The organism is Kitasatospora sp. NPDC023176 (genome assembly GCF_055560495.1).
In genome coordinates, this window is the sequence record NZ_JBVHIP010000001.1 from 1 (window position 1) to 52,450 (window position 52,450).

62 protein-coding genes, 1 rRNA gene, 3 pseudogenes and 1 riboswitch (1 of these 67 cut by a window edge) are annotated in these 52,450 nt (G+C 71.0%); of the genes and pseudogenes, 49 read left to right on the forward strand and 17 right to left on the reverse strand.

What is annotated here, in order from left to right; genetic code table 11:
• From ACZ3YL_RS00005 to ACZ3YL_RS00020, 4 genes are all read right to left on the reverse strand, one after another.
• Window positions 1–172: ribosomal RNA gene (locus ACZ3YL_RS00005) — 16S ribosomal RNA — on the reverse strand; the annotation flags it as partial.
• A 445-nt stretch (window positions 173–617) separates the two neighbouring features.
• Window positions 618–1,694, reverse strand: a complete 1,077-nt coding sequence (locus tag ACZ3YL_RS00010) for a threonine aldolase family protein (protein ID WP_188305723.1) — start codon at window positions 1,692–1,694, stop codon at window positions 618–620.
• Window positions 1,691–2,449, reverse strand: coding sequence for an SDR family NAD(P)-dependent oxidoreductase (locus ACZ3YL_RS00015; RefSeq protein ID WP_188305715.1), 759 nt, complete (start codon window positions 2,447–2,449; stop codon window positions 1,691–1,693). The genes ACZ3YL_RS00010 and ACZ3YL_RS00015 overlap by 4 nt, the downstream gene beginning before the upstream one ends.
• Window positions 2,446–3,846, reverse strand: coding sequence for a DUF6421 family protein (locus ACZ3YL_RS00020; protein WP_465654203.1), 1,401 nt, complete (start codon window positions 3,844–3,846; stop codon window positions 2,446–2,448). Before ACZ3YL_RS00020 ends, ACZ3YL_RS00015 begins: the two co-directional genes overlap by 4 nt.
• An 847-nt stretch (window positions 3,847–4,693) precedes the next feature.
• Here ACZ3YL_RS00020 and ACZ3YL_RS00025 point away from each other — a divergent pair.
• On the forward strand, window positions 4,694–5,257 hold the full coding sequence (locus ACZ3YL_RS00025; RefSeq protein WP_465654205.1) for a DUF5134 domain-containing protein: 564 nt from the start codon (window positions 4,694–4,696) through the stop codon (window positions 5,255–5,257).
• Between the two features lie 202 nt (window positions 5,258–5,459).
• Window positions 5,460–6,407 (forward strand): M56 family metallopeptidase, encoded by a 948-nt coding sequence (locus ACZ3YL_RS00030; RefSeq protein WP_188305712.1) that lies wholly within the window; start codon window positions 5,460–5,462, stop codon window positions 6,405–6,407.
• A 40-nt stretch (window positions 6,408–6,447) separates the two neighbouring features.
• On the opposite strand, the gene ACZ3YL_RS00035 is transcribed toward ACZ3YL_RS00030, so the two are convergent.
• A complete protein-coding gene (locus ACZ3YL_RS00035; protein WP_465654208.1) occupies window positions 6,448–6,894 on the reverse strand; it encodes a MarR family winged helix-turn-helix transcriptional regulator in 447 nt (148 codons plus the stop codon).
• Between the two features lie 87 nt (window positions 6,895–6,981).
• Here ACZ3YL_RS00035 and ACZ3YL_RS00040 point away from each other — a divergent pair, with 87 nt between their 5' ends.
• Together ACZ3YL_RS00040 and ACZ3YL_RS00045 are read left to right on the forward strand one after the other, a co-directional pair.
• A complete protein-coding gene (locus tag ACZ3YL_RS00040) occupies window positions 6,982–8,496 on the forward strand; it encodes an MFS transporter (protein WP_465654210.1) in 1,515 nt (504 codons plus the stop codon).
• Between the two features lie 227 nt (window positions 8,497–8,723).
• On the forward strand, window positions 8,724–9,329 hold the full coding sequence (locus tag ACZ3YL_RS00045) for a TetR/AcrR family transcriptional regulator (protein ID WP_465654212.1): 606 nt from the start codon (window positions 8,724–8,726) through the stop codon (window positions 9,327–9,329).
• Between the two features lie 93 nt (window positions 9,330–9,422).
• On the opposite strand, the gene ACZ3YL_RS00050 is transcribed toward ACZ3YL_RS00045, so the two are convergent.
• A complete protein-coding gene (locus ACZ3YL_RS00050; RefSeq protein WP_188305708.1) occupies window positions 9,423–10,289 on the reverse strand; it encodes a helix-turn-helix domain-containing protein in 867 nt (288 codons plus the stop codon).
• A gap of 418 nt (window positions 10,290–10,707) precedes the next feature.
• Here ACZ3YL_RS00050 and ACZ3YL_RS00055 point away from each other — a divergent pair.
• Window positions 10,708–11,178: pseudogene (locus ACZ3YL_RS00055) on the forward strand (ATP-binding protein); the annotation flags it as partial.
• Between the two features lie 446 nt (window positions 11,179–11,624).
• On the opposite strand, the gene ACZ3YL_RS00060 reads toward ACZ3YL_RS00055, so the two are convergent.
• Window positions 11,625–11,888 (reverse strand): DUF397 domain-containing protein, encoded by a 264-nt coding sequence (locus ACZ3YL_RS00060; protein WP_188305707.1) that lies wholly within the window; start codon window positions 11,886–11,888, stop codon window positions 11,625–11,627.
• A 555-nt stretch (window positions 11,889–12,443) separates the two neighbouring features.
• Between ACZ3YL_RS00060 and ACZ3YL_RS00065 the strand changes: the two genes are divergently transcribed.
• Both ACZ3YL_RS00065 and ACZ3YL_RS00070 read left to right on the forward strand, forming a co-directional pair.
• Window positions 12,444–13,391 carry a sirohydrochlorin chelatase family protein gene (locus ACZ3YL_RS00065; RefSeq protein WP_223242473.1) on the forward strand — a complete coding sequence of 316 codons (948 nt, stop codon included), beginning with the start codon at window positions 12,444–12,446 and terminating at the stop codon, window positions 13,389–13,391.
• A 494-nt stretch (window positions 13,392–13,885) separates the two neighbouring features.
• A riboswitch (cyclic di-AMP (ydaO/yuaA leader) is annotated at window positions 13,886–14,048 on the forward strand.
• Between the two features lie 7 nt (window positions 14,049–14,055).
• Window positions 14,056–15,393, forward strand: coding sequence for a transglycosylase family protein (locus ACZ3YL_RS00070; protein WP_465654216.1), 1,338 nt, complete (start codon window positions 14,056–14,058; stop codon window positions 15,391–15,393).
• Between the two features lie 414 nt (window positions 15,394–15,807).
• Here the strand turns inward: ACZ3YL_RS00070 and ACZ3YL_RS00075 are convergent, their stop codons facing one another.
• The 5 genes from ACZ3YL_RS00075 to ACZ3YL_RS00095 form a co-directional block, all read right to left on the reverse strand.
• Entirely contained in the window at window positions 15,808–16,827 is a 1,020-nt protein-coding gene (locus tag ACZ3YL_RS00075; RefSeq protein ID WP_188305705.1) for a LacI family DNA-binding transcriptional regulator, read from the reverse strand.
• A 25-nt stretch (window positions 16,828–16,852) separates the two neighbouring features.
• Entirely contained in the window at window positions 16,853–18,568 is a 1,716-nt protein-coding gene (locus ACZ3YL_RS00080; RefSeq protein ID WP_188305704.1) for a glycoside hydrolase family 13 protein, read from the reverse strand.
• A gap of 73 nt (window positions 18,569–18,641) precedes the next feature.
• The gene (locus tag ACZ3YL_RS00085; protein WP_188305703.1) at window positions 18,642–19,559 is read right to left on the reverse strand and encodes a sugar ABC transporter permease; all 918 of its coding nucleotides are present in this window, start codon (window positions 19,557–19,559) and stop codon (window positions 18,642–18,644) included.
• A gap of 70 nt (window positions 19,560–19,629) precedes the next feature.
• Complete coding sequence (locus ACZ3YL_RS00090; RefSeq protein ID WP_188305702.1) at window positions 19,630–20,631, reverse strand: carbohydrate ABC transporter permease; 1,002 nt, start codon at window positions 20,629–20,631, stop codon at window positions 19,630–19,632.
• A 79-nt stretch (window positions 20,632–20,710) separates the two neighbouring features.
• Window positions 20,711–21,991, reverse strand: coding sequence for an extracellular solute-binding protein (locus ACZ3YL_RS00095; protein ID WP_188305701.1), 1,281 nt, complete (start codon window positions 21,989–21,991; stop codon window positions 20,711–20,713).
• 311 nt (window positions 21,992–22,302) lie between these two features.
• Here ACZ3YL_RS00095 and ACZ3YL_RS00100 point away from each other — a divergent pair, with 311 nt between their 5' ends.
• Window positions 22,303–22,845 (forward strand): GNAT family N-acetyltransferase, encoded by a 543-nt coding sequence (locus ACZ3YL_RS00100; protein ID WP_465654221.1) that lies wholly within the window; start codon window positions 22,303–22,305, stop codon window positions 22,843–22,845.
• A gap of 12 nt (window positions 22,846–22,857) precedes the next feature.
• On the opposite strand, the gene ACZ3YL_RS00105 is transcribed toward ACZ3YL_RS00100, so the two are convergent.
• Both ACZ3YL_RS00105 and ACZ3YL_RS00110 read right to left on the reverse strand, forming a co-directional pair.
• Window positions 22,858–23,934, reverse strand: coding sequence for an aldose epimerase family protein (locus ACZ3YL_RS00105; RefSeq protein WP_465654223.1), 1,077 nt, complete (start codon window positions 23,932–23,934; stop codon window positions 22,858–22,860).
• A 275-nt stretch (window positions 23,935–24,209) separates the two neighbouring features.
• Window positions 24,210–27,209 carry an ATP-binding protein gene (locus ACZ3YL_RS00110; protein ID WP_465654224.1) on the reverse strand — a complete coding sequence of 1,000 codons (3,000 nt, stop codon included), beginning with the start codon at window positions 27,207–27,209 and terminating at the stop codon, window positions 24,210–24,212.
• A 335-nt stretch (window positions 27,210–27,544) separates the two neighbouring features.
• Between ACZ3YL_RS00110 and ACZ3YL_RS00115 the strand changes: the two genes are divergently transcribed.
• From ACZ3YL_RS00115 to ACZ3YL_RS00125, 3 genes and pseudogenes are all read left to right on the forward strand, one after another.
• A complete protein-coding gene (locus ACZ3YL_RS00115; protein WP_188305697.1) occupies window positions 27,545–28,492 on the forward strand; it encodes a terpene synthase family protein in 948 nt (315 codons plus the stop codon).
• 436 nt (window positions 28,493–28,928) lie between these two features.
• Window positions 28,929–30,329, forward strand: a pseudogene (locus tag ACZ3YL_RS00120) (aldehyde dehydrogenase family protein); the annotation flags it as partial.
• Window positions 30,330–30,382: 53 nt separating this feature from the next.
• The gene (locus ACZ3YL_RS00125; RefSeq protein WP_465654226.1) at window positions 30,383–31,921 is read left to right on the forward strand and encodes a recombinase family protein; all 1,539 of its coding nucleotides are present in this window, start codon (window positions 30,383–30,385) and stop codon (window positions 31,919–31,921) included.
• Here the strand turns inward: ACZ3YL_RS00125 and ACZ3YL_RS00130 are convergent.
• Together ACZ3YL_RS00130 and ACZ3YL_RS00135 are read right to left on the reverse strand one after the other, a co-directional pair.
• Window positions 31,918–32,370, reverse strand: coding sequence for a hypothetical protein (locus ACZ3YL_RS00130; RefSeq protein WP_465654228.1), 453 nt, complete (start codon window positions 32,368–32,370; stop codon window positions 31,918–31,920). The genes ACZ3YL_RS00125 and ACZ3YL_RS00130 overlap by 4 nt on opposite strands.
• A gap of 12 nt (window positions 32,371–32,382) precedes the next feature.
• Complete coding sequence (locus ACZ3YL_RS00135; RefSeq protein ID WP_465654230.1) at window positions 32,383–32,835, reverse strand: helix-turn-helix domain-containing protein; 453 nt, start codon at window positions 32,833–32,835, stop codon at window positions 32,383–32,385.
• 221 nt (window positions 32,836–33,056) lie between these two features.
• On the opposite strand from ACZ3YL_RS00135, the gene ACZ3YL_RS00140 reads away from it, so the two are divergent.
• The 23 genes and pseudogenes from ACZ3YL_RS00140 to ACZ3YL_RS00250 all read left to right on the forward strand — a co-directional run bounded on the left by ACZ3YL_RS00140 (window position 33,057) and on the right by ACZ3YL_RS00250 (window position 45,355).
• Window positions 33,057–33,314, forward strand: coding sequence for a helix-turn-helix domain-containing protein (locus tag ACZ3YL_RS00140; RefSeq protein WP_465654232.1), 258 nt, complete (start codon window positions 33,057–33,059; stop codon window positions 33,312–33,314).
• Window positions 33,311–33,502 carry a hypothetical protein gene (locus ACZ3YL_RS00145; RefSeq protein WP_465654234.1) on the forward strand — a complete coding sequence of 64 codons (192 nt, stop codon included), beginning with the start codon at window positions 33,311–33,313 and terminating at the stop codon, window positions 33,500–33,502. The genes ACZ3YL_RS00140 and ACZ3YL_RS00145 overlap by 4 nt, the downstream gene beginning before the upstream one ends.
• A gap of 102 nt (window positions 33,503–33,604) precedes the next feature.
• On the forward strand, window positions 33,605–34,066 hold the full coding sequence (locus ACZ3YL_RS00150) for a hypothetical protein (protein ID WP_465654236.1): 462 nt from the start codon (window positions 33,605–33,607) through the stop codon (window positions 34,064–34,066).
• Window positions 34,063–34,494: a hypothetical protein gene (locus tag ACZ3YL_RS00155; protein ID WP_465654238.1), complete on the forward strand. Its 432-nt coding sequence runs from the start codon at window positions 34,063–34,065 to the stop codon at window positions 34,492–34,494. Before ACZ3YL_RS00150 ends, ACZ3YL_RS00155 begins: the two co-directional genes overlap by 4 nt.
• A complete protein-coding gene (locus tag ACZ3YL_RS00160) occupies window positions 34,491–34,652 on the forward strand; it encodes a hypothetical protein (protein WP_465654240.1) in 162 nt (53 codons plus the stop codon). The genes ACZ3YL_RS00155 and ACZ3YL_RS00160 overlap by 4 nt, the downstream gene beginning before the upstream one ends.
• Window positions 34,649–34,915, forward strand: a complete 267-nt coding sequence (locus ACZ3YL_RS00165) for a hypothetical protein (RefSeq protein WP_465654242.1) — start codon at window positions 34,649–34,651, stop codon at window positions 34,913–34,915. Before ACZ3YL_RS00160 ends, ACZ3YL_RS00165 begins: the two co-directional genes overlap by 4 nt.
• Window positions 34,912–35,829: a hypothetical protein gene (locus tag ACZ3YL_RS00170; RefSeq protein WP_465654243.1), complete on the forward strand. Its 918-nt coding sequence runs from the start codon at window positions 34,912–34,914 to the stop codon at window positions 35,827–35,829. Before ACZ3YL_RS00165 ends, ACZ3YL_RS00170 begins: the two co-directional genes overlap by 4 nt.
• Complete coding sequence (locus ACZ3YL_RS00175; RefSeq protein WP_465654245.1) at window positions 35,829–36,920, forward strand: recombination directionality factor; 1,092 nt, start codon at window positions 35,829–35,831, stop codon at window positions 36,918–36,920. The genes ACZ3YL_RS00170 and ACZ3YL_RS00175 overlap by 1 nt, the downstream gene beginning before the upstream one ends.
• Before the next feature lie 81 nt (window positions 36,921–37,001).
• On the forward strand, window positions 37,002–37,838 hold the full coding sequence (locus tag ACZ3YL_RS00180; protein ID WP_465654247.1) for an exonuclease domain-containing protein: 837 nt from the start codon (window positions 37,002–37,004) through the stop codon (window positions 37,836–37,838).
• Complete coding sequence (locus ACZ3YL_RS00185; RefSeq protein WP_465654249.1) at window positions 37,835–38,095, forward strand: helix-turn-helix domain-containing protein; 261 nt, start codon at window positions 37,835–37,837, stop codon at window positions 38,093–38,095. The genes ACZ3YL_RS00180 and ACZ3YL_RS00185 overlap by 4 nt, the downstream gene beginning before the upstream one ends.
• Window positions 38,085–38,540: a hypothetical protein gene (locus ACZ3YL_RS00190; protein ID WP_465654251.1), complete on the forward strand. Its 456-nt coding sequence runs from the start codon at window positions 38,085–38,087 to the stop codon at window positions 38,538–38,540. The genes ACZ3YL_RS00185 and ACZ3YL_RS00190 overlap by 11 nt, the downstream gene beginning before the upstream one ends.
• Window positions 38,537–38,728 (forward strand): hypothetical protein, encoded by a 192-nt coding sequence (locus tag ACZ3YL_RS00195; RefSeq protein WP_465654253.1) that lies wholly within the window; start codon window positions 38,537–38,539, stop codon window positions 38,726–38,728. The genes ACZ3YL_RS00190 and ACZ3YL_RS00195 overlap by 4 nt, the downstream gene beginning before the upstream one ends.
• Complete coding sequence (locus tag ACZ3YL_RS00200) at window positions 38,721–39,188, forward strand: RusA family crossover junction endodeoxyribonuclease (protein ID WP_465654254.1); 468 nt, start codon at window positions 38,721–38,723, stop codon at window positions 39,186–39,188. Before ACZ3YL_RS00195 ends, ACZ3YL_RS00200 begins: the two co-directional genes overlap by 8 nt.
• Window positions 39,185–39,448 carry a WhiB family transcriptional regulator gene (locus tag ACZ3YL_RS00205; protein WP_465654256.1) on the forward strand — a complete coding sequence of 88 codons (264 nt, stop codon included), beginning with the start codon at window positions 39,185–39,187 and terminating at the stop codon, window positions 39,446–39,448. Before ACZ3YL_RS00200 ends, ACZ3YL_RS00205 begins: the two co-directional genes overlap by 4 nt.
• 33 nt (window positions 39,449–39,481) lie before the next feature.
• Window positions 39,482–40,234 (forward strand): hypothetical protein, encoded by a 753-nt coding sequence (locus ACZ3YL_RS00210; protein WP_465654258.1) that lies wholly within the window; start codon window positions 39,482–39,484, stop codon window positions 40,232–40,234.
• A pseudogene (locus ACZ3YL_RS00215) lies at window positions 40,234–40,686 on the forward strand (single-stranded DNA-binding protein); the annotation flags it as partial. The gene ACZ3YL_RS00210 and the pseudogene ACZ3YL_RS00215, both read left to right, overlap by 1 nt.
• Window positions 40,687–40,821: 135 nt before the next feature.
• Complete coding sequence (locus ACZ3YL_RS00220) at window positions 40,822–41,109, forward strand: GIY-YIG nuclease family protein (RefSeq protein WP_465654260.1); 288 nt, start codon at window positions 40,822–40,824, stop codon at window positions 41,107–41,109.
• Between the two features lie 12 nt (window positions 41,110–41,121).
• Window positions 41,122–42,099, forward strand: a complete 978-nt coding sequence (locus tag ACZ3YL_RS00225; protein WP_465654262.1) for a hypothetical protein — start codon at window positions 41,122–41,124, stop codon at window positions 42,097–42,099.
• Window positions 42,099–43,403: an AAA family ATPase gene (locus tag ACZ3YL_RS00230; protein WP_465654264.1), complete on the forward strand. Its 1,305-nt coding sequence runs from the start codon at window positions 42,099–42,101 to the stop codon at window positions 43,401–43,403. Before ACZ3YL_RS00225 ends, ACZ3YL_RS00230 begins: the two co-directional genes overlap by 1 nt.
• The gene (locus ACZ3YL_RS00235; protein ID WP_465654266.1) at window positions 43,400–43,573 is read left to right on the forward strand and encodes a hypothetical protein; all 174 of its coding nucleotides are present in this window, start codon (window positions 43,400–43,402) and stop codon (window positions 43,571–43,573) included. Before ACZ3YL_RS00230 ends, ACZ3YL_RS00235 begins: the two co-directional genes overlap by 4 nt.
• Window positions 43,574–43,899: 326 nt before the next feature.
• Window positions 43,900–44,139 carry a zinc finger domain-containing protein gene (locus ACZ3YL_RS00240; protein ID WP_465655228.1) on the forward strand — a complete coding sequence of 80 codons (240 nt, stop codon included), beginning with the start codon at window positions 43,900–43,902 and terminating at the stop codon, window positions 44,137–44,139.
• On the forward strand, window positions 44,136–44,513 hold the full coding sequence (locus tag ACZ3YL_RS00245; protein ID WP_465654268.1) for an SLOG family protein: 378 nt from the start codon (window positions 44,136–44,138) through the stop codon (window positions 44,511–44,513). Before ACZ3YL_RS00240 ends, ACZ3YL_RS00245 begins: the two co-directional genes overlap by 4 nt.
• A complete protein-coding gene (locus tag ACZ3YL_RS00250; protein ID WP_465654270.1) occupies window positions 44,510–45,355 on the forward strand; it encodes a hypothetical protein in 846 nt (281 codons plus the stop codon). Before ACZ3YL_RS00245 ends, ACZ3YL_RS00250 begins: the two co-directional genes overlap by 4 nt.
• Before the next feature lie 65 nt (window positions 45,356–45,420).
• Here the strand turns inward: ACZ3YL_RS00250 and ACZ3YL_RS00255 are convergent, their stop codons facing one another.
• Entirely contained in the window at window positions 45,421–45,648 is a 228-nt protein-coding gene (locus ACZ3YL_RS00255; RefSeq protein ID WP_465654272.1) for a hypothetical protein, read from the reverse strand.
• A 165-nt stretch (window positions 45,649–45,813) separates the two neighbouring features.
• Between ACZ3YL_RS00255 and ACZ3YL_RS00260 the strand changes: the two genes are divergently transcribed.
• The 15 genes from ACZ3YL_RS00260 to ACZ3YL_RS00330 form a co-directional block, all read left to right on the forward strand.
• Complete coding sequence (locus ACZ3YL_RS00260; RefSeq protein WP_465654274.1) at window positions 45,814–46,182, forward strand: hypothetical protein; 369 nt, start codon at window positions 45,814–45,816, stop codon at window positions 46,180–46,182.
• Window positions 46,183–46,236: 54 nt separating this feature from the next.
• Window positions 46,237–46,710, forward strand: a complete 474-nt coding sequence (locus ACZ3YL_RS00265) for a hypothetical protein (protein WP_465654276.1) — start codon at window positions 46,237–46,239, stop codon at window positions 46,708–46,710.
• 481 nt (window positions 46,711–47,191) lie between these two features.
• Window positions 47,192–47,533 (forward strand): hypothetical protein, encoded by a 342-nt coding sequence (locus tag ACZ3YL_RS00270; protein WP_465654278.1) that lies wholly within the window; start codon window positions 47,192–47,194, stop codon window positions 47,531–47,533.
• A gap of 10 nt (window positions 47,534–47,543) precedes the next feature.
• Window positions 47,544–47,804: a hypothetical protein gene (locus ACZ3YL_RS00275; protein WP_465654280.1), complete on the forward strand. Its 261-nt coding sequence runs from the start codon at window positions 47,544–47,546 to the stop codon at window positions 47,802–47,804.
• Window positions 47,801–48,004 (forward strand): hypothetical protein, encoded by a 204-nt coding sequence (locus ACZ3YL_RS00280; RefSeq protein WP_465654282.1) that lies wholly within the window; start codon window positions 47,801–47,803, stop codon window positions 48,002–48,004. The genes ACZ3YL_RS00275 and ACZ3YL_RS00280 overlap by 4 nt, the downstream gene beginning before the upstream one ends.
• A 10-nt stretch (window positions 48,005–48,014) precedes the next feature.
• Window positions 48,015–48,320, forward strand: coding sequence for a hypothetical protein (locus ACZ3YL_RS00285; protein ID WP_465654284.1), 306 nt, complete (start codon window positions 48,015–48,017; stop codon window positions 48,318–48,320).
• On the forward strand, window positions 48,317–48,952 hold the full coding sequence (locus ACZ3YL_RS00290) for a hypothetical protein (RefSeq protein WP_465654286.1): 636 nt from the start codon (window positions 48,317–48,319) through the stop codon (window positions 48,950–48,952). Before ACZ3YL_RS00285 ends, ACZ3YL_RS00290 begins: the two co-directional genes overlap by 4 nt.
• A 108-nt stretch (window positions 48,953–49,060) precedes the next feature.
• The gene (locus tag ACZ3YL_RS00295) at window positions 49,061–50,665 is read left to right on the forward strand and encodes a DNA cytosine methyltransferase (protein WP_465654288.1); all 1,605 of its coding nucleotides are present in this window, start codon (window positions 49,061–49,063) and stop codon (window positions 50,663–50,665) included.
• Window positions 50,662–50,844, forward strand: a complete 183-nt coding sequence (locus tag ACZ3YL_RS00300; protein WP_465654290.1) for a hypothetical protein — start codon at window positions 50,662–50,664, stop codon at window positions 50,842–50,844. The genes ACZ3YL_RS00295 and ACZ3YL_RS00300 overlap by 4 nt, the downstream gene beginning before the upstream one ends.
• 60 nt (window positions 50,845–50,904) lie before the next feature.
• Window positions 50,905–51,144, forward strand: a complete 240-nt coding sequence (locus tag ACZ3YL_RS00305; RefSeq protein ID WP_465654292.1) for a hypothetical protein — start codon at window positions 50,905–50,907, stop codon at window positions 51,142–51,144.
• A complete protein-coding gene (locus ACZ3YL_RS00310) occupies window positions 51,141–51,524 on the forward strand; it encodes a hypothetical protein (protein ID WP_465654294.1) in 384 nt (127 codons plus the stop codon). The genes ACZ3YL_RS00305 and ACZ3YL_RS00310 overlap by 4 nt, the downstream gene beginning before the upstream one ends.
• Window positions 51,525–51,597: 73 nt before the next feature.
• Entirely contained in the window at window positions 51,598–51,807 is a 210-nt protein-coding gene (locus ACZ3YL_RS00315; protein ID WP_465654296.1) for a hypothetical protein, read from the forward strand.
• 61 nt (window positions 51,808–51,868) lie between these two features.
• Window positions 51,869–52,216: a hypothetical protein gene (locus ACZ3YL_RS00320; RefSeq protein WP_465654298.1), complete on the forward strand. Its 348-nt coding sequence runs from the start codon at window positions 51,869–51,871 to the stop codon at window positions 52,214–52,216.
• The gene (locus ACZ3YL_RS00325; protein ID WP_465654300.1) at window positions 52,213–52,416 is read left to right on the forward strand and encodes a helix-turn-helix domain-containing protein; all 204 of its coding nucleotides are present in this window, start codon (window positions 52,213–52,215) and stop codon (window positions 52,414–52,416) included. The genes ACZ3YL_RS00320 and ACZ3YL_RS00325 overlap by 4 nt, the downstream gene beginning before the upstream one ends.
• Window positions 52,416–52,450 carry the 5' portion of a hypothetical protein gene (locus ACZ3YL_RS00330; protein WP_465654302.1) on the forward strand. It continues 223 nt past the right edge of the window, so the window shows 35 of its 258 coding nt (coding positions 1–35); its start codon is at window positions 52,416–52,418; its stop codon lies beyond the right edge, outside the window. Before ACZ3YL_RS00325 ends, ACZ3YL_RS00330 begins: the two co-directional genes overlap by 1 nt.

Genomic DNA, 52,450 nt, shown 5'->3' on the forward strand with positions numbered 1-52,450 from the left:
TATCCGGTATTAGACCCCGTTTCCAGGGCTTGTCCCAGAGTGCAGGGCAGATTGCCCACGTGTTACTCACCCGTTCGCCACTGATCCACCCCGAAGGGCTTCACCGTTCGACTTGCATGTGTTAAGCACGCCGCCAGCGTTCGTCCTGAGCCAGGATCAAACTCTCCGTGAATGTCTACCCGACAGTGCTTAATTAAAAGCGTCAGGTCCACACTCGCGTTGAGCGGCACGGCAACCACCGGAATAGGGCGGTCCCGCGCACTGCGTCCTCGCTAGTGTTTGTTTCAAAAGGAATCTCCAACCCCGATCAGACGATCGAGGCCGGGGATGTCAACATATCTGGCGTTGACTTTTGGCACGCTGTTGAGTTCTCAAGGAACGGACACTTCCTTCGAGCCGCCTTCCAGCGGGCCCTCCGGGCGCTTCGTTCTTTCGTGTTTCCAGCTTATCAGATGTTTTCCGCTCCGTTTTCCGGAGTTTCATTCATCGGATTCACTTTCCGCTTTGTCGCCCCGGTCTCCCGCGGCGACTCCGGAACTGTACGGTGACCGGCCCGCCACATGCAAATCGCCTCCGCCCGGGGCTCCGGGCGGAGGCGATCAGCTGTCAGGGGCGCGTCAGGCGCGGCCCATCTCCTCGGCGATGGCCGCCGCGAAGGCGTCGATGTCGGCCTCCGTGGTGTCGAAGGCGCACATCCAGCGCACCTCGCCGGTGTGCTCGTTCCAGAAGTAGAAGCGGTAGCGCTTCTGGAGTCGCTCGCTCACCTCGCGCGGGAGGATCGCGAAGACCGCGTTCGCCTGGACCGGGCGCACGACCTCGATGCCGTCGATCTTCCGGACCGCCGCCTCCAGCCGGCTGGCCATCGCATTGGCGTGGCCGGCGTTGCGCAGATAGAGGTCGCCCGAGAGCAGTGCCTCGAACTGGACGGAGACGAAGCGCATCTTCGAGGCGAGCTGCATCGAGGTCTTGCGCAGGTACTTGATGTTGCGCACCCGCTCCGGGTTCAGCACCACCACGACTTCACCGAGCAGCAGGCCGTTCTTCGTGCCGCCGTAGGACAGCACGTCGACGCCCGCGTCGGTGGTGAAGTCCCGCATCGGCCGGCCGAGCGCGGCGGCGGCGTTCGCCAGCCGGGAGCCGTCCATGTGGACGAGCATGCCGAGCTGGTGGGCGTGCTCGGTGATCGCGCGGATCTCGTCGATCGTGTAGAGGGTGCCGAGCTCGGTGCTCTGGGTGATGGAGACCGCGAGCGGCTGCGCGCGGTGCTCGTCGCCGAAGCCCCAGGCCTGCTGGTCGAGCAGCTCGGGGGTGAGCTTGCCGTCCGGGGTGGGGATGGTGTGCAGCTTGATGCCGCCCATCTTCTCCGGGGCACCGCCCTCGTCCACGTGGATGTGGGCGGTGTCGGCGCAGACCACGGCTCCCCAGCGCGGCAGCAGCGCCTGGAGGGCGACCACGTTGGCGCCGGTGCCGTTGAAGACGGGGTAGGCCTCGGCCTTGTCGCCGAAGTGGCGACGGAAGACGTCCTGGAGGTGCGCCGTGTAGTCGTCCTCGCCGTAGGCGACCTGGTGGCCGCCGTTGGCGAGGGCGATCGCGGCGAGGACCTCGGGGTGCACGCCGGCGTAGTTGTCGCTGGCGAAGCCGCGGACGGCGGGGTCGTGCCGCCGTACCGCGTCCGTACGGGTGAGGTCGGTCATCGGGCTGTCAGCCACAGGTGCTGTCCGTTCAGTTCTGCTGCGGGGCGGTCCCAGAGGTCCGCCAGGTGTCCGGCGAGGTCGGCGGTGTCGGTGAAGCCGGCGAACTTCGCCTCCGGCTTCTCGGCCCGCATCTCGGGGCTGACCAGCGCCTTGATGACCAGGATCGCAGCCGCCGCGGTGGGCTCGCCGTCCGGGGAGGTGGTCTCCTTCTTGAAGGAGTCGGCCATGGCGAGGGTCCAGGCCTCGGTGGCGGCCTTGGCGGCCGCGTAGGCGGCGCCGCCGGCGGTCGGCTTGTGCGCCGCGGCGGCGGAGACCATCGCGTAGCGGCCGGCCGGGCTGCGGACCAGCGCGGGCTGGAAGGCCAGCGAGGTGTGCTGGAGGGTGCGCACGACGGTGTCGTGCAGGAAGTCCCAGTCGTCCAGGCGGCTGTCGAAGAAGGTCTTGCTGCCGCGCCAGCCGCCGACCAGGTGGAACAGGCCGTCGACGTGGCCGTGCTCGGCCTCCAGGTGGTCGGCCCAGTCGTGGACCTCCTGCGGGTCGAGCAGGTCGATCACCTGGCCGCTCACCTTCGCCCCGCGCACCGCGACGCGGGTGGCGTCCAGGGCGGACTCCAGGCGCTGGGGGTCGATGTCGGCACCGATCACGGTGGCGCCCTCGGCCGCGAGGCGGCGCATCACGGCCTGGCCGGCCGGGCCGCTGGCTCCGGCGACGGCGATGACCTTGCCGGCCAGCTTGGTGGAGGGGTTGGTGGTCACGCGGCGACTCCCTGGATACCGGCGCCGGTGATGCCGGCGGTGGCGGCGATGACGCCGCGGAGCTTCTTGGACAGGGCCTCGTAGAACATGCTCAGCGGGAACTCGTCCGGGAGCACGGCGTCGCACAGCGCCTTGTTCAGGGCCTTGCCGTCGGCGATGTCGAGCGGGAGGGCCTCGGGACCCTTCGCCCAGGTGGAGGCCGGGTGCGGGGTGAGGTAACGGGAGACCAGCTCGTACGCGGCGATCCAGTGGGCCGGCTTGGGCCGGTCGATGCCGTCGCGGTAGAGGGTCTCGATGTCGCCGCAGAGCGCGTTGGTGACCTTCGGGGCGAGGTCCCAGTCGATGGTGAGGCGGTTGTCGCGCCAGCGCAGCGCGTCGTGCTTGTGCAGGTACGCGAAGAGCAGCTGGCCGCCGAGGCCGTCGTAGTTGCGGACGCGGTCACCGCTGACCGGGAAGCGGAACATCCGGTCGAAGAGGATCGCGTACTGGACGTCGCGGGCGTGCGGGTTGCCCTCGTCCTCCAGCTTCACCGCCTCCTTGAAGGTGGTGAGGTCGCAGCGGAGCTCCTCCAGGCCGTACATCCAGAACGGGCTGCGCTGCTTGATCATGAAGGGGTCGAACGGCAGGTCGCCGTGGCTGTGGGTGCGGTCGTGGACGAGGTCCCACAGGACGAAGGTCTCCTGTGCGCGCTGCTGGTCCTGGAGCAGGCCCTCGGCGTCGGCCGGGATCTCCAGGCCGAGCTGCTGGACGGCGCTGGTCGAGACGGCGCGGAAGCGGGCGGCCTCGCGGTCGCAGAAGATGCCGCCCCAGGTGAAACGTTCCGGCGCCTCGCGCACGGAGACCGTCTCGGGGAAGAGGACGGCGGAGTTGGTGTCGTACCCGGCCGTGAAGTCCGTGAAGGTGATCGGCACGAACATCGGGTTGTCGAAGCGGGTGCGCTCCAGCTCGTCCAGCCACTCGGGCCACACCACGCGCAGCAGGACGGCTTCCAGGTTGCGGTCCGGGTTGCCGTTCTGGGTGTACATCGGGAAGACGACCAGGTGCTCCAGACCGTCCTCGCGCTGGGCGGCGGGGTTGAAGGCGAGCAGCGAGTCCAGGAAGTCGGGCTCCCGGTACCCGGTGTCGGCCCACTTGGCGAGGTCGACGTCGACGGCGGCCAGGTAGGCGGCGTCGTGCGGGAAGATCGGGGCGAGCTCCGCTACGGCGGCCCGGACGGTGGCGACCAGCGGGTCGACGGTGTGCCGCTGGACCGCGGACAGGTCGATCGAACCGTCCTTGGACTGCAGCGGGCGCAGCGCCTCGACGGTCTCCTTCAGGCGCAGCCACGCCGGGTGGGTGGCGAGGGTCGAGACCGGGGCGTCGGCCGCCGCAGCGAGCCTTGGCGAAAGATTCTGCATCGTGGACTCACTTCGGCAGGAGTTATTTCAACGAGGACACCATATGTACGAAAGGTTCTCCCGTTCAAGGGGGCTTGGACCGACAAAACTCTCGCGCATCGCCGCTCCGGCCCCAAAACCTGCGCCGGAGCGTACGGCCTCCGGCACGTGTCCGAGATGTGGACGGTGTCCTGGATGTCCGGACAGGCGAGCCGTACTGATGCGAACCTCCCCGCGTCGTTCCCGGAGGTGATCACGGGCCGAGCGCCACGACAGCCCGTGCCGGGCGCCCTCCCGTCAGCAGGCCTGTTGTCGCTGCCGCGGCCGCACGCACGGCTGTTGCCGCCGCCGTCGTCGTCAACCCGGCCACGGCGGTCGGACCGGCCGCGACCGGCGGCTGCCGCTGATCCGGCCCGGGGCGCCGCGGACGCGGGTCCGTACGCCGACCATGCCGCGTGTGTTCCGGCGCCGCCACCGGGGGAAGTGACCTGCCGGGAAGCGGCCCGCCCGGCCCGGCCCCGGAACGCCGCGTCCTTCCCCGGACCGCCCGTACCTGGTGGCGGGGCTGGTGTTCACCGTGCTGACCATTCCGGCGGTCGGGGGGCGTGGGCCCGCTGGGGTGGATCGCACAACGGCGGTCACCACTGTGCGCCCCTGTGCGCGCCTGGTGGCGCCGGGGGCGTAGCGGTGATCGTGGACGGCACGATCGTCGCCGCGGCGGAAGCATGACGAGCAACGGATGACAGAGGACAGCTGACGGATGACAGATAACAGCTGACAGCTTTCGAAATCTGTCAGCTGTCATCCGTCAGCTGTCAGTTGTTCGCTGCCCGCGGTCCCGCCGCCCGCCACCCCTGGGAGGCCGCCGTTGCACGGACCCACCCTGGTCAGCTGGCTCCTCGCCCTCCTCACCGCCACCGCCGGCGCCTACTGCCTGACCCGCCTGCGGCACTCCCCCTGCGCCACCACGGCCCCGGGCGCATGCGGCGCCCACCCATCGCTCGCCCGGGAGTCCGACGCCGCCGAGGCACTGATGGGGCTCGGCATGGCGGCGATGGCCGTCACCGGCGCCACCGTCCCGGCCGCCGTCTGGGCCTGCCTGTTCGGCCTCCCCGCCACCGTCTTCCTGCTCGCCGCCCTTTACGCCCCGGCCGGCCGGGCCCACCGGCTGCACCACGCCGTCGGCGCACTCACCATGACGTACATGGCCCTCGTGATGACCGCCTCCCCCGGCGGGCACCACCACGCCGCGCTCGGCGCACCACTGCTGACCGGCGCCCTGCTGCTGTACTTCGGCGGCTACTCCCTCTGGGCCGGCGCCCGGCTGCTGCGCACCCCCGCCGGCACCCTCGCCCTGGGCACCACCGGACTGCCACGGGCCTGCCGACTGACCATGGGGATCGGCATGTTCGCCATGCTCCTGACCATGTGACCAACGCCCCGCCCGAGCACGTGCCCCGCCCACGCTCGTGCCACGCTCGGGTACGAGCCCCGACAGGCCCCGCGCCAAGGCCCGCACCCGCGCGTGGCGTTGGTCACTGGCCGGTCGAAAGCCGTTCCACCGGGCGTCGACAGCGCATAGGTTGGCGGGGAGCGCGTTGTCGCGTTCCGTGCGTACTCGGGGAGCCCATGCGATGACTGCCCTGATCGGCCTGCTGCTGCTCGGCCTGCTGCTCTCCACCGTGGTGCCCCGGCTGCTGGCCAGGGCCCGCTGGGTGGAGCGCGAACCGGTGCTGGCGCTGCTGGTGTGGCAGTGCATCGTGGTGTCCGTCCTGCTGTGCTGCGCCCTGGGCCTGGTGCTCGCCGCCTCCGCCGCCGAGCCCGCACTGCGCGAATGGGTGTTCGCCGGCGCCCCGCACGGTGTAGAGGCCGCGTACGGCCTGCAGGACGCCGAGGGCTGGGGCCGGCTGTGCGCCGCCGTCCTGGCAGCGGGCGCGTTGCAGACGGTGCTGGCGCTCACCCGGGAGGTCCGGACGGCCAAGGCTCTGCGCAACCGTCGGCATGCCCAACTGGCGACTCGCGCGCCGGAGTTGCCCGAGGCGATCGAGACCGCCCGGAGCCGCCGGGAGCGGCTGGTGGTGCTGGAGAACGTCCGCCCCGAGGCCTGGTCGCTGCCCGGCCCGGACTCCCGCCTGGTGGTCACCACCGGCGCCCTCCAGCAGCTCACCGACCGGGAGTTGGCGGCCGTGCTGAGCCATGAGCGCGGGCACGTCCGGGCCCGGCACCACTGGCTGCAGCAGTTCGCCCAGGCCCTCGCCTCCGGCTTTCCCGGCATCGGGGTGTTCCGGGCCTTCCGGGACCAGGTGGCGGAGCTGGTCGAGCTGGCCGCCGACGACCGGGCCGCACGCCGGCACGGCCGGCACACCACCGCCCTCGCACTGGCCGAACTCAACCTGGACCGTGGGGTGTTCGGCTCCTGTCCGCCCGGCCTGGCACAGTCCCCGAAGCGGGTGGACCGGCTGCTCGCGGGGCGCCCCCGGCTGTCCGTCCCGCACCGGCTGCAGCTGACCGCCGTCGCCCTGGCCGCGCCCGCCGCAGCCGTCCTGCTGGCCGTCGCCCCGGGAATCCACTCGCTGCTCTGAGCGCCTGCGAGGCATACCGCACAAGGAGGTTGACGCAGCGTCAGCCGGGGTCGGACTCTCCGCAGAGCGGCGCGAACCGACCGCCCAGCGTGTGCCCGAGCACCTCGCGGTGCAGCAGCCGGGCCTGGTCGTAGCGCTCCCGGCCGGCCGGGGTGAGGGTGATCATGATGCCCCGCCGGTCACTCGGGCACATCTCCCGGGTCACCAGTCCACCCTTCTCCAGGCGGGCGATCAGCCGGGACAGCGCACTCTGGCTCAGGTGGACGATGGAGGCCAGTTCGCTCGCCCGCAGGGCGGCCCGACCCTCGGCCTCACACCCCTCCACTAGGCGTTCCAGCACCTCGAACTCGCTCATGCCCAGCCCGTGCTTCTCGCCGAGTTCGCGGTCGAGCGCACAGACGGCAGCGGCGTGGCGGGCCAGCAGCTCGCGCCATTCCGCGATGAGACCGGCCTCCGCCGAGGCTTCGAGGGAGTCGAGTTCAGCCACGCCGTCAGACTAGCACGTGCATCGTAAATTTATGCGTTCACATCTTATTCATTTGCATTGAATGCACGTGCATGTACTGTCCTCCCCATGACCACCGCGACCGTCACGCCACCCGACGCTCCGTCAACCAGCGGGCTGAATTGGACACCCCGCCTCTGGGGCACCCTGATCGTGCTCTGCGCCGCCATGTTCCTGGACGCCCTGGACGTCTCGATGGTGGGCGTCGCCCTCCCCTCCATCGGCTCCGAACTGCACCTCACGACCTCCACCCTGCAGTGGGTGGTCTCCGGCTACGTGCTCGGCTACGGCGGACTGCTGCTGCTCGGCGGGCGCGCCGCCGACCTGCTCGGCCGCCGCCGGGTCTTCCTGGTCGCGCTCGGCGTCTTCGCCGCCGCCTCGCTGATCGGCGGCCTGGTCGACGACGGCGGCCTGCTGATCGCCGCCCGCTTCCTCAAGGGCGTCAGCGCCGCCTTCACCGCCCCCGCCGGTCTGTCGATCATCACCACGACCTTCGCCGAGGGCCCCGCCCGCAACCGGGCACTGTCGATCTACACCACCTGCGGCGCCAGCGGCTTCTCGCTCGGCCTGGTGCTGAGCGGGCTGCTCACCTCGGTCGGCTGGCGCTGGACCTTCCTGATGCCCGTCCCGGTCGCGCTGCTCGCCCTGCTCTTCGCCGTCCGCCTGCTCCCCCGCCCGGTCGAGGAGCCCGCCAAGGGCGGCTATGACGTGCTCGGCGCGATCACCGGCACCGCGACCGTGCTGCTGCTGGTGTTCACCGTCACCGAGGCCCAGGGCGCCGGCTGGCTGAGCCTGCGCACCCTCGGCTCGCTGCTCGTGGTCGCCGCGCTGGCCGCCGCATTCCTGCTGATCGAGAGCCGCGCCGCCCACCCGTTGGTCCGGCTCGGCATCTTCCGCAACGGCTCGGTGGCCCGGGCCAACGTGGTCGCCTTCGCGATGACCGGCGCGTACGGCGGCTTCCAGTTCGTCGTCACGCTCTACCTGCAGCACCTGCTCGGCTGGTCGGCCCTGCAGATGGCCCTGGGGCTGCTGCCGGCCGGCGCCTTCATCGCCCTGTCGGCGCCGTTCATGGGCCCGATCGTGGACCGCTTCGGCACCGGCCGGCTGCTGCCGATCGGCCTGCTGGCCCTGGCCGGCGCCTTCGCCCTGTTCCTGCGCCTGGACGAGCACAGCTCGTACCTGGTGCTGGTGCTGCCCTCGATGCTGCTGCTCGGCGTGGGCTTCGCGCTGGCCTTCCCCTCGGTGAACATCGCCGCCACCGACGGGGTGGCCGACGAGGAGCAGGGGCTGGCCTCGGGTCTGGTGAACACGGCGATCCAGGTCGGCACCGCCGTGGTGCTGGCCGGGGCGACCGCGATGATCACGGCCGGGAGCGCGGGCGGCGACAGTGCCCAGGCCCAGCTGGACGGCTACCGGCCGGCGCTGCTCCTGGTGACCGCGGTCGCGGTGGTCGGACTGGTCGTGGCCGCGGCGGGCGCCGTGGTGGACCGGCGCCGAAAGGCAACTCCCGTGTCGGTGCCGGATTATGATTATCCGCCTGCCGGGCCGTCCGTGGCCCGGACCGGAGTCCTGACCGAGCGCTGACCCACTGGCCCCCGCCCACGGCCGACCCCCGGCCGCCGGGCACTGGTGCCGGCTCCACCAAACCCCCGTGTTGGTGGAGCCGGCCGTCTTTGTACCGGCCGCCCGGGCGTGCCCGTCGGGCACGGTTCCACGGTGCGGTGACCGGCTCCGCAAGTATATTGGCCCAGAGTCAACGAACGTTCGGAGCAGACACGATGGCACCTCGCGGGGATTCGGTCAATGAGGAGATGCGGCAGCGCTCCCGCCGGCGCATCATGCGAGCCACCGTCGAGCTGGTTGACCAGCGCGGCTACGCGGGCACCACACTGACCGACATCGCCGAACGGGCCGGACTCGCCCGTGGCCTGCTCTCGTACTACTTCGACGGCAAACGACTGCTGATGCAGTCCGCGACGCACCGGATGATGCACCAGGCGCTGTCCGGCGCGCTGGCCGAACTGCCACCGGACGCCTCCCCCGAGGCCCGGCTGGCCCGCGCGATCGACGCCGTCCTCAGCCTGGCCATGGACCACCCCCGGGTGATGCGCTCGCACCTCGCGCTGATCCTCGACCCCGACACCGGCGCCTTCGTCCAGGATCCGGAGCAGCAGCAGCTCGGCGCGCTCCTGAAGAACCTGCTCGAGGGCTGGGGCGCGCCGGACCCGGTCGCCGAACACGCGGTACTGCGCAGCGCGTTGATGGGCGGCTGCATCGGGGTCCTGCTGCCGGGCGCCGAGATCCCGCTGGCGCCGATCCGGGCCGACCTGTTCCGCCGCTACGACCTGGCCTGGGAGTTGGGCCGTCCGCCCCAGCCGCTGCCGCCGGAACGCGAACGGCCGCCGGCCCGCGGCTGACGGCGGGACGGCGGCCGAGCGGCTCGACGACCGGCGGAGCGGCTCCCGAACGGGGCCGAGGGGACGATCTCCCCGGCTCCGCCCGGGAGTTGCTCAGCGCTCCTTCAGGATCGAGGACAGCAGGTCTATCGTGCGCTCCGGCGTGAGACTGTCCACGCAGAGCCGCTCCATGACCTGGACGTACGCGTCGACGTCGTCCCGCTTGTCCAGGTACAGCGCACTGGTGAGCTGCTCCAGGTAGACGACGTCCGCGAGGTCCTGCTCCGGGAAGCGCAGGATCGAGAACGCCCCGGACTCGCCCGCGTGCGCGCCGAAGCGGAACGGCATGACCTGGATGACCACGTTGGCCTGCTCGGCGACGTCGATCAGGTACTGCACCTGACCGCGCATCACCTTGGGCCCGCCGACCGGCCGGCGCAGCGCCGCCTCGTCGATCACCGCCCACAGCCGCGGGCTGGCCCCCTCGGTCAGCAGCTTCTGGCGGCGCAGGCGGAGACTGACCCGCCGCTCGACCTCCTCCTCGCTGATGACCGGCCGACTCTGGCCGAAAACCGCCCGTGCGTACTCCTCGGACTGCAGCAGTCCGGGGATGAACTGCACCTCGTAGGTGCGGATCAGCTGGGCGGCCTCCTCCAGTCCGACATAGGTCTGGAACCACCCCGGCAGCACGTCGTTGAAGCTGTGCCACCAGCCGGACTTGTTGGCCTCGCGGACCAGCCCGAGCAGGGCCTCCCGCTCCAGGCCGTCGTCGACGCCGTAGAGACTGAGCAGGTCGGCGACGTCCCGCTCCTTGAAACTGACCCGGCCGAGCTCCATGCGACTGATCTTGGACTCGGACGCACGGATCGCGTAGCCCGCGTCCTCACGGGTGATGCCGCGCGCCTCACGCAGGCGTCGCAGCTGCGAGCCGAGGAGGATCCGGCGGACCATCGAGCCGCCGCCCGGCTGAACTGTGGTCATGCGGTCGAAACCTCCACCTAGGGCAAACAGCGCACAGTCTGCCATCAGTTGAGCGCTCACGGTGCCGATACTGACGGATGTTCCTATCAGTTCCACACTCCGCACACCAGGATGCACGTGCATCCGGCGCTTGCATATGCCAATAGTGCGACTGCACGTGAATCGACTCTTGCATCTGCAGTGAGCGCACACCACCATGGTGCACGTGCACCTGCACATCCCTGGCAATCCCGCGGGCTCCGCGTCGACCCCACGCGCGACTCCGTGCACCGACCCGGCGGCGTCCCCCGCGCCATCGGGCGTTCGAGTGCGCGCGCGCCTGGTCGAAGGGGCGCCCGAGCGGCCGAGCGAGTCGGAGGTGACCGGCATGACCCCGGCGGGTCCAGCCGTGTCCGCCCCCTTATGGGAGGAGCTCTTCATGAGCACCGGTACGGCTTTGGCAGTTGACCCCCACGTGGTCACCTGCACGCTCGCTCCTCGCTTCGAAGCCGTGAGAACCGCGCGCGACTTCGCCCGGACCGCTCTCCAGCGCTGGGGCCTGATGGAGCTGTTCGACGATGTCGCGCTGGTGGCCTCGGAACTCGTGACCAACGCGCTCCGGCATGCGATCGGCGCACGGCCCGACCCGTCGGGCGGCGCCCTGGGCGAGTACGACTTTCCCACACAGCCGACCCCGGACGGGCGGCTGCCGATCCGAATAAGCCTGGTGCACCGCGCACCCCAAGTGGTCTGCGCGGTGAGCGATCCCAGCAGCATCGGCCCGGTGGCCCGGGAGGCGGACTTCGTCGCCGAATCCGGCCGCGGACTGCACCTGGTGGAGTCGTTCAGCCGTTCCTGGGGCTGGCACCCGCTGGGCAGCGGCAAGGTGGTCTGGGCCATGTTCGAGGCCGAACCGGCTCGCGGCGGACTCGACGGCAGCGGGCTGGGCGGCGGCAGGCTCGACGGCAGCGGACTCGACGGTCGCGCGCTCGAGGGACGGGTCGACGTCGGTGGACGGCACCGGCGCTCGGCCTAGCGCCGCACGGCGCACGGCCGGCCGAGGGACGACCCGGGAGGACCAGGCCCCGGGCCCTTCAGCCAGGCCCCGCGCCGGATCGGCCGGGGTCCGCCCCGGACCGGCCCACGGCTTCGGCACCGGCACCCACACCCGCGCCGGCAGCGGTACCGGCGCCCCGCCTCAGACGCCCCGGGCCCGCGCGGCCCGCACCACAGCCCGCACGGTCCGCACGGTCCGTCACGGGACCGCCCGAACCCGGGCAGGGCCACCGGACAAAGACAAAGGCCGTCGTGGTGTCAGCACCCACGACGGCCCCCCGATGGTGGCCCGGCGGCCGGTCAGACCGCCAGGTGGTCGAACTCCCCGTCCTTGGCGCCCAGGAGCAGCGCCTCGATCTCGGCCCGGGTGTAGATGAGCGCCGGACCGTCCGGGAAGCGCGAGTTGCGCATCGCCACGTCGCCGCCCGGCAGGGCCGCGAACTCGACGCAGTTCCCCTGCGAGTTGCTGTGCCGGCTCTTCTGCCAGACCACCCCCTTGAGGTCAGCGGCGGCCATCCCGTTGTAGGTGTGGTTCGAGCCGTGCGTGTCCTGCGAGTCGTGCATAGAAGTCTCCCGAAGAGCTCCGGAGTTGTCGTCCAGCGCGGCGCCCCCGGCACCCGCCGAACGGACCGGCCCCGTACCGGTCCGGCACAACGCCTCACTTGACGCGATGATAGCCCCAGTGCACGTGCATCAGCACGGGACATTGCAGGTGCACGAGGCCTTTTACCGGTCGCCGCGAACTCTTCACGGACCCTTCCCCTGACGGTACGTAAACGGACATAGCCGATGGAATCGACGGTTCTTCCATAACCGGCCGTGAGCGGTTCCCCGCTGAATGTTGATCTTCGAATGCCGGGAGTCGCGCTGCCGTGACCCTCCGTCAGTCCACCCTCCGGCTGTGAGACATCTCACGCACCTCTCGTGCAACGGGACGCCCCACGGCACACGTCAGGGCAACCGTGTGAGTCCGAACGGGGATTGGGTGAGGAATGTCCGGATTGTAGGCAATACACCCGGACCGGCGCGGCAGGAACACGGCCTCCGCACCACGACCACCCGAAACCCGTACGGCAGCCGACTGCAGGCCTGACGGGCAGATGTCCTACGATCTCCGGCATGAGCACCGCAGCCATCCCGGGCGCGCCACTGCCCGTCCGCACTCCAGGCTCCCGTGCGCGGGGGCGCCACCGCCGCCCCGAGCGCCCCGAGATCCGCACCGGCTCGCCGGCCCTGGTGCTCGCCGTACCCGCGACCCCGGGGCCCGAGTCCCGCTCGGTCGTCGAGGAACTGCTCTCGATCGTCCGCAGTGAGCACACCGGCGTCCAGGCCGCGGTCGGCTACCTGCCGACCGATGGCACCGCGGCCGGGGGCACGGAGGAGTACACCGTCGCGGACCTACTGGCGGCGGCCGCCGAGGCCGGACTGCCGATGCCCGTCGTGGTGCCCCTGGTGCCCGGCCCGCACGACTTCCTGACCGGGCTTCACGCCCTCGCCGCGGAGTACGGAGCGACCGTCACCTCCGCGCTGGGCCCGCACCCGCTGCTCGCCGAGGCCGTCCACGTACGGCTGTCCGAGGCCGGGCTGGCCCGGGCCGACCGGGCCCGGCTGTTCGCCATCGCGACCGCCGCGGACGGCGTGGTCCTGACCACCGTCGGCGGCGAGGACGCGGCCGCCGCGGCCGGGATCACCGGTGTGCTGCTGGCCGCCCGACTGGCCGTCCCGGTCGTCTCCGCGGCGCTCGACGTGCCCGGCTCGGTCGCCGCCGCCGTCAACCACCTGAAGGAGACCGGCTCCCAGCGCCCCGCGCTGGCCCCGCTCGTGATCGGCCCGGAGGCGGACTCCGAGCTGCTCGCCACGGCCGCCGAGGAGACCGGCTGCCCGTCGGCGGCACCGCTGGGTGCGTACCCGACGGTCGGCCAGCTGATCGCCTCCACCTACCTGGCCGCACTGCCGACGCCGACGGCGGAGGAGCTGGCCGAGGCCGAGGAGGCCGCCGCCACCGCCGGAGCCGGGGAAGGCTCCCGCCGCGCCCACGCGGCCGGCGAAGGGCCCGTGGAGGGCTGACGGACACCTCCTGAGCTCCGGCGGATGCCCGCCGGAGCGCCCGCGACCGAGCGTCGTGGCACCCGCACCACCGAAGGGCCCGGAACACCTGCGTTCCGGGCCCTTTCGACGTGTTCGGATTGCCCCGCAGGAGAGTTAAGCGGTCAATGCGACGCAATGTCCGTTCTGGTGTCATTTGTCGATGAATAGTCGGCGCGTTGTCCCGCGCTCGATTCACTGGAGCTCCCCCGACTCGCGAGCGCGGCCCATGGCGCTTCAACGCTCCGTCACTTCATTCCTGAGGCGGAGCCAGTTATGGGAATCCATCGTGAAATTGCGAGAAAACGATCATTTGCGATCATGAATTACGAACCATTTGGCGTTTCTCGCTAAACCGTGATGCGCATCACAGGTATTTGCGGTTTTAACTTAAGTCTGCTTAACGTGCTCCCCGTTCGTGACCACACGGACCCAGTTCATCCGCGACGCCGAGTCCTGCCGTCGGATGTCCTGGCAGCGCGAAAACGCATCACGGCAGGAGCGGGGGAACCACAGGTAAGTCGCCTTGAACCGTTTTCCGGAACGGTCCAGGGCTAGGGGTGAAGCCGCGCCCACAGCGCGGCCGGGCAACTCCAGCCCGAATCCGACAGCTCACCTCGCAGGCGTGGGAGAGGACCGCGTCTTCATGCTGCCTTCCAACGGCAACCGCCTGTCCAGCCGCACCCGTCGCGTGATCGCCGCCCTCGGCGTCGCCGGCGTCGGCCTCACCGTCCCCTGCCTCACCACCGGCACCGCCAACGCCGCCTCAGTCGCCACCTGGGACAAGGTCGCCCAGTGCGAGAGCACCGGCAACTGGAGCATCAACACCGGCAACGGCTTCTACGGCGGCCTGCAGTTCACCTCCAGCACCTGGGCCGCCTTCGGCGGTACCGCGTACGCACCGCAGGCCAACCAGGCCACCAAGGACCAGCAGATCGCCATCGCCGAGAAGGTCCTCGCCTCGCAGGGCCCCGGCGCCTGGCCGGTCTGCTCCGTCCAGGCCGGTCTGACCAAGGGCGGCGCCCCGGCGACCGTCGACACCTCGGCCGGCTCCACCACCGCCAAGGCCACCGCCAAGCCCGCCACCAAGCCGGCCCAGGCCGCGAAGCCCGCCAAGCCGGCGGCGCCCGCCCAGGACCAGGCGCAGGCCTCCAGTGACTCCGCCGCCGCGTCCTCCGCCGCCACCGACTCGGCCGCCTCCGCCAACGGCGGCTGGGCGCAGCAGCGTCAGGCGCAGGCCCAGGGCGGCGGCTACACCGTCGTCGACGGCGACTGGCTGTCCTCGATCGCCGACAAGCACAACGTCCAGGGCGGCTGGCAGCGGCTCTACGAGCTCAACCGCGGCACCCTGACCGAGGGCCCGGACACCATCTACCCGGGCGAGCAGCTGACCTTCGGTGACGGCGGCGCGGCCCAGGCCGACCAGTCCTCCACCGCCACCAAGTCCGGCTCGGACTTCACCTGGTTCGACCGCTCGCAGAAGTCCGGCCAGGCCTCGAACGGCGGTGCCGTGAACGCCAAGCCGATGGCCCAGGACAAGTCCACCGCCTCGAAGCCGGCGTCCAAGCCCGCCGCGAAGCCGGCCGCCCAGGCGCAGACCCCGGCCCCGGCCCAGGCCGCCACCGGCAGCATGGCCGCCGCGGTCTCCTTCGCCCAGTCGAAGGTCGGCCAGGCGTACGTCTACGGCGGCACCGGCAACGGCGGCTGGGACTGCTCCGGCCTGACCCAGGCCGCGCTGCGCGCCGCGGGCATCAACATCCCGCGTGTCGCCGCCGACCAGGCCGCCGCCAGCACCCACGTCTCGCTGGACAGCCTGCAGCCGGGCGACCTGCTGTTCTGGTCGAACAACGGCCAGGACTCCGGCGTCTACCACGTCGCCATCTACATCGGCGGCGGCCAGTACGTCGAGGCCGCCAACCCGAGCTCGGGCGTCCGCCTCCAGACCATCGCCAACTGGGCCCCGGACTTCGCCGGCCGGGTCTGAGGACACCGCGCTCACCGCGCACCCCTGACGGCTGACGGTCGTTAGCCGACCGCCCCGGGAGAGTCTGGTCGCTCCCCCGGGGCTTCGGCGTATCCGCGAGGTCGACGTCCGCATGGTCAGACTCCGGCCCGCGGGGCATGCTGCTGCTCTGCACCCGAGGAGGAGGCACCATGGCCCAGGTCGCCGTCACGCTCGACGCGAACCTCGCGATCGACGCGATGCTGCTCTCCGGTACGGCCGACGGGCAGCGGGTCGGCGCCGACCGCCCGGCCGTCCAGGAGTGCTGAGCGGACGGGCCGACCGGTCGAGACGGCCGCACCGGCACGCCGACGGGCCCCGGAGAGCAACCGCCCTCCGGGGCCCGTCAGTTGGCACCGCCCACCGGCCTCGGCGCACGAAGCCGGCCCATCGGCCTCAGCGCCCGCGGGCCCCCGTCGAGCCCCGCATCACCAGCTCCGGCTGGAACATGAACTCCCCGCGCTGGGCGGCGTTCCCGCCGACCTCCTCCAGCAGGGCGTCCACCGCGGCCGTCGCCATCGCCTCGACCGGCTGCCGGATCGTGGTCAACGGCGGTTCGGTGAAGGCGATCAGCGGCGAGTCGTCGAAACCGACCACCGACACGTCCTGCGGCACCGACAGCCCGCGCTGGCGCACCGCCCGGATCGCCCCGAGCGCCATCATGTCGCTCCCGCAGACGATCGCCGTGCAGCCCTTGTCGAGCAGCGCGCCGGCCGCCGCGTGGCCGCCCTCCACGCTGAACAGCGTGTGGTGGACGAGGCCCTCGGCCTGCTCCTGGCTGTGCCCGAGCAGCTCGCGCATCGCGGCCGTGAAGCCCTCGATCTTGCGCAGCACCGGCACGTACCGCCGCTGCCCGACCGCCAGGCCGATCCGCTCGTGCCCGAGTTCAGCCAGGTGCTGGACGGCCATCCACATCGCGGAGCGGTCGTCCGGCGAGATGAACGGCGCGTCGATCTTCTCGCTGTAGCCGTTGATCAGCACGAACGGCACCCCGCGCCCGGACAGTCGGGCGTAGCGGTCGTGGTCGGCCGTGGAGTCGGCGTGCAGTCCGGAGACGAAGACGATGCCCGCCACTCCCCGGTCCACCAGCATCTCGACCAGTTCGTCCTCGGTGGAGCCGCCCGGGGTCTGGGTGCACAGCACCGGCGTGTACCCGTGCCGGCTGAGCACCTGCTCGATCACCTGCGCCAGCGCGGGGAAGATCGGGTTGCTCAACTCCGGTGTGATCAGCCCGATCAGCCCGGCGCTGCGCTGGCGCAGCCGGGTCGGCCGCTCGTAGCCGAGCACGTCGAGCGCCGCCAGGACGGTCTGCCTGGTGGCGGCGGAGACGTTCGCCTTGCCGTTGAGCACGCGGGAGACGGTGGCTTCGCTGACCCCCGCCTGCGCCGCGATGTCTGAGAGTCGCGCCGTAGTCACGGTCCCAGAGCCTATTGCAACCACGTCAGACCGCCCACCAGCCGGTGGCGTCCGGAGCGAGCACCGTCTCGCCGCCGTCCACCACGAGTTCGGCCGAGGCCAGCAGCAGCCGGCCCGGTGCGGGGATGCGCACCGGTGCGCCGGTGGTGTTCACCGTGCAGACGAAGGAGCCGCGCCGGAAGGCGAGGGTGCCCTCGGGGCCGTCCAGCCACTCGACCTCGGTGCCGGCGCCGAGGTCGGGCTGGGCCCGTCGGACGGCGAGCGCGCTGCGGTAGAGCTCCAGGGTGGAGGTCGGGTCGCCGGTCTGCGCCTCGACGCTCAGTTCGGCCCACTCGGCCGGCTGCGGCAGCCAGGACGGCCCGCCCGCGACCGGTCCGAAGCCGTACGGGGCCTCGGCGCCGGACCACGGGATCGGGACCCGGCAGCCGTCGCGGTAGCCGTCCTGGCCGGCCTGGCGGAAGAAGGACGGGTCCTGGCGGACCTCGTCGGGCAGGTCGGTGACGTCCGGCAGGCCGAGTTCCTCGCCCTGGTAGACGTACGCGGAGCCGGGCAGCGCGAGCATCAGCAGGGTGGCGGCGCGGGCCCGTCGCAGGCCGAGCGCGCGGTCGCCGGGGGTGCGGATCTGGGTGCCGAGGCCGGGCTCGTTGGCGAACCGGGTGGCGTGCCGGGTGACGTCGTGGTTGGACAGCACCCAGGTGGTGGGCGCGTCGACCGGACGCATCGAGTCGAGCGAGAGGTCGATCACCTCGCGCAGCGCGGCGGCGTCCCAATCGGTGCCCAGGTACTGGAAGTTGAAGGCCTGGTGCAGTTCGTCGGGGCGGACGTAGTTGGCGGTGCGCTGGACGGTCGGGGTCCAGGCCTCGGCGACGCCGATCCGCTGGCCCGGGTACTCGTCGAGGATCCGGCGCCAGCTGCGGTAGATCTCGTGCACGCCGTCCTGGTCGAAGAACGGCATGACGTCGTTGCCGAGCAGCTTGAGCTGGTCGGCGCCGCCGAGGTCGGGCAGGCCGGGGGCCTTGACCAGACCGTGGGCGACGTCGATGCGGAAGCCGTCCACGCCCATGTCCAGCCAGAAGCGCAGGATCGAGCGGAACTCGTCGGCGACGGCCTGGTTCTCCCAGTTGAAGTCGGGCTGCTCGGGGGCGAACAGGTGCAGGTACCAGTCGCCGGGGGTGCCGTCCGGGTTCTCGCTGCGGGTCCAGGCCGGGCCGCCGAAGATGGACTCCCAGTCGTTGGGCGGCAGTTCGCCGTCCTCGCCCTTGCCGGGGCGGAAGTGGTAGCGGTCGCGCAGCGGGGAGCCGGGGCCCTCGCGCAGGGCGCGCTGGAACCACTCGTGCTGGTCCGAGGAGTGGTTGGGGACGAGGTCGACGATGATCCGCAGCCCCAGCTGGTGGGCGTCGCGGATCAGCGCGTCGGCGTCCAGCAGGGTGCCGAACATCGGGTCCACCGCGCGGTAGTCGGCGACGTCGTAGCCGGCGTCGGCCTGCGGTGAGGCGTAGAACGGGGAGAGCCAGACGGCGTCCACGCCGAGGTCCCGCAGGTACGGCAGGCGGCTGCGGATGCCGGGCAGGTCGCCCATGCCGTCCCCGTTGGAGTCGGCGAAACTGCGCGGGTACACCTGGTAGATGACCGCGTCCCGCCACCAGTCTCTGGACGCGCCGCCGGTCACGGGAGCCGGGGAGGCCGCCTCGTGCGCGGTGTCGGCGGCGGGCCGGGAGGTGTCGGCCAGGTTCTGGGTCATGGACGGTATCCCTTGGGGACTAGAGGAGCGGGGAGCGCTTGGTCGTCGGGAAGCGCTGAGACGTGCGGGGGCGTCAGGACTTGGAGGCGCCGGCGGTCAGTCCGGTGACCAGGTGGCGCTGCACCAGGTAGAAGAAGGCCGCGGACGGGATGGCGATCAGCACGGCGGTGGCGGCCATCAGGTTCCACTGGGCGTCGTGCTCGCTGACGAAGCTCTGCAGGCCGACGGCCAGCGTGTACTTGTCGGAGCTGAGCATGAAGGTGGAGGCGAACGGCACCTCGGCCCAGTAGGTCAGGAAGGAGTAGAACGCGGCCACCGCCAGGCCCGGCCGGGCGAGCGGCAGCACCAGCCGCCAGAAGGTGCCGAACGGGCTGAGCCCGTCGACCCGGCCGGCCTCGTCGATCTCCACCGGGATGGTGTCGAAGTAGCCCTTCATCAGCCAGGCGCAGTACGGCACGGTGGTGGTGGAGTAGACCAGGATCAGGCCGGCGTAGCTGTCCAGCAGGTCGAGCGCGGAGAGCATCGTGTACATCGGCACGATCAGCACCGCGATCGGGAACATCTGGGTGACCAGCAGCGACCACATCAGCGGCTTGTGCCCGGGGAACTTCATCCGGGAGACGGCGTAGCCGGCGGTGGCGGCGAGCAGCACGCCGAACACGGTGGTCACGCCGGCCACCAGCAGGGAGTTGCCGAACCAGGTGAAGAAGTCGGTGTCGCCCAGCACGTGCTGGTAGTTGGACAGCGTGAGCTTGCCGAAGATCTCGCCGGGGTGGAGGTAGTCGTTCTTGTCCGGCCCGAGCGAGACGAAGAGGATCCACCCGATCGGGAACAGCGCGATCAGGCTGGCCACGATCAGGACGCCGTGGGACAGCGCCTTGGACAGCGGGCTGCTCTCGCCGCGCGGGCGGAACTTGACGGGCCGCGCGGGCCGGGCCGCGGTCGCCGTGGGAGCGGGGCGTTCGGCGGGACGTTCGGTGGTGGTGCTCATCGGGGTTACCTGCCTTCGTGGGTCGACCTGTGGAGGTCGACGGGGTCCGGGGTCGACTGGGTCCGGGGCCTCAGCCGTTGGCCTGCTCGTTGCGGGCGAGCCAGCGCCGGTAGAAGGCGGTGAAGACGATCAGGATGGACAGCAGGATCACGCCGTACGCGGCGGACCCGGCGTAGTCCCGGGGGAGTTGGCCGAAGCCCAGGCGGTAGGCCCAGGTGACCAGCAGCTGGGCGTCCGGGGCGCCCTTGCCGAACAGCAGGAAGATCACGTTGAACTGGTTGAAGGTCCAGATCACGCCGAGCAGCACGACGGTGGAGGAGACGCTGCGCAGCCCGGGCAGGGTGATGTGCCGGAACTGCTGCCAGCGGGTGGCGCCGTCCATCTCGGCGGCCTCGTACAGCTCGGCCGGGATCGACTGCAGGCCGCCGAGCAGCGAGATCATCATGAACGGCACGCCGGCCCAGGTGTTGACCAGGATCGCGGCCGCCTTCTGCGCCCACGGGTCGGTGAGCCAGGCGGGCTCGGGCAGGTGCAGGGTGGAGAGCAGGGTGTTGACGACCCCGCCGTCGGAGAGCATCAGCCGCCAGGAGAAGACGGTGACGAAGGTGGGGACGGCCCACGGGAGGATGAGCAGCATCCGGTAGGCGGCGCGCCCGCGGAGCTTCTTGTTGAGCAGGACGGCGAGGCCGAGGCCGAGGGTGTAGTGCAGGCAGACGCAGATGACCGTCCAGGCGATGGTCCACACGAAGTGGGACCAGAACCGGTCGTACGAGCCGGGGCCCCAGAGGATGTCGGCGTAGTTGTGGAAGCCGATGTACTGGTAGCTGGCCGGGATCTCGTTGACGCCGATCTTGCGGGCGACGTTGAGGCTGTTGGCGTCGGTGAGGGTCAGCCAGATGCCCTGGACCAGCGGGTAGAACACCAGTGCGCCGAGCACCAGCACGACCGGGGCGATCATCGCGTAGGCGTACCAGTGCCTGGCGTAGGAGCGCTTGAGGCGTTCCAGCGGACCCGGACGCTGATCGCGCTCCCGGCTGCCCTTGCCGGTGGCGCCCTGCACGGCGACTGACATCGTTTGCACCTTCTCGGGGGGAAGTCTCGGGGGAGCCGACGGCCCGGCCCGCCGGGGTCGGCGGGCCGGGCGGTGGGGACTACTTCGCGAAGCCCGGCAGGAGCTTGGCGTAGTCGGTGGCCACGGTGTTCAGCGAGTCCTGGGTGCTGGTGCCCTGGACGGTCTTGCCCAGGTTGGTGCCGAGCGAGTCGAACAGCGAGCTGTACTCGGGCAGTTCGGGGCGCGGCTTGGCGCTGGCGAGGATGGCCTGGAAGCCGGCGATGCCCGGGTCGGCCTTGACGTCGGCGGTGTAGGCGTCCGAGCGGGTCGGCAGAGTGGAGTTCTTCTGCGCGATGAAGGCCTGGCTCTCGGCCGAGGTCATGAAGGCGGCGAACTTCTCGGCGGCGGCCTTGTGGGCCTTGTCGGCACCGGCGTAGACGGCGATGTTGTGGCCGCCGGTGGGGGCACCGGCCTTGCCGCTGGAACCGGCCGGGACGGAGGCGATGCCGAGGTTCTTCTTGTCGGCGAACGCGGAGCCCTTGTAGATGTTGGTGATCTCCCAGGGGCCCTGGATGATCGCCGCGACCTTGCCGCTGTTGAAGGCGTCCATCATGTGGGCGTAGGCGTCGGTGGTGACGTCCGCCTTGGCCGTGCCGGGCGAGGTGAACATCGACTTGTAGGTCTCGATGCCCTTGACGGCCTCGGGCGAGGTGATGGTGATCTTCTTGCCGGCGGCGTCGACCGCGTCGGTGCCCTCGCCGAACAGGAACGGCATCGCGTAGTAGCCGTCGGCGGCCTTCATCCAGAAGCCGTCCACGCCCGCCTTGTCCTTGACGGCGGCGGCGTCGGTCTTCAGCTCGTCCCAGGTCTTGGGGGCGTCGGTGATGCCGGCCTTGGCGAACAGGTCCTTGTTGTAGAGCAGGCCCAGGGTGTCGGTGACCAGCGGGACGCCGTACAGCTTGCCCTCGTACTTGGCCTGCTGGATCAGGCTGGGCTGGAAGGCGGAGGTGTCGGCGGCGGCCGGGGTGCCGTCCAGCGGCTCCAGGAAGCCGGCCTTGGCGAAGGCGGCGGTCCAGCCGACCTCGGAGCGGAAGACGTCGGGCGCGCCCTTGGCCCCCATGGCGGTCTGCAGCTTGTTCTGCGCCTGGTCGAACGGCACGTTGACGAAGTCGACCTTGATGGTCGGGTTGGCCGCCTCGAACTTCTTGACCAGTTCCTGGTAGTTAGGAGCCTCGTTGGTGGCGTTCGACGTGTCCCAGTAGGTGAGGGTGACCGGGCCGTCGGCCTTGCCGTCCGAACCGGAGCCGCCACTGCTGCCACAGGCAGCCATCGAGACCGCGAGGGCCACAACGAGGGCAGAGGCCGCGATGCCACGCCGCATGAGAACTCCTAGGAAGGGTGGGGGTGCCCGAGATGTTCCGAGACAGGCGCATAATGGCTGCCTCGTGCCGACCGCACCGTTGCTGCCGTCGGGCTCGGGAAGGAAGTTAACAGCGGCGCAAGAGCGACGGAAAGGTCTTGCAGCAAGTTTCTGCAAGAAACCGCGATCGTTACGCCCGCGTGTCCTGGACGTGGCCGCACGGTAGTTGACAGCGCGGCGCAATGTCCGCCTTCGTCCGATTCACCCCACTCCGAGGTGGCCGGGGGAACCACCCTGAGTGGCCGGAAGACGCCTGCAGCAGACTGGTCCGCATGCGTATCAGAGCCGTCACCGAGGACGAACTGCCCCTGCTGAGCGAACTGGAACGGGCGGCCGGAGCCCCCTTCGCGGAGATCGGGATGCCCGAGATCGCCGAGGACGAACCCCCCGCCCCGGCGGAACTGGCCCGCTACCTGGAGCACGGCACCGCTCTGGTCGCCGAGGCCCCCGACGGCACCGTCGCCGGCTACCTGCTGGCCGAACCGGTGGACGGCGCGCTGCACGTCGAACAGGTCTCGGTCCACCCCGACCACGCCCGCCGGGGCATCGGCCGGGCCCTGATCGAGCACCTCGCCGCGGGCACCGACGCCCCCGCGCTCACCCTGACCACCTTCGCCGACGTCCCCTGGAACGCCCCCTACTACGCCCGCTGCGGCTTCCGCCCGCTGACCGACGCCGAACTCACCCCCGGCCTGCGCGGGATCCGCCGCCGGGAGGCCGAGCACGGCCTCGACCGCTGGCCCCGGCTCTGCATGCGCCGGGACCTGCGCCGGCCGGCTGCCAACGACGACCGGCCGGCTGCGTCGCCCGGCTGACTACCCGGCTGACTAGTTGACGCCCAGCCGCAGCACCGTGGTCGAGCGGAACTCCTCCCCCGGCCGCAGCACGGTGCTCGGGAAGGCCGGGTGGTGCGGGGAGTCCGGGAAGTGCTGGGTCTCCAGCGCGATCCCGGCGAACGGTCCGTACGGCACCCCGCTCGCACCGGTGACCGCGCCCTGGAACTTGTTCGCCGTGTAGACCTGGACGCCCGGCTCGGTGGTCAGCACCTCCAGGGTGCGGCCGCTGACCGGGTCCTCCAGCAGCGCCGCCCGCGCCGGGCCGCCGTCCGCCGGGCGGGCGCGCAGCACCCAGTTGTGGTCGTAGCCGCCCGGGCCGGCCAGCTGCGGGTGCTCGTCGTGCAGCGACTTGCCGATCGGGGTGGCCACCGTGAAGTCGAAGGGCGTGCCGGCCACCGGCTCGGTCCGGCCGTACGGGACCTGCCGCTCGTCGGCCGGGGTGTACTCGTCGGCGTCCAGGGTGAGCAGGTGGCCCAGGACGTCGCCGCTGCCTTCACCCGAGAGGTTGAAGTACGCGTGGTTGGTCAGGTTGACGACGGTCGGCTTGCCGGTGACGGCGCGGTAGTCGATCACCAGCTCGCCGCCTGTGCCCGGGGTGTGGGACAGCGTGTAGGAGACGGTGACGTCCAGCGCCCCCGGGAAGCCCTGGTCGCCGTCCGGGCTGTGCAGCCGCAGCAGCACCCCGCCCTCGACCGGCTCGGCCCGCCACATCCGCTGGGCGAAGCCGTCCGGCCCGCCGTGGATGGTGAGCCCGCCGCCGGTCGGGGCGAGCCGGTGCTCCTCGCCGTCGATGGTGACGCTGGAGCCGTCGATCCGGTTGGCGTACCGGCCCACCACCGTGCCGTAGTGCCGGGCCGGGCCCAGGATCTGCGCCAGCTCGTCGGTGGACAGCAGCAGTTGGGCGGTGCGCCCGGCGCGGTCAGGGGCGCTGAGGGTGTGCAGGGTGGCGCCGAGGGTGAGCACGCTCGCCTCGTACGGGCCGGCGGTCAGCGTCCAGCGCTGGATCGCCGCGCCCGCGCCCGAGGGGTCGAGGGGTTCGCGGCGCACACTGGTGGCCTCGCTCGCCATGGCCTGCTCCTCACTGGCGGCAGCGGCGCCGCCGCGTCCGCCCGGTGTCCCGTTCCGTCCAGGGGGCGTCGTGGCGGCCCCCCGTGGTGTCCGTCAGCCTAGCGAGGGCGGCCCCGGCGGGGGCGCTCCCGCGCCTCCGCGCGCCGCCTGAACGCCACCGCGAGCCACCCGCCTGCCACCGGCATGTCACCGCTTGCCACCGGGAGCCACCGGGAGCCACCGCCCGAACAACGGCACGGCGCGCCGCCGCTCCCGGCACCGGCTCGCGCGTGCCGCTACGCGCCCGGCCCCTCGCCCTGCTCCAGCCGCAGCCCCAGTGCCGAGGCCAGCCCGTCCGGCCCGGTGCCCGCCTTGCGGTAGACCGCCGCCAGCCGCCGGTTGACCAGGCTCAGGTGCACCCCGAGCTCCTCCGCGATCCGCTGCGGCGGCACGCCCTTGACCGCCAGGTCGGCGACCTCCCGCTCCGGCGCGCTGAGCGCCTCCAGCGTCTCCCCGAAGCCGTGCAGCCCCAGCCGGTTGGGCCGCAGGCCGTAGTTGGCCAGCTCCCGCCGGGCCCGGTCGACCAGCTTCTCCGCCGAGCAGTGCTGGGCCAGCTCGATGCCCTGGTACAGGTGCTCCTGGGCGTCCTCCAGCCGCCCGACCCGGCGCAGCGCGGCGCCGAGGTCGACCAGCGCGACGGCGTGCTCGTACCCGGCCGGGGACTGCCCGAGGTGCTCCACGGCCTGCTCCAGCACCTCCACCGCCTGCTGGCCGTCCTCGATCCGCGCCTGCAGCCGCAGCGCGCTGCCGATCGCCGAGGCGGTGCCGAAGGTGCGGGCGTCCTGGACGGCCTTGTGGGCGTAGTGGCGGGCGCGTTCGGGTTCGTCGGCGGCGATCGCGACGGCCAGGTGCCCGGCCCAGGGCGCCCAGACGGTGTTGTGCCAGCCGCGGACCTCCAGCTGGGCCCCGGCCTCGGTGAGCGCGGCGGCCGCACCTGCGTAGCGGTTCTTGGCGACCAGCAGCTTGCCGTACAGCGAGGCGGCGTCCGGCAGCACCATGGCCGTCGCGTGGTACGGCGGGTGGAAGCCGAACTCGTTGGCCAGTTCCCAGGCCTGTTCGATCCGGCCGCGGGCGATCAGGGTGTCCACCAGCACGCCCACGGCGTCCCAGGCCAGCGGCAGCTTGGCGCCGATCCGCTCGGAGATGCGGTAGGCCCGGCCCAGGAAGTCCTCGGCCTCGGCGAGCAGTCCGCGGCGGAACCGGGCCAGCCCCATCAGGAAGTAGGCGAAGCCCCGGTGGGCGCCGCTCCAGCCGGCCAGCTCGAACTGGATGATGGCGTCCGCGGCCAGCCGCTCGGCCTGGGCGATGCGGTCGTTGTAGATGTACGTGAGGCAGAGCATCGAGGGCAGTTCGAAGCCCCAGGTGGTGTCGGTCCAGCCGAGGCCCTTGGGCAGCCGGCCGCCCTCCAGGACTTCGTCGGCGAGCGCGAGCGCGTCGGTGGAGGGCTCGCCGCGCAGGGTGAGGTCCCAGGCGCGCATGATGAGCACGGCCCGGTCGGCGGCCTCCCGGCCGGTCAGGTTCCGGTACAGCTCGGCGAGCCGGGCGGAGCGGCCGGGGCCGTCCTCCTCGGACTTGCGGAAGGCGTGCCACATGAACGAGGCGGCCTGGAGCCGCTGGCGCCGGACCGGGTCGAGGGTCTGCTCGGCCTCCTCCTGGCAGACCAGGGCGGCCTGGCCCAGTTCACCGCTGTGGGCGAGCACCTCGGAGAGCCGGAAGGTGGCGTCCACCCGCAGTTCGGGGCGCAGCGGCCCCTCGTCGGGGTCGAGGGCGAGCCTGAGCTGGTTGACGGTGGCGACGGGGTCGGTGAGCAGTGCGGAGCAGCCGAGTTCGTACATCACCTCGGCCTTGATCTCGTCGGCGGGCGGCTCGTTGAGCGCGCGGTGGAGGCAGCGCTGGGCGGCCTCGGGGGCCCCGATCAGCTGGTGTTCGACGGCGGCGCGGCGCAGCTTCTTGACGATCCGGTCGTCGCCCTCGCCGGAGTGGGTCTCGACCAGGTGGCGGGAGGCGGCGAGCAGGCCGAGCCCGGCGTTCTCGATCTCGACGGCGGCGATGCCGTGCATGCCGAGCCGGGTGGCCTCCGGCATGGTGTTGTAGATGGAGCTGGCGATCAGCGGGTGGACGAACTCGAGGTTCCCATTGGGCGATTGGGTGAGCACGCGCTGCTTGCGCAGCTGCTTGATGGACTCCCGGGCGCCCTCGGAGCTCTGGGTGGAGATCCGGGCGACGAGGTCGATCCGGATGTCGGTGCCCAGCATGGCGCAGGCCCAGGCGAACCGCAGGGTGGCGGGGCCGAGCCGGTCCAGCCAGCTCTTGAGGGTCATTCCGGTGGCGTCGACGGCGAGTTCGCGCAGTTGCCGGGAGTTCTCCTCGACCGGTTCGAGTTCCTGGTCGCGGACCTGGTCGAGCAGGGCGACGGCCTCGAACGGGTTGCCGTTGACGACGTTCCAGAACTCGTAGCAGAAGGCGTCCTCGGCCCGGTCGCCGAGTTCGGCGCGGATCATGTCGGTGACGGAGTTCAGGGTGAGCCGGCTGAGCTCGTGCTTGCGGCTGGCGAGGGTGAGGACGCCCCGGCGCAGGTCCTGGGTCTCGGTGGGCCAGTCGTTCTCGTCCTCGCGGAAGGCGAAGACGAGCAGGACGGGCAGTTCGCCGGACCGGACGGCGAACTTGGCGAGCCAGGACAGGGATTCGGCGTCCGCCCAGTGCAGGTCGTCGACGATCATCACCATCGGCGCGCGGCGCGGGGCGAGCTGGGTGAGGACGTAGTCGAGGCCGTCGCGCACGCCCTGGGGGTCGAGGCGGCGGGCGCCGGCCTTGGGCTGTTTGAGGCCCATGGCCGGTCCGACGACCTCCTCCCAGGTGCCCATGACCTGGCCGAACTCGTCCGCCTCCAGCCGGGTCAGGACGGGCTGGAGGAGCTGGCGCAGCACGTGGTAGGGCTCCTTGAACTGCCGTTCGCCGCCGCGGGCGAACAGCACGGTGGCGCCGTCGCGCAGGCTGGCGATCCGCCGGACCTCGTGCAGCAGGCTGGTCTTGCCGATGCCGGGGCGGCCGGAAAAGGTGAGCAGTTCGCCGATCTCGGTGCCGCCTGCGGCGAACTCGCGGCAGAGCCGGTCGACGGCGGCCTCCACGGAGCGCAGTTCGGTGTCGCGGTCGCGCAGCCTGACCCGGGGCGCGGGATCGTCCTCGTTCCGCTCGGAACCGGTTCCCGTCCGAAGTTCGTTGCCCTGATCGGTCACCGATGTGCCTCCGCCTCACCCGCTCGCGGCACGGCTCCGCCATCGTGCGCGGGGAGCCGGTCCATCACTGTTCGTGGTGCCGAGGTTAGCGCCGTGTTCGGCTGACTGTGCGGCATTCGCCCAGGCTGGGGCGGACGGCGAGGGTTCGGACGGCTTGCCAAGGGCAATTGCCCTATATCCCTAACGTCCGATCATTGCATCAGATACCCTACGGCCCGCGAGGCGCGGATGATCTTCCGCAACCACCCTCACCCTGTGCGCCCCGCCGCGTCAACTCCCCCACACCCAGTGATCGAACCACAAGCGCCCCCACCCACCGCTGCACCGGGAGTCCGATGTCTGACGACACCTCACTTCAGATTCCGTTCCCGCACCGCCGCAGTCCGCACGGCCGGTACGCCACCGCACTGCACCGCGACTGGCTGATCCGCCACCCGCTGCTCCCCGACGCCGATCACCCCGGCTACGCACACTGGGAGGTGGTGGACCTCGCCGCGCTCGGCTACCCGGACGCCGGACCGGACGAACTCGCCCTGGCGGCCGACCTGATGGGCTTCTACTTCCTCTTCGACGACCAGTTCGACGGCCCGCTCGGCCGCCGCCCCACCGAGGTCGCCCCGATCTGCGAACGGCTGATCGCCGTCCTGCACGGCGCCCGCCCCGACCAGCGCTCCCCGGTCGAGACCGCCTTCGCCGACCTCTGGAGCCGCAGCGTGCGCGGCATGCCCGCCCGCTGGCAGGCCCGCGCCGCCTACAACTGGGAGTACTACTTCGCCAGTCACCCGGCCGAGGCGGCCGGCCGGATCTCCGCCCGACCGCCGGACCGGGACGGCTACCTGGAGCTCAGACGGGGCACCGCGGCGATGGAGACCATCTTCGACATGGTCGAACGGCTCGGCCAGTTCGAGGTCCCCGCCTCCGTCCTGCACCACCCGGTGCTGCGTCAACTCCGACAGCTGGCCGCCGACATACCGTCACTGAGCAACGACGTGCGCTCCTTCCCGCTGGAGGCCCCGCGCGGCGATGTCAACAACCTGGTCATGATCGTCCAGCGCGAGCGGCACTGCTCCGCCGAGGAGGCCTGCTCCGCGGTGATGGCGGAGGCCCAGCTGATGGTCGGGCGCTGCGCCGAGCTGCACGAACGACTCCCGGACGTCTACCGGGAGTTGGGCCTGTCCAGGATCGAACGCACGATCGCCCAGCGGTACGCCGACGGGCTGCTCACCTGGCTGGCCGGCTACCTGAGCTGGGAGGCCCGCACCGGCCGGTACCACGCGGTCTGACCCGACCCCGGGCCGCCCGCCGCCCGCCGTCAGCTGCCGTTCGCCGACGTCCGACGCCCTCCGAGGCGGCGCGGCGCGATCCCCCGCGCGCCGCCCCGGCCCGAAACGATCCGGCGCGATCCGACGCGCGCACCCCCGCGCCCCGATGCACGCCCTGATGCACGCCCGGGTCCGCACGCCGTCCAACGCGCCCTCCCGCACGCCCAGGGTCGGGACGTCCGGAACGCACACCGTCCGTACGAGCCGGTCGCACGGACCGTAGCCGCACCACGCGCCCGGCGGTTATCGTGCTCGTCGGCGGCGCCCCGGCGGGGCGCCGGCCCGACTGCGTGTCCGCACCCTCCCGCCGGAGCGTCCCCGAGCGGGCGGCGGTCCGGCGTGCCGCCCCGGCCCGATCGGCGCCGGAGGCGCCCGACGTCGCGAGGAGACACAGAACATGACGGTCTACCAGCCCCCCGGCGCGCCCGGCAGCATCGTCGCCTTCCGCTCCCGGTACGACCACTGGATCGGCGGCGGTTGGCAGCCCCCGGCGCGCGGCGAGTACTTCGGCGACCCGACCCCGGTCACCGGCGAGGTCTTCACCGAGGTCGCCCGCGGCACCGCCGAGGACATCGAGGCCGCCCTGGACGCGGCCCACGCCGCCGCCCCGGGCTGGGGCCGCACCTCCGCCGCCGAGCGGGCGCAGGTGCTGCTGCGGATCGCCGACCGGATGGAGGCCAACCTGGAGCAACTGGCCGTCGCCGAGAGCTGGGAGAACGGCAAGCCGGTCCGCGAGACGCTGGCCGCCGACCTCCCGCTCGCCGTCGACCACCTGCGCTACTTCGCGGGCGCGCTGCGGGCCCAGGAGGGCAGCCTCTCCCAGCTGGACGAGGACACCGTGGCGTACCACTTCCACGAGCCGCTGGGCGTGGTCGGCCAGATCATCCCGTGGAACTTCCCGATCCTGATGGCGGTCTGGAAGCTCGCCCCGGCGCTCGCGGCCGGCAACGCGGTGGTCCTCAAGCCCGCCGAGCAGACCCCGGCCTCGGTGCTGCTGCTGGCCGAGCTGACCGCCGACCTGGTCCCGCCGGGCGTGCTCAACATCGTCACCGGCTTCGGCGAGGAGGCCGGCGCCCCGCTGGCCGCCAGCACCCGGGTCCGCAAGCTCGCCTTCACCGGCGAGACCAGCACCGGCCGGCTGATCGCCCGCGCCGCCGCCGACAACCTGATCCCGGCGACCCTGGAGCTCGGCGGCAAGAGCCCCAACCTGTTCTTCGCGGACGTCGCCACCGCCGACGACGCCTTCTACGACAAGGCCGTCGAGGGCTTCGCGATGTTCGCCCTCAACCAGGGCGAGGTCTGCACCTGCCCCAGCCGCGCGCTGATCGAGACCCCGGTCTACGAGCGGCTGCTCGGCGACGGCCTGGCCCGGGTGCGCGCGATGCGCCAGGGCAACCCGCTGGACACCGAGACGCAGGTCGGCGCGCAGGCCAGTGCCGAGCAGCTGAAGAAGATCCTGTCCTACTTCGAGATCGGCCAGGCCGAGGGCGCCAAGGTGCTGGTCGGCGGCGAACGGGCGGACCTCGGCGGCTCGCTGGCCGGCGGGTACTACGTGACGCCGACGGTCTTCGAGGGCGTCAACAGCATGCGGGTCTTCCAGGAGGAGATCTTCGGGCCGGTCGTCTCGGTCACCCGCTTCGACGGCTTCGACCAGGCGGTCGCGCTCGCCAACGACACCCAGTACGGGCTCGGCGCCGGCGTGTGGACCCGCAACATCAACACCGCCCACCGGGCCGGGCGCGCCATCCAGGCCGGCCGGGTCTGGACGAACTGCTACCACGCCTACCCGGCCCATTCGGTCTGCGTCAAAGGGGGTACAGAAGTGAGGGTCAGCCCCTATGCTGACGTGGCATGAGCAACGTGATCCCGCTCCCTAGGTCAGAGGCCCTGGCCCAACGAGCCTTGCGAGCGGTTCTTTACGGTCGGGCCTCCAAGGATCGCCACAAGCGCGGACGCTCGATCAAGGATCAGTTCGCCGTTGGCGAGGTTGAGTGCGCCGACCACGGGTGGCAGATCGTCGGGCGCTACGAGGATCGCGACCGCTCAGCCACGCGGCGAGCGACGAAGGTTCGCGAGCGCTTTGAGGAGATGATCGCAGACGCCGAGGCGGGCCAGTTCGACGTCATCGTCTTCGCCGAGAGCAGCCGAGTCGCCCGGAACCTCCACGTCTCCCTGGCGCTGCGTGACCTGTGTGTTGATACTGGGATCCTCCTTTGCTATAACGGCCGCGTCTACGACATGCGTAAGCCCGCGGACTTCAAGGAGTTCACGCGAGACTCGGTGCAGGCCGAGGAAGAGGGCGAGACGATCATCGCCCGCAACGAGCGGACGGCTCGTCTCACCGCTCGCCGCGGCGGGATGTGGGGATGGGTTCCGTTCGGGTACAAGCGCGAGTATGACCGGGATACCGGCGAGCTCCTCGGCCAGGTCGCCCACCCCGAGGAGGGGCGCGTCTTGGTTGATCTGTTCACGCGGATCGACGCGAGACAGAGCATCAAGTCACTTGTGCCCATGATTCGCCCATTCCGCCCGGAAGCCACGGATACAACTGTCAGGGCGATTCTTCGCAACAAGGCCTATATCGGAATCCGGACTCACCACGAGGATGAGTACGTGGCTGCCTGGGATGCGATCATCGATGAGGCTCTCTTCTGGCGTGTGCAGGCGATCCTGGATGACCCGAGCCGCCGGCTCACCCGTACGAGTGGAATTCAGCACCTCCTGAGCGGCATTGGGCTGTGTTCGACCTGCCGTGCCGAGGGCGAGTTCATGCGAGCCCGGCTCCAAGCGAGGGGGCCCCAGCCTCAGCACCGACGGGGTCCGCAGTACCGCTGCCGAGCGAACCACATGACGGTCATGGAGAAGAACCTCGACGCGTACGTTGAGGAGGCCGTCCTCGCCTATGTCAGCTCCGAGAAGGCCCGGCTGGCCTTCCAGGCAGTCCCCTCGGATGCGGAACGTGAACGTGAGCGCGAACTCGCCAAAGCGATGACCGAGCAACTGGGGGAAGCACGCCAGCAGGCAACCGAGTTTGATCCGACCACGGGCTTGCCGAAGCTCTCTGTCGCATCACTCGCCGCCCTCGAACAGCGGCTCATCCCGATGATTCAGGCCGCCGAGACCCGGGTCCGCGATCTGTTGTCAGTCGGTGACCCGCTGCTTGACCAAATGCTCGCGGCGTCACCGGATGAGGTCGACATGCTCTGGAATGATGTTCTCGACCTGGCCCAGAAGCGTCACATCATTCGCAAGGTGGTGCGTGTGGAGCTTCGGCCGGCGGCAGTGAAGCGGAGCAGGTACCAGGACATGAGTCAGCGAACCGGACTGATCTTCTTCGGCGAGCCGGGCTTCACCGAGTGGCCTGGATCTCCTGGTGAGCCCGGTAGCTAGTTCGGGCTGTCCGTCGTCGAGTGAGGCCGCCGGGCGGCCAGCGATATGACGTCCGCCTCGGCCTCCGTCGGAGAGGTGGCGAGGCGACCACCGAGGGCATCCAGGGCGCCTTCGACGTATCCGTCGGCTCGGGCTCTGAGGCAGGCATGCCGATGCCGGACTTCCCAGACGGCCAATTCGGCTTCCATAGCTGTGCGCAACCGTTCCCGTTGGCCGGCGAGCGTCGCGAAGGCAGCGTCGTACTGAGCTCGGGTTGCGTCCAGTTCCTGGCCGTCTTTGGCGAGTTCCGCGAGGCGACGATTGACGATGGCGAGGCAAGCGCCGCCGGAGCAGGCCGCTCCGGTGAGGAATCCGGCGAGGGCTGGCTCGGTCCAGGTGGTGAGGAGCAGGAGCCCTGCTATGCCTGCCGCGGCGGATAGGACGTTCCAGCGTCTCGCCTTGATGGTCATTCGCTCCCCCGCTCAGCCGTTGGCGGCGTGACCTCCACTCTCCCGGCCTTCGACGGATCGGCGGGTGAGGGCTCGGAGTCGTTCGAGGGAGTCCCGGACGTACTCGCGGTCGGCCTCGTCGGTTACACCCCACTGATCGGCTAGCGCATCAGCAGTGATGGGCTCTGATGCTACTGGCCGCTCGGGCATATGCGCGAGCGATTCGGCGGGGATTGTTCCACTTTCAATGAGGAGTTCCAGGTATGGGCGCCCGAGCGCTTGAGCCAGCGGCCACAGGGCGGCCGGCTTGGGCATTCGCCCGCCGTTGAGGATCCGGGCCAGTACGTCCGTTCCCATGTCGGCAGCGCGGGCCAGGCGCGACTGCTCGCCGTAGGCATCGAGGTCATAGCCGGCGGCAGGTGCATGCCGGCGGACATAGGCGGCGAGCGCCGCGGGTCCTGCGTCCATCGAGGTGGCCCCGTTCATGAGGCGGAGGTTAGCGCCCTAAGGCGTTGCTGTCAGCTGACAACAGTACCGGTCGGGCCATGAGTCCTCATGCACACATCCAGGACATCCTGACCCCGGGCACCCCTTCTGCAGCAATCCCCGGAAACTCCCTCCTCCAATCGCTGTCAAAGCGCAGCAACTAGAGCTATGGTTGCTGTCAGAGCGCAGCGACCAGCAGGGCGACGCCGAGGAGGTGACCCGTGCCCAGCACCGACAGCGCCGAATTCGACTTCAACGTCATTGTTTTCCGCAAGACAGCCGACGCCGCCGGCGACACCAGTACCAGCCGGATCGCCATGCGCACCGGCCTCAACCGGGGCCTTGTCGCCCGACTTCGCAACGGCAGCCGGCAACCCAACCTACGCACTGCGGCCCGCATTGCAGCCGCGTACAAAGTGAGCCTCGACGAGCTTGTCGTGGGCCTCGATGACCTCACCGTCAACGGGCAGGCCGCATGACCCGGGCCGAACGCCTCGTGATTCTCGGCGCTTCAACTGTGGCCGAAATTCACCGCCGAGTCGACGACGCGCCGCCGCCGACGGCCGAACTGATTGCCGAGCTGCGGCCAGTCCTCGCACCCGCGCTCCAGACTGTGCGCGCACACCTCGCTGCTTCGAAGCAGCAGACCTCGCCGCTGGCGGCGTGATGCCGCCCGGCCGGTTCTTTACAGCCTAGTGGCCGCCCCTCTGGCGCCAACCAGGGACGGCCCCGGCCCACCGATCAACCCATGACATCAAGGAGGCAGGCCGTGATCACACAGCCTACCCAACGCTCTGCGGCTTCCCGCCAGCCCAAGAACTCGCGGCGCCCCCAGATGCTCGCCGCTCTCGCCCTCGCCGAAGCCATCGTCGCGTTCGGCCAGCCGACCCCCTACGGAGTGAGTCTCCGCAGGCTGGGCCAGCGCGTTGCGGTGGATGTCCATCTGGACCACACCGGGGACGTCTTTGCCTACCAGGAGAGGTTTGGCGGTGTCGTCCACCAGGAGCTGTGCTTCAACGATCGCGGTCGCGGGGTGCGACTGCAGACGGAGCTCGTCGGCTCCGTTTACGACGGTGAGTTCTTCGCCTGGTCTCAGGTTCGTTTGTCCGAGCAACAGTTGGCGGCGTGGTTCGTCTCCGATCACGGAGACCCGGCGGACTGGTCTGCTGAGACAGGGGCCGCCTACCGCCAGCTGTTGGCGATCGTGCGCGGCACGGACGGTGTCCGATGACCGGCTCGAACCCGGTCGTGCGGCGCGCGGCCATCCTCATCGCCAACACCACCGGCACTCCCGAGGAGATCGCCGCCGCCCTCGACGCGGCCGGGATGCTCCAGCGGCCGGCCGAGCGGATCAACGGCCCCTACCCGCTGTGGATCCGCCCGACCGGGCTGGGCATCGCGGTGGACGCCCACCCGCTGGTGTCCGCGCTGATGCGCGGTCTCGCGGCGGAGATGGCCGAGAAGCCGGACGACGTCACCGCCGAGCTGGTGACGATCGCCGAGGCCTCGGGCCCGGAGCAGGACGCCTTGGTCGAGCGGCTGCTGGAGCGCCTCGGCGGTACCGACTCGCGGTACTCGGCGACGGCGGCCCGGCGGCTGGCCGAGGTGTTGCTGTCCCTGGTCGGCCCGACAGTCCCGCAGCAGAGGAGGGCCGCGTGATGGTGGCGACGGTTCTGTCGATCCTGGCGCTGGCAGTTCTGGTGGCGCTGGTGGTGGCGGCTGAGTCCCGGTCGCGTCGCCGGGTGCGGTCGGTTCGGGCCACGGAGGTGGAGCCGGTGCGGCACGCGACGTTCCACACCGAGGAGGACGGCCAGTGACCGGGCCCGCGTGCCGGTGCGACGAGCCCGGCTTCGACCCGTACGAGTGCGAGTCCGACGACTGCACCGGCTACTTCTCGGAACTCAACCCATTCGCTGGGGCTCCCGTGAACGAGCGCAACGCCAAGGTCTCCCGCGCGTGCCCCGTGTGTGACTGGCGGACGACCGTCTGGCATGTGGACGACGGGTCGGCCGAGGCCGAGCTGCATGGCCACGTCCAGGCCGTTCACGGCGGCAGCTATGAGAAGACGGGTGTTTCATGACGACCACCGTGCCGGCTGGGGCTTCGGCCCCGGCCGCCGGGCGGCGCCGGAAGACCACCCCGCAGCCCACCGGGCCGGACCGCATCCCGCGGCCGTCCGCCGGCTGGTATCGGGACAAGGTCACCGGCGCCAGGTACCGGCGCGTCACCACCATCCTCAACCTCGGTTCCACCAAGGGCGACGTCCTCTCCCGCTGGGCCGCCGGTGTCGTCGCGGACTGCGCGTTCGACAACCTCCCCTCGCTCGTGGCCGCCTCGCTCCGCCCGGACGAGCGTGCCGAGAAGCGCGAGTGGCTGTCCCGGGCCGCGCTGCGCAAGCGCGACGAGCGGGCCGAGGTCGGCTCAGCGGTGCACCGCATCATCGAGGCACACGTCCTCGGCCAGCCGATCCCGGCCGAGCTGGTCGAGGACCCGGAACTCGCCCCGTTCCTACGACACTTCCTCGCGTTCGTGCAGGACTGGCAGGTCACGTTCGAGGCGTCCGAGATGGTCGTCGGCAGCCCCGAGTTCGGGTACGCCGGCACGCTCGACTACATCCTCCGGTCCCCGCTGATCGCCGCCCGGCTCGGCATCCCCGCCAGCCTCGCGCTGATCGGTGACACCAAGACAGGCGGGGAACTGGACGTCAAGGGCGTCTACCCCGAGGCCGCGCTGCAGATGGCCGCGTACCGGCGCGCCGAGATCGCGTGGATGCGGGACGGCAGCACCGTGCCGATGCCCGCCGTGCACACCACCGGCGTCGTGCTTCACCTGCGGCCGGAGGGCTACCGGCTGATCCCCGTCGTCTGCGACGACCAGGTGTTCGCCGCGTTCCGCATCACCCAGCAGGCCGCCGAGTGGGTGTCCGGCCTGTCCAAGACCGTCGTCGGCGAGGCCCTGAGCCTGCCGACCAGCACCGAGAAGAGGGTTGCCTGATGCCCATCCTGGACCTCCAGCGCCGCATGCGGCAGCTCGGCGAGATCCGGATCGGCCACGCCGTCGACACCGGCCGCGTGACCAAGTACGGCAAGAAGATCGTCCGCCCGGTGAAGCTCGACGCGTTCCGCTTCACCTCCCCGTCCCGCCCGATCCTGGAGCAGGTGGCCGCCCTGTACGGCGGGACCGTGCAGCCGTGGACGCCGGCCAACGGCGGGCCCAGCGAGTTCGAGGTGTTCTCCACCGCGGACCGGCTGCCGGTGCTCGTGCCACCGCGCGACGCCGTCTCGCAGTGGTACGAGCTGTACCAGGGCAGCAAGTGCGTGCGCCGCTGCGACGGGCAGACCGAACAGAAGTCCGACCGGCCGTGCATGTGTGACCCCGTCAAGCGGGACTGCTCGATCACCACGCGCGTCAACGTGATGTTGCGCGACCTGCCCGCGCTGGGGCAGTGGCTGCTCGTCTCCAAGGGCTATCACGCCGCCGTGGAGCTGCCGCCGGCCGCCGAGTTGCTGGCCCAGGTCGGCGGGTACGTGGCGGGCTGGCTCGGTATGGAGGCGAAGACTGCTGTCAACGAGGACGGGACGCACCACTTCATGGTGCCGACGCTCGATGTCGAGATCACGCCGACCGAGTTGATGTCCGGCCAGATCCGCGGCGTGCCCGCCGAGGTCACCACCGGCGGCCCGGAGCGGGCTGCAATCGAGGCCGCGCCGGCCGCCCCGGTGCCGGATTACTTGGCGCTGGCGAAGCTCTCTCAGGACGCCCGCGCGGTCCGGGACATCTGGAAGACCGCAAACGGCAAGGGCCACATGACGCCGGAGCTGTCGGCCTCGCTCAAGGCCCTCGCGGACCGGTTCACCCCGGCGGTACCCGAACCGGCGGACGCCGAGGAGGTCATCGAACCGGAGATCGTCAACGACTCGGATCCGATGGAGGTCTGGCAGCAGATCCTGGCCGCGGCCGGCACGCGGGGCTGGTCGATGGACCGGACCGAGGCCGCCTTCGCCGAGTTCTCGAACGGCACCTCGGCCGGCTCCGCCAGTGCGGAGGAGCTCCGCCGCTTCCTCGACCACCTTCGGGGCAGCTGACCAGTGCGGGACCGCGCCCGTCCGAATCAGGCGCGGTCCCGCCGCCAACCATCATCCCCACACTCCGAGAGGAGGAACGGCATGCACAAGCCCTGGCACCTCAACCGCATGGCCGCCCTCGACTTCGAGGCCAGCGACAAGCACCCCGACACGGCCCGCATCGTGTCCTGCGCCCTCATCCACGTCGGCGGCGGCCTTCCGACCGAACGCTGCACCTGGCTGATCGACCCCGGCGTCCCCCAGGAACCCGAAGCGATCGCCGTCCACGGGCTCACCAACCAGTACCTCGCCGAACACGGACAGCCCGCCGACCGAGCCATCGCCGAGATCGCGCAGGCTGTGGCCGAGGCCACGCACTTCGGCATCCCGCTCGTCGGCCACAACATCGGCAGCTACGACCTCACCCTCCTCGACCGGGAGGTCCGCCGCCACCACGGAGCCGGCTTGGAGGAGATCACCGGCCCCCTGGTGCGCGTGATCGACACGATGACCCTCGACCGGCACGCCGCCCCGTTCCGGCGCCGGGTCTCCGACACGCAGGGTGCCTACCAGCTGCGCACGACCGTCGAGACGTACGGGCTGCAGTGGGACGAGGAGCAGGCCCACGGCGCCGACTACGACGCGCACAAGGCCGCGCAGGCCGCGTGGGTCATGGGAGTCATCGCGCACAAGCCGGCCGCCGAACGCCCCGGCTGGGTACAGGCGTTGCGGAACTGGCGGGGCCCGTACGAGCGGTTCGACGACCTCGCCTGCGACATCGACGAGCTGCACCGCCGGCAGATCGGCTGGGCCGCCGAGGACGCGGCGTCGCTGCAGGCGTGGCTTCGCTCGGAGAAGGCCGGCGAGAAGCGGGACCCGGAGGCGGTTGTGGACGGGTCGTGGCCGCTGCGCCCTTTGCCGGTGGCGGTGGCGTCGTGAGCAGAAAGGTCCGCGACCGCAGCAGCCCTGTGCTCACCGCGCTCCAGTCGGCCGTCCTCCTCGGACACGCCCGCGGCGAGCAGCCTTCCCAGATCGCCGACCGGCTGCAGATCGGCGTCCGCGACGTACGACTGCACCTGCGCGCCGTCCTCGTCGCCTTCAAGGCGGTCAACGCCACCCATGCCGTCGGCATCGCCTGCGCCCGCGGCCTGATCGACTCCAGCGACATCCTCCAGGGAGACACCCATGTTCGGTAGATCCAGACGCCGCATAGCCGACCTCGAAGAGCGCAACACCTGGCTGGAGAGCCGGGTCCGGCAGCTCAACATGGCGCTCGGAGCGACCCGCAGTGAGGTCGGCGACCACTTCCGCCGGTCCGAGCGCTTCGCCGACGACATCATCTCTGTGGAGAAGAAGCTGGCTGCCGAACGTCTCAGGAACGCCAGCCTGGTCCTCCGAAACGAGGAACTCGGCCGCGCCTCCACCAACTGCTCCGCCCGACTCAGCCGGGCTGTCCGAGGCTGTGCCCGCTACCGGGTCGAGAACCAGCAGCTGCGCCGGGAACTGCGTGCCGCGCGCCGTGACTTCGCCGAACGGCAGATCGCTCTCGAAGACCGGCTGCACGCGCTGCAGGCCGCCAACGAGAACCACTACCAGGCGTCCGCCGCCGCCACCGCGCCGATCGCTCCCATCGCCGCGTGACCTTCGCTGTCTGCCTGGCGCTGCTGTGGTGCACCCACACCGGAGTCGGCGCCATACAGACCTACCCCCACCTCACCCAGAAACGGCCCGTGCTCACCCGATACGCGTTCGCCCTGGCCTTTCTGGCCGGCACCGCCCTCGCCCTCGTTGTCTTCGCCATCACCGCATGGAGCACCCGAGATGACTGACACCATCCTGTCCGCACCTCCCGACCTGACCATTACCGTCCTCGGCCACCGGCCCGCCCCGCAGGGCAGCAAGCGGCACGTTGGCCGCGGCCGCCTGGTCGAGCAGTCCCTGCGCGTCAAGCCGTGGCGGCAGGCCGTGCACGATGCCGCCGAGGCTGTCCTGGCCGATGCCCGAATCGCAACCCTGGACGGGCCGTTGAGCATCGAGGTTGCGCTCACCGTCCGCAAGCCCGCCTCCGCGCCCAAGACCCGCATCACCTGGCCGACGACCCGGGACAGTGGCGACATCGACAAGCTGCTGCGCTCGACGTTCGACGCCCTCACCACCGCCGGCGCGATCGCCGATGACTCCCGCATCGTCGAGGTCATCGCCCGCAAGATGCACCCCGGCGAAGGCGTCGACGCCCTCGACCAGCCCGGCGCGGTCATTCGGCTCTGGCGGCTCGGGGAGCAGCGATGAACTGGTGGGACTACGCGAACTGCCGCACCGTCGACCCTGACCTGTTCTACCCGGCGTCCTTCACGAAGGCCCCGGGGCCCGCGCAGGTCGAGGAAGCACTCGGCTACTGCCGCCAGTGTCCCGTGAGAGCCCGATGCCTCGAATCCGCCTTGGCCGAGGAGAAGTTGGCCGGAGCCAACGGCCGGCAGGGCGTGCGCGGCGGTCTCACCCCCGACGAGCGCACCAAGCTCGCCGCAAGCAGGTTCTCCACCGCGGCATGACCGCGGGCTCCAACTCGTACCGCAATCCAGGAGGTGAACAACCGTGCCCCGAGGCTTCATCCCCAAGCCCCCCGCCGCTCACGGCACCTACGCCTGTTTCCTCACGGCACCTACGCCTGTTTCGTCGGGCGACCCAAGACCGGGATTGCCGGATGCCGTTGCGCTGCGTGCGTCAAGGTCGGCCGGCAGTACTGCGCCCGGCGCGACTACCTTCGGTCCACCGGCAGGCCGCTGACCGTTCCTGCCGGGGCTGCCGAGGCCCACCTCCGGGCCCTCTTCGCCGCCGGTGCCGGCTGGAATGAGATCACGGCTGTCAGCGGATGTTCCACATCGACCATCCACCAAATCCTTCACGGTTGCACGACCGTTCACCGTCGTACCGAGCAGCGGATCCTCGCGGTCCGGCTGGAGCAGGTGCTGACAGCCGAGCGCACCGTCCCGGCCGTCGGCACGATCCGCCGGGCACAGGCCCTGGTGGCCATCGGGCACCCGGTCGCGGCCATCGCGACGGCGGCTGGCGTGAGCCGCACCCTCATGACCGACCTCCTTGCCGGATCCGTCGGCCAGGTCCGGGCCCGCACTAGGGATGCCATGGCCGCGGCGTTCCGGCAGATGGCCATGCAGCCCGGCAAGAGCGCCCGTTCCATCGACCGAGCGCGGGCGGCGGGATGGATGCCGCCGCTCGCCTGGGACGACGACATGGATGACCCTGCTGCAGCCCCGGCGGCAGGCGCGCTTCGCCGGCCCCGTCGGCAGTCCGATCCCAGCGAAAGAAAGGCCGCCTGATGGCCGGAGAAACCCTGATCACCCTCGTCGGCAATCTCGTCGACGACCCCGAGCTGCGCTTCACCCCGTCGGGTGCGGCGGTCGCGAAGTTCCGCATCGCGTCCACCCCCCGCACCTTCGACCGTCAGACGAACGAGTGGAAGGACGGCGAGAGCCTCTTCCTCACGTGCAACGTCTGGCGTCAGCCGGCGGAGAACGTCGCCGAGTCACTGCAGCGAGGCATGCGCGTCATCGTGCAGGGCCGACTGAACCAGCGCTCGTACGAGAAGGACGGCCAAAAGCGGACCGTCTTCGAGGTGGAGGTCGAGGAGGTCGGGCCGTCTCTGCGGAATGCCACGGCGAAAGTGACCCGGGCGAACCGCGGGCAGGGCCAGGCGCAGCAGGCCCGGGGTGGCGACGGCCCGTGGTCCCAGTCCAAGCCGTCGGTGCAGGGCGGCAGTTGGGGAGCGCCTCATCAGGCCGAGGCCCCCTTCTAATCCCGTCCACGCCAAGAGCCAACTCGACGTTCCCAGGAGAACCTCATGCCGCCGCTACGTGCCTTCCCGGTCCGGCCGTTCGACCGGACGGCCCCTGGCCCTCGTCTCTCAATGCCTGCCGAGGAGCCCGGCTACTACCCGGAGACAGCCCTATACCGGTTCTTCGACTCTCGGAAGCGGCTGCTGTACGTGGGGGTTTCGGGTCAGCTTCGCGAACGCTGGCCACAGCACCGCAGGAAGGCCCCTTGGTGGCCGGCGGCCGACTTCGTATCCATCGAGCACTGGTCAACCGACGTCGGTGCCCTCGCCGCCGAGCGCGCCGCGATCGTCATCGAGCAACCGCTGTTCAACAAGCGAAGCGCCCGTCGGCCGCCCGCCCCCGCCTCTACCTCATCTTGATCGGAAACCGACATGGCACGTGGTCACGGACGGGTCCTCACCCGCATCTGGGACGACCCTGACTTCACCGCTCTGCCCGCGGAGATCCAGCGGCTCTACCTGTTCCTCATCAGCCAGCCGAACCTCAACCACGCAGGCCTGCTGCCGCTGACGCTGAAGCGCTGGAGCTTCAAGGCCTACGGGCTGAGTCCGGCGGTCCTGCGGACCCAGCTTGCGGTCTTGGCCGACCGCAGGTTCGTCGTCGTGGACGAGGACAGCGAGGAGCTGTTGGTGCGCTCGTTCGTGCGCAACGACGGGGTGTGGAAGCAGCCGCAGGTGATGGGCGCGATGGTGTCGGGCGCTCTAGAGATCTCGTCGCGTCGGCTGCGGGCCGCGCTGCTCGCGGAGGTCGAGCGGATCCCGCTGGACGAGCTGAGTGACGAGCCGGGCCGCAAGGGGCTGTCGCCTCTGCAGGAGGTGTCGCGGCACATCGCGGCGCTGCGGGCGGCGTTTCATGAGCCGGATCCGAAGCCCCCGGCGGCGGCCCTTCCCGAAGGGGTTGAGGAAGGGGTTGCGGAACCCCTTCCGGAAGGGGCGGAGGCAGGCTCAACGCGCGCGCGCGGGCGTTTTCCCCTACCCCTACCCCATTCCCCTTCTCTTCTCGTCGCGGATGTCGTCGACATCCGGTCCGCCCGCTCGGAGCGGCCGGACGTGGAGGAGGCCTGCACGCTCCTCGCGGACCTGATCGCCGCGAACGGCACCAAGCGTCCGACCATCACCAAGCGGTGGCGCGACGCCGCCCGGCTCATGATCGACGCCGACAAGGTCGCCGTCGCCGACGTCCTCGGCGCCATCCGCTGGTCCCAGGCGGACGAGTTTTGGCGCAGCAACATCCTCTCGATGCCGAAGCTGCGCCAGAAGTACCCCCAACTGCGGCTCCGCGCCCAAGCCCAGCAGCAGCGCCGCCAGTCCACCGACTACCAGGCCTACGCAGACCAGGGAGTCTTTTAGTGACCACCGACACCGACTTCGCTCGCTCCGAGCCCAACGACCTGACCGCCGAGCAGGCATTCCTCGGCGCCATCATGCTCAGCCGCGACGCCCGCCGAGCACTGCGGGACACCACCGTCACCGCCGATGACCACTACCGGCCCGGTCACGCCCTGATACATGGGGCGATCACGGCAATCGCCGAAACCAGCGACCCCATCGACCCGTTCACCGTCGTCGCCGCGCTCGAAGCCGCCGGTGAGCTCCCGCGGTGCGGCGGCCGCGACTACATCAACACCTGCATCGACGTCGCCCAGCACGGCCCCAACCTCCACTGGCTCGACCACCGCATCCGAAGCCTCGCCCTGCGCCGCGCCCTCGTTCACGCCGGCACCGAGATCCGCGAGCTCGGCTACGCCGCCGAAGGGGAGCCCAGCGAACTCGCCGAGCACGCCGTAGCCCGGCTACGCGAGGTCCGCGACGCCGGGCGGTCCGCCGACGACTCGCCCGTCCAGGACATCCACGACTTCCTCGCCGGGGACGACCCCGACTACGACTGGACGCTGCCCGGCTATCTGGAGCGCACCGACCGGTGCGTGTGGACTGCTGGCGAGGGCGGGGGAAAGTCGGTCCTGCAGCGGCAGATCGGCATCACCGCGGCGGCTGGGCTGCTGCCGTTCGGTGACCGCAATCCGCTGGGTCCGCAGCGCGTGTTGATCTTGGACTGTGAGAACTCCAGCCGTCAGTCCCGCCGGCACTACCGGGGGCTCGTCCAGGTCGCCGAGCACATGGGTGCTCCCGTCAAGCGCGGGCAACTGCACATCGACCTGCGGCCCCAGGGCGTCGACCTGACCCGCGGCGACGGCAGGGCCTGGCTGATGCGCCGCGTCGAGGCTGTCATGCCGGACCTGCTGATCGTCGGGCCGATCTATCGCCTGCACGCTGGCGATCCCAACTCGGAGGAGCTGGCCCGCAAAGTCACGGTGGTCCTGGACGACGCGCGTGCCACGGCAGGGTGCGCCCTGTCGATGGAGGCGCACTCCCCGCAGGGCGGGCCGATGGGGCCGCGCACGCTGCGGCCGGCCGGGTCGTCGCTGTGGCTGCGGTGGCCGGAGTTCGGCCTCGGCCTGCGCCCGGTCGAGGATGCCCGATCGGCTCACGACGACCGGGCCCGCCGGGTCCTGCCGTGGCGCGGTGCCCGCGACGAACGGCAGTGGCCCCGGTTCATCTGCCAGGGCCACGCGGGTTCCTGGCCGTGGCGCACCTACAAGCCCGTCGACTCGGATCCGTTCACCGGCCACTCCCCCACCGGAGCGCTCTCATGACCCCGACCGAGCACTGCCCCGCCTGCCTCTCCCGCGCCCGGATCGTCGCCCAGTGGGAGGACGGCACCCACACGCACACGACGTGGTCCTGCTCCCGTTGCTTCCGGCAGTGGGACACCGAGTACCTGACCGCGGCGTACGCGGACGAGGAGTTCGACGGCACGTCGTGACTGTTGAGCCGTCGGCTGGACGGTCATGACGTTGCCTCACCGGAGCGCCCAACGGCGGCTCCGCATCACCTAAACGCGCGCAAGCCCCATCACGGGCGCCGCAAGGTTCGCTTGAGCCCATCACTCCAACCCTGCCCCACAGGCCCCTTCCTGCCCCCTTCTCGCCCCGATTTGAGGCCATCGTGTCGAACAGTGCCACTGCAGTTCCGAAGCCGGCGGCCCATTCAGCCGCTCCCCCGCCGTCTGCAGGCCGCCTTGCAGAGCTCCTCGACATCGCGGAGCGCCGCTTCCTGACGCCAGTTGAGGCGGCCGAGCTTCGCCGCGGCGTGGAGCACCTGACGCGGTGTCTGGCTCAGGCCGGGGCGCAGCTGCGCCGGTCGATTCGGGATGCGGAGCGGGTCCAGGAGGAGCACGCCGCGGAGCTGCGGATCCTGAGGGAGCCGGGCCTTGGGGTGGCGTGTCGGCGGTGCGGGGCGGCGGTTGGTGTGTGGTGCCGTCCGGTGGATGGCGGTGTGGCGTTGACGCTGCATGTTGCGCGCCTGCTGGATGCGGGGGTGCTGTCGTGACCGAGTTCTCTCGGATTCTGGTGACTGGTTCGCGGGCGTGGTCGGATCGGGCGCGGCTGGAGTGGGCGCTTGGGGTGGCGTTCAAGACCTTTCGGCCGATCGTGATCGTGCACGGCGCTTGCCCGACGGGTGCGGATGCGATCGCTGCGGCATGGGCGCAGCGGGCCGGCGTGGAGGTGGAGGCGTGGCCGGCCGACTGGGACCGGCACGGGCGGGCTGCGGGGCCGATTCGGAACGCGCAGATGGTGGCGGCCGGGGCGCGGTTCTGTCTGGCTTTCGCTCGGTCAGATAGCCGGGGGACCTGGCACACCGTAGATCTCGCCCGAGCAGCAGGAATCCCAGTGAAGGTCTTCAAGGAAGGTGTGGGCAAGTGACCGACCTGGCCGCATGTTCCGTCGTCGGCTGCGTTAAGGGCGGGAAGCTCTCCCGGGGCATGTGCTCTATGCACTATGCACGCTGGCAACGCCACGGCGACGTCAACGCCCCCGATCACCGCAAGAGCCGGCCGAGGATCGTGCTCGCGTGTTCTGTCGCCGATTGCGAAGGCGCAGTTCACGGCAAGGGCCTCTGCGTGCCGCACTACAAGCGCCTGCTGAGGCACGGCGATCCCCTTGGGGGCCGGCATTCCGTTCGCAATGACGGGCCGTGCGCCGTTGAGGGTTGCGAACGGCCGTCCATGTCGCTCGGCTTGTGCCGTCGCCACTACCGGCGTCAGTCGAGGAACGGTGACCCGCTGGCCTCGAAGCAGCGCCCCGTACGTCTGGCGAAGCGCTACCGGTCCGTGAGCGCTCCTGGCCATGCTCTTGCCGGGTCGCATGGCACCGTCCTGCTTCACCGGAAGGTTCTCTACGACGCGATCGGGCCGGGCGTACACCCCTGCCACTGGTGCGGCACCGCAGTGGTGTGGGCCAAGGGCTCGGATGCGATACGCAGCCTCGTCGTAGATCACCTTGACCACAACAAGCAGAACAACGAGCCCGAAAATCTGGTCCCGACGTGCAATCCCTGCAACGGCCACCGGGTCGCGGGGGCCGATTGGGCACCGTGGGTGCCTGGCAGCCCGGCTGGTTCCGTGACTCGCCAGCATGCGACTTGCCGACGGGGCCATGCGCTAACGCCGGACAACGTCTATGTGCGTCCGGATGGGGCGGGGCGGCAGTGCCGACAGTGCATGCGGGTGCGCGCTCGGCTGCGGCGCTTCGAGGCGGCACGGTGACTGGACTCGGACAGCCCAAATGGCCGCTCGGCGCAGCGGGCCGGCGGCTTGCGGGGTGGAGCGGGTCAGTTCTGGGCGGCGGGTTCGTCTTCGTTGGGCTGCGGGGTGGACCAGGGTCCGGCGTCGGGGCGTTTGATGGCCTTGCCTCCGGGGCGGTGGGTGTACCAGGTGAAGAAGTCGCGAATGAGGGCGGATCGGTCGGTGCCGGCTTCGGCGGCGGCTTGGCCTGCTGCGTTCCAGAGTCCGAGTGGGATTCGGATGGGCTTGGCTTTGGTCTTGGGTGCGTTTGGCATGGTCAGACGATAGCTCACCGTATCTACACCGGGCAATGGGGCGCCTCAAGGGGTGTAGATACATATTTCTCGCTCACACCACTTGCGGTGGAGATACACCTGGCGTATGTTGTTCTCAGGCGGTGGAGATACACCGCCGGGTCAACTAGGCCACGGGAGAGCCAGATGCGCCGCACCATCACCGCCATCCGCCGACTCATCACCACCGTCCGCCACCTCGGCGAGGACATCCGCTACGCCACCCTCAATGGGGACCTGCGCGGCGCGGTGCGCACCGGCGACATGCTCGACCGCCTCGGCATCCGGCTCCCCGACGGACAGGCCTCCTGGTACGGCCGCCACGTCGCCAAGGCCTACCGCGCTGCCCACGACGGCCAGGACGCGCCGAAGGCGTGGGTTCGCCACCGCACCACCGGCCGGTGGATCCACGTCTACGTCTACCGCCCCGCCGACCCGGCGCTCATCACCGGCCTCAACACCTACAAGGCCACCGCCGGCCTGATCTCGCAGGCCTCGTTCACGGAGGCCGCGTAGACCAACTTCGCCGCCCCGACCAGCCACCCGCACACCACCACGAAGGACACCCGCATGACCCCCGCCCTCGCCCTCGCCACGAGCGTCACCGGCACGCTCCTCACCCTCGCCCCGCTCGACCCGGCCGACGTACGGGCCGCCCGCCGCGCCATCGACCCCACCGCCCCGTACGAGCAGGACCCCGACGTGGCCGCCGACCTCGCCCTCATCCAGCGCACCACCGCCTGGCTGCCCACCTGGCAGCACTACGGCGCCGCCGAGCTGGACCACCGCCTGCAGCTTGCCAGCGCCGCCGAGGACCGGCTCCTCGCCGCCCACGGCCACACCGTTCCCACCGCCGAGCAGCGCTACCAGCGTCGCACCCAGGCCCGCATCGCCGCCGAGGCCATCCAGGCCGCCGCCGACCTGACGCACCCGGCCGCCAACTGCCCCCTGTGCGCCGGGTGGAACGACTGCCCGGACGCCGACCGCGCCTACCGCGACTCGCTCCACACCGCCTGGATCGACCGCTGGACCACCTCGGCCTGACACCGCAGGACTGGCTCGGCGGCCGTGACTACCCCGGCCGCCGAGCCCACCAACCACCCGCGCTCAGCAGTGAGAAGCACCATCGTGAACCCGAACCCGTCCGACACCGAGATCGAAGCCCTCCTCGCCGCATGCGGCCTGCGCCTCCCCCGCGAGTTGAAGCCCTGCGGCACGCAGGCCGCCTACCACCGGCACCTCGACAACGGGGAGACGCCGTGCGAGGCGTGTACGGCCAGCAGTTGCGGAAGCGTCCGCGCACCCGGCTGCGCCCGATCAAGCACGGGACGCCTGGCGGTGCCGACGCTCACCGCTATCGGGGTGAGGGAGCGTGCGCGGCATGCGCGGAGGCCTATCGGGCTGATCGCCGCCGACGCTCCGCCGCCCGTCGAGCGACGGCTTGACGCCCCTTCCACTACCGACGACAGCCACACCAGCCAGCTCGACGCCTCGCACACCCAACCCCCCGCCTAGGGAGAACCCGATGAACACCCAGCCCACCACCGACATCACGCGCGCTCGGCACGAAGCCTTTCTCCGCCAGACCATCGCGCACAGCATCAGCCTCGGACGAAGCCCGCAAGGCACCACCGGCGCCCACGCCGACGCCGCGGTCAACGCCTGGTGGGCCCATCGCCTCCTCTGCGCCCTCATCACCGCCATGCCCGCCGCCGACCTCGCCGTGCTGCTCGACGACATCAGCGAGGAACTGCAGATGGGCGACGCCCACGAGGCCGCGTTCGACGCCGCCGAAGCCATCGGAATCGACGTGGACGCGCTGACCGCGTACGTCGAAGCCAAGTTCGCCACCCGACCCGCCACCTGAGGAGACCACCGTGAGCCGCATTCGCACCGCACGCGACGCAGCACGCCACGCCCAGCACACCCACCTAACCGCCACCGACCTCCGCGCTGTCCACGCCGACGAGCCCGGCGGCAGTCGGCGGCACATCGGATGGACGTTCAACACCGGCGGCAACGGGGGCCACTTCAGCCACGGTTGGGTCCTCACCGACGGCACCGTCAGCGCCACCGCCAATCTGTCCCTGCCCGAGGCCCGTGACGAGGCCCGCCTCAACGCCCGGATGCCGCGATGACTACCAACCGGATCGTCGAACTGCAGGCAGCGTGGGATCGAACGATTGCGGAGCTTCAAGCCCACGACCCCAGGTGCGGACTCTGCTTCGAGCAGCAGACCGTCCTCGCTGGCCGCTGCAGTACCGGGAGGGGCCTCCGGAAGAAGCTCCTGCAGATCAACGACGAGTACTTGCAAATCACCGATGCCACCGCCGCCTGAGGAGACCACCGTGCCGCACGCCCGTCCCACCTGGACGCTCACCCGGGAGAACCTCACCGAGCTCATGGAACTCATCGAGCCGTCCAAGCCGCACTACCGATCCCGCACCCCCGCCGGCCCGTACGACGTCAGCGTCGAGATCGACGGCCTCACGATCCTCGCCCACCACGACCGGGCCCGCGCCGTCGCCTACTTCGGCGACACCATCCGCCTCCAGCGCGACGGCACCTGGACCGTCCAGCACGCCATCGTGCACGTCGGCACCGACACCGCCCACGCCCTCGTCCAAGCCGCCACCGAGGAGATCACCCGATGAACACCCAGCCCCAGCCCGCCGAACTCCTCGACCTGGACGTGGTCGAGACGCGCCACCACCAGATCGCCGACCCGGCCGCCTGCAGAACCTGCTGGCGCCTCGCCCTCGCTGGCCAGCCGACCGAGCACCCCGCGTGCGCCCGACGCGCCGTCCTCCTGCCCGCCCCCGACGCGCCCGACTACGAAGACCTCGCCGACCTCACCGACGAACAGAAGGCCGCACTCCCCGCCCGCTTCCACACCCCGGTCTGGGAAGGCAACGCCGTCCCGCACTCGTGGGTCTGCGCGGTCTGCTGGGGCGACGGCTGGGTCACCCGGTGGCCCTGCACGGCGGCCGTCCGGTACGGCGACGAGGTGTTCACCCCGGAGCACCAGGCCACCCGAGCCCGGCAGGACGTGCCCGCCCTGATCGCCCGGGTCCGGGAACTGGAGGCCGAGCTCCGCCGCGAGCGGGCCGCCCACAGCAGCACCATCGACGAGCGCGACCGGGCCACTCACTACGCCGACCGCCTCGCCGCCGCACTCGCGCCCATCGACGTCCGCGGCGAACACTCCGCCGGCAACTGCCCCTGGCTCGCGGCCCTCAACTACGCGGACGAGGAAGCCCCCAGCGGACCGCAGACGGCCGCCTGACGGCCGAACAGCACCGCACCGGACCACGACCCCACCCGAGCGCCCGAACGGGCGTCCACCGGCCCGCCACGCGCCCCCACAGCCCCACCACACACAGGAGACCAAAACATGCTCACCGTCACCGACTTCTTCTGCGGCGCCGGCGGCTCCAGCCAGGGCATGCACAACATCCCCGGCCTCCAGGTCGCCACCGCCGCCAACCACTGGGACCTCGCCGTCCGCACCCACCAGGAGAACTTCCCCGACGTCCGCCACGACTGCGCCGACATCAGCCAGATCGACTTCCGCCGCTACCCCCGCACCGACCTCCTCTGGGCCAGCCCCGAGTGCACCAACCACTCCGTCGCCAAGGGCGTCAAGCGCGGCGCCGACCGCCAGCCCGACCTGTTCGGCGAAGTCCTCCCCGAGGAGGCCGCGGTCCGCTCCCGCGCCACCATGTGGGACGTTCCCCGCTACCTCGAAGCCATGTCGCTGCGCGGCAAGCCCGTCCTCGGCGGCGTCGTTGAGAACGTCGTCGACGCCCGCAACTGGGCCTTGTTCGACGCCTGGTGCATGGCCATTCGCGCGCTCGGCTACGACATGCGGCTCGTCTACCTCAACTCCATGCACGCCAGGCCGAGGTTCGGCACCCCGCTCGCCCCCCAGTCCCGCGACCGCATGTACGTCATGTACTGGCTCAAGGGCAACCGCGCCCCGCAGATCGAGAAGTGGACCCGCCCCGACGCCCACTGCCCCGAGCACGGCCGCGTCCAGGCCGTCCAGTCATGGAAGAACCCCGACCGCGAGTGGGGCCGCTACCGCGCGCAGTACGTCTACCGCTGCCCCGTCCCCGGCTGCTGGACCATCGTCGAACCCTGGGCCCTCCCCGCGGCCGCAGCCATCGACTGGACCCAGCCCGGCCAGCGCATCGGCGACCGCACCAAGCCCCTCGCCGCCAAGACCCTCGCCCGCATCCGCGCGGGCCTCGCCAAGTACGCCCGCCCCCTGGCCGTCCCCGTCGAGGGGCGCGAGGGCAAGAACGCCGCGCCGGTCGACGACCCGCTGCGGACCATGACCACCCGCAACGAGACCAGCCTCGCCTGGTTCGAGCCGTTCCTCGCCGAACTCCGCGGTGGCGGCTCCGACCACCGGCCCGCCTCCGACCCGCTCGCCACCGTGTGCGCCTCCGGCAACCACCACGGCCTCGTCCACCCCGCAGCCGCGATGGTCATGCGGAACAACGGCTCCACCGGCAACGGCGGCGAGCACTGCACCCCGGCCGCCGAACCGCTCCGGACCCTGACCACCGCCGGACACCAGTCACTCGTCACCTGGCCGATGCTCGTTCCCGCGGGCGGCACCTGGAACGACGAAGCCCGGCCCGTGCGCGAGCCGTTCCGGGCGCGGACCACCCGCGAGACCGAGGGCCTGCTCGTCCCGTACTACGGCAACGGCACCGCCCGCCCGACCGACCAGCCCGCTCCCACGGTCACCACGGTCGACCGACACGCCCTGGTCTCCCCCGACCTCGACGTCGAGGAGTGCCTGTTCCGGATGCTCAGCCCGCGCGAGATCGGCGCCGCCATGGCGTTCGGCACCGACTACACCGTGCTCGGCAACAAGCGCGAGCAGGTCCGCCAGTACGGCAACGCCGTCACCCCGCCCGCCGCCGAAGTCCTGATGAGCGCCCTGGTCGAGTCCATCACCGGCGAAGACCTCCAGGCCGCCGCGTGAGCTTCTACATGATCCCGATCGTCCACTGCGACGCCCCTGGCTGCGAGAAGCCCGAGATCCACCACCACGCGGCGAAAACCGCCACCGAGGTCCGCGCCTGGCGCAAGGCCGACGGCTGGCGAGAGCGCCCCGGCGGCCGGGACATCTGCCCCGACTGCTGGGCAGCCGGCCACCGCTGACCCACCCCCGGGCGGCCGGCACCCACCGGCCGCCCACCACACCCACCACGGAGAACCGCCATGGCGTACCGCCGCGAGACCTGCGTGATCATCACCTGCGACCTCTGCCAGTACACCCTCGACGAGGACGGCGAGGGCCAGCAGCACTACACCACCGAAGCCGACGCCCTGAAGTGGGCCATCGCCCAAGGCTGGTCCCAGCTCGTCGACGGCCGTATCGCCTGCGGTGACGACGCCCACTTCGGCCTCCTGGCCGACGATGCCGTCACCCGCATGACGGCCGCCGGGGGCGACCGGTGACCGACACCCCGCCGCCCAGCCTCCGCGACCGCATCGAGGCCGCCCTCCGCGCCGCCGCACACGACTGCCCCGACGACTGCGGCCTCACCGAGGCCGAGTGCGACGCCCAACACCCCATCCAGGTCGCCGCGTACCACCACAACGCCGTGGCCGCGGTGTGGGGCGACGTGGACGCCATCGCCGCCGCCGTGCTCGCGGTCGTGCAGCCCGAACTCGACCGCCGCGACGCCGAGATCGACCGGCTCCGCGCCGAGCTGGACACCCTGACCGCAGTCGCCCGGACCAACGCCGCCGCCCACCGGGCCGCGGTCGAGGGCGGCGAGCGCTGGGTCCGCATCCCGGACGCTCTGCCATCCGACGTGGTCCGACACCTCCCCTGACGCCTGTCACCACCGCCCCCTGACGCCCGACGCCGCCCGCCACCACGGGCGGCCCCACCCCGAGGAGCACACCATGAGCAAGATCGAAGCCGACCAGATTGAGTGGACCCTCATCCACACCGAGGACTGGGGCGGCGGCCCCGAGCACACCTACCGCGCCGAGAACGTCGAGCACGCCGGCTGCGGCGGCGACGTCCACATGATCCACCTTCACGATGCCATGGGCGGCCTCCTCGGCGCCCACTCGAAGTGCGCCAAGTGCGGCGAGAACCTCACCCCCTGACCCCCGCCCTGGCCTGCCGTCACCCGGCGGCAGGCCCCACCATCCGACCCGAGGAGCGCCCGTGACCGACCAGCCCGCCGACCTGCTCGCCGCCGCAGCCACAGCCCTTCGCGGATCCGCCAACGCCGCCATTCACGACGGCCGCACGACCTGGCGGCTCGGCAGCACCCGCGGCAGCAAGAGCCCCGTGGTGCTCGACGACCAGGACAAGCCCACCGTCCTCATCGAGACCTGGGCGCCGCGCCTCGAAGACGTCAATGCCTATCTCACGCTCGTCGGCCCCGCCACCGGCCTCGCCATCGCCGAGTGGCTGAGCGACGCCGCTGCGGGCGACGACCACGGTGAGCACGACCCGTACGCCCTGGCGGTGGCCCGCGCGGTGCTCGGCCAGAACGGCGGCCAGCAGTGACCCGCCCCCTCACCCCGCGCGAGGCCGACGTCCTCCGCTACAAGGCCCAGGGCCGCACCGACTACGACATCAGCGCCGCCCTGCGCGTCACCGAGAGCACCGTACGCAGCACCGTCCTCCGGGCCATCCGCGCACTCGGCGCCACGACGCTCGACCAGGCCATCCAGCTCCACAACCAGTCTAAGGAGGGCCAGCAGTGATGCGCACTGCCATCCGCCCCGGCCAGATCTACCG

Bases quoted from the DNA above. Each gene is read 5' to 3' on its own strand.
- ACZ3YL_RS00315 (WP_465654296.1), top strand. From the start codon at position 51,598: ATGAGCAAGATCGAAGCCGACCAGATTGAGTGGACCCTCATCCACACC.
- ACZ3YL_RS00145 (WP_465654234.1), top strand. From the start codon at position 33,311: ATGACCCGGGCCGAACGCCTCGTGATTCTCGGCGCTTCAACTGTGGCC.
- ACZ3YL_RS00115 (WP_188305697.1), top strand. From the start codon at position 27,545: ATGTCTGACGACACCTCACTTCAGATTCCGTTCCCGCACCGCCGCAGT.
- ACZ3YL_RS00280 (WP_465654282.1), top strand. From the start codon at position 47,801: ATGACTACCAACCGGATCGTCGAACTGCAGGCAGCGTGGGATCGAACG.
- ACZ3YL_RS00010 (WP_188305723.1), bottom strand. From the start codon at position 1,694: ATGACCGACCTCACCCGTACGGACGCGGTACGGCGGCACGACCCCGCC.
- ACZ3YL_RS00095 (WP_188305701.1), bottom strand. From the start codon at position 21,991: ATGCGGCGTGGCATCGCGGCCTCTGCCCTCGTTGTGGCCCTCGCGGTC.
- ACZ3YL_RS00255 (WP_465654272.1), bottom strand. From the start codon at position 45,648: ATGCCAAACGCACCCAAGACCAAAGCCAAGCCCATCCGAATCCCACTC.
- ACZ3YL_RS00090 (WP_188305702.1), bottom strand. From the start codon at position 20,631: ATGTCAGTCGCCGTGCAGGGCGCCACCGGCAAGGGCAGCCGGGAGCGC.
- ACZ3YL_RS00220 (WP_465654260.1), top strand. From the start codon at position 40,822: ATGCCTGCCGAGGAGCCCGGCTACTACCCGGAGACAGCCCTATACCGG.
- ACZ3YL_RS00080 (WP_188305704.1), bottom strand. From the start codon at position 18,568: ATGACCCAGAACCTGGCCGACACCTCCCGGCCCGCCGCCGACACCGCG.
- ACZ3YL_RS00175 (WP_465654245.1), top strand. From the start codon at position 35,829: ATGCCCATCCTGGACCTCCAGCGCCGCATGCGGCAGCTCGGCGAGATC.
- ACZ3YL_RS00070 (WP_465654216.1), top strand. From the start codon at position 14,056: ATGCTGCCTTCCAACGGCAACCGCCTGTCCAGCCGCACCCGTCGCGTG.
- ACZ3YL_RS00100 (WP_465654221.1), top strand. From the start codon at position 22,303: ATGCGTATCAGAGCCGTCACCGAGGACGAACTGCCCCTGCTGAGCGAA.
- ACZ3YL_RS00205 (WP_465654256.1), top strand. From the start codon at position 39,185: ATGAACTGGTGGGACTACGCGAACTGCCGCACCGTCGACCCTGACCTG.
- ACZ3YL_RS00135 (WP_465654230.1), bottom strand. From the start codon at position 32,835: ATGAACGGGGCCACCTCGATGGACGCAGGACCCGCGGCGCTCGCCGCC.
- ACZ3YL_RS00125 (WP_465654226.1), top strand. From the start codon at position 30,383: ATGAGCAACGTGATCCCGCTCCCTAGGTCAGAGGCCCTGGCCCAACGA.
- ACZ3YL_RS00060 (WP_188305707.1), bottom strand. From the start codon at position 11,888: ATGCACGACTCGCAGGACACGCACGGCTCGAACCACACCTACAACGGG.
- ACZ3YL_RS00045 (WP_465654212.1), top strand. From the start codon at position 8,724: ATGCGGCAGCGCTCCCGCCGGCGCATCATGCGAGCCACCGTCGAGCTG.
- ACZ3YL_RS00130 (WP_465654228.1), bottom strand. From the start codon at position 32,370: ATGACCATCAAGGCGAGACGCTGGAACGTCCTATCCGCCGCGGCAGGC.
- ACZ3YL_RS00170 (WP_465654243.1), top strand. From the start codon at position 34,912: ATGACGACCACCGTGCCGGCTGGGGCTTCGGCCCCGGCCGCCGGGCGG.
- ACZ3YL_RS00040 (WP_465654210.1), top strand. From the start codon at position 6,982: ATGACCACCGCGACCGTCACGCCACCCGACGCTCCGTCAACCAGCGGG.
- ACZ3YL_RS00020 (WP_465654203.1), bottom strand. From the start codon at position 3,846: ATGCAGAATCTTTCGCCAAGGCTCGCTGCGGCGGCCGACGCCCCGGTC.
- ACZ3YL_RS00200 (WP_465654254.1), top strand. From the start codon at position 38,721: ATGACTGACACCATCCTGTCCGCACCTCCCGACCTGACCATTACCGTC.
- ACZ3YL_RS00105 (WP_465654223.1), bottom strand. From the start codon at position 23,934: ATGGCGAGCGAGGCCACCAGTGTGCGCCGCGAACCCCTCGACCCCTCG.
- ACZ3YL_RS00030 (WP_188305712.1), top strand. From the start codon at position 5,460: ATGACTGCCCTGATCGGCCTGCTGCTGCTCGGCCTGCTGCTCTCCACC.
- ACZ3YL_RS00235 (WP_465654266.1), top strand. From the start codon at position 43,400: ATGACCCCGACCGAGCACTGCCCCGCCTGCCTCTCCCGCGCCCGGATC.
- ACZ3YL_RS00050 (WP_188305708.1), bottom strand. From the start codon at position 10,289: ATGACCACAGTTCAGCCGGGCGGCGGCTCGATGGTCCGCCGGATCCTC.
- ACZ3YL_RS00155 (WP_465654238.1), top strand. From the start codon at position 34,063: ATGACCGGCTCGAACCCGGTCGTGCGGCGCGCGGCCATCCTCATCGCC.
- ACZ3YL_RS00295 (WP_465654288.1), top strand. From the start codon at position 49,061: ATGCTCACCGTCACCGACTTCTTCTGCGGCGCCGGCGGCTCCAGCCAG.
- ACZ3YL_RS00225 (WP_465654262.1), top strand. From the start codon at position 41,122: ATGGCACGTGGTCACGGACGGGTCCTCACCCGCATCTGGGACGACCCT.
- ACZ3YL_RS00190 (WP_465654251.1), top strand. From the start codon at position 38,085: ATGTTCGGTAGATCCAGACGCCGCATAGCCGACCTCGAAGAGCGCAAC.
- ACZ3YL_RS00270 (WP_465654278.1), top strand. From the start codon at position 47,192: ATGAACACCCAGCCCACCACCGACATCACGCGCGCTCGGCACGAAGCC.
- ACZ3YL_RS00085 (WP_188305703.1), bottom strand. From the start codon at position 19,559: ATGAGCACCACCACCGAACGTCCCGCCGAACGCCCCGCTCCCACGGCG.
- ACZ3YL_RS00290 (WP_465654286.1), top strand. From the start codon at position 48,317: ATGAACACCCAGCCCCAGCCCGCCGAACTCCTCGACCTGGACGTGGTC.
- ACZ3YL_RS00065 (WP_223242473.1), top strand. From the start codon at position 12,444: ATGAGCACCGCAGCCATCCCGGGCGCGCCACTGCCCGTCCGCACTCCA.
- ACZ3YL_RS00260 (WP_465654274.1), top strand. From the start codon at position 45,814: ATGCGCCGCACCATCACCGCCATCCGCCGACTCATCACCACCGTCCGC.
- ACZ3YL_RS00180 (WP_465654247.1), top strand. From the start codon at position 37,002: ATGCACAAGCCCTGGCACCTCAACCGCATGGCCGCCCTCGACTTCGAG.
- ACZ3YL_RS00305 (WP_465654292.1), top strand. From the start codon at position 50,905: ATGGCGTACCGCCGCGAGACCTGCGTGATCATCACCTGCGACCTCTGC.
- ACZ3YL_RS00265 (WP_465654276.1), top strand. From the start codon at position 46,237: ATGACCCCCGCCCTCGCCCTCGCCACGAGCGTCACCGGCACGCTCCTC.